The organism is Litchfieldella rifensis (genome assembly GCF_042646605.1).
In the GTDB taxonomy this organism is placed as follows: domain Bacteria; phylum Pseudomonadota; class Gammaproteobacteria; order Pseudomonadales; family Halomonadaceae; genus Litchfieldella; species Litchfieldella rifensis.
In genome coordinates, this window is sequence record NZ_JBHRUG010000048.1 from 167794 (window position 1) to 225464 (window position 57671).

Sequence of the window (57671 nt, forward strand, 5' to 3'; positions counted from 1 at the left end):
GTGGCAGCGTTGGCTGCCTGGGTGTCGCCCCGGAACAGCGCATCCAGGGCCTCGATCAGTTCGCGTGGTGGGCGTTCGGCATGCACGCCGCGGCTCTCGGCATTGGTGCCACGCAGGAACACGGTCAGCGAACCGCCAATGTGGCGGTCGTAGTCATAACCCGGCAGGCGCGCCTTGAGCAGTCGGTGCAGCGCCAGCAGGTAGAGCGCGTATTGCAGGTCGTAGCGCTTCTCGGCCACGGCCTGTCGCATGGCTTCACCGTTGTAGGCGCTGTCGTCCGGTCCCAGGTGGTTGGATTTCCAGTCGGCGACGTAATAGCGCCCCTCGTGTTCGAACACCAGGTCGATGAAGCCCTTGAGCATGCCGTTGAGCGTTTCGGCGTCGAGTGCGGGGCGTGGGGTGTTGGGGAGTGTGTAAGCACTTACGAGGGCGTCCAGCCGACGGGTGCTGACGCCACTGGCGGCGAACCAGAATTCCATCTCGACCTGGTAGCTGGCGAGTTCGTCGAGGCGCAAAGTCGTCGATGCCTTGCCCTGGGGGGGCAGGGGTAGCGGGGTGATCAACAGCGTGCCGAACCATTCGTGCAGGGTAGGCTGCCACGGCGTCCAGCCGCGCACCTGGCAGCGCCGGGACAGGGTGTCTTCGCGTAGGGCGGGGTCAGCCGCCACGCGGCCAAAGCCGTGCTCGCCGGCCCATTCGAGAATGCCGTGTAAGAACGTGCCGGGGCCGGGCCCACGTGGAAACCGATGTAGCGTGGGAAGTGGTTCGCTGATGCCGCTATCGCGTGGCTCCTCGATCACTTCCAAGGCGGTGGCTTCGAGTGCGGTGGCCGGTTCGGGCAGGTGGGCCGCGTCGGCCGGGCTGCTCTCAGGCGCAGTGTGTGCCATGGTCGGGGCACTGTGAAAAGCGGCGCTGTGAAGTGTGTCAGCACTTACTGGGGCGGTCAGCGTTTCGCCCGACAGGCGCAGTGCCGAGTAGCTGGCGATCCACCAGTGCTCGCGCGCGGGCCGGGTGGGCGTACGTGCCTCACCGAGGCCTGCGTCGTTTTCGGTCAGGTCGACGATCCGAGCGTGGGCCTGTGGTGCCGGGGCGATCTCGATGGTTCGGCAGTCGCCTTTCAATCGCTCGAGCGCTGCGCTGAAGCCGGCCGGGCCTAGGGCGTCGCCATTGGCGAGCAGTTGGCCGATGGCGCTGCCTTCTCCGCCCTTGAGCGGCGCCATCCCGAGCCAGGTGGCGTGGCGGGCGCGGGTCAGGGCGACGTAGAGCTTGCGCAGGTCTTCGCCCAGGCGTTCACGGTCGACGATGGCCAGCGTTTCGTCGTCGGCCTCCAGGCTGATGCGCAGTTGGCCTTCGGTGTCGTGCCAGCGCAGCGGCGAATCGTCCGCCTTGGTGGGGCGGTGGCTGCAGATGAACGGCAGGAACACCAGGGGGTATTCCAAGCCCTTGGACTTGTGGATGGTGATCACCTGCACCAGGTCGGCGTCGCTCTCCAGGCGCAGCTTGTGGGTATCGCCCTGGCCCTCGGGGTGGGCGATGGACTCGGCCAGGAAGCGGATCAGCGCGTGCTCGCCGTCGAGCTCCTGGCTGGCCTGCTGCAGCAATTCCCCTAGATGGAGAAGATCGGTTAGCCAGCGTTCCCCTTCACTGGCAGGCCCGGCCGCCAGCAGGCGCGTGGCCACGCCGAAGTCGTTGATCAGGCGGCGTACCAGTGGCAGCACACCCTGGTTCTGCCACAGGCGGTGGTAATCACGGAATTGCATCACCCGTGCTTCCCAGGCCAGTTCATCTTCGTTGAGACGGTCGAGGGTGGCGATATCCAGCCCCAGCACCGGGGTGGCCAATGTTGTCCGCAGCAGGCGCTCGTCGTCGGGCTCGGCGCAGGCGCGCAGCCAGGCGTCGAGCTGGGGGGCGACCGGTGAGGCGAACACCTTGTCCTTGTCGGAGAGATAGACGCTTTTCACCCCACGCCGGGCCAGTGCCTGGCGGATTGCCCGCGCTTCGCCCAGGCCGTTGACCAGTACCGCCATATCGGAGGGCTTGAGCGGGGTGAACTCGCTTTCGCCCCGGAAGCCGGCATGGCCGTGCTGGCCCTGTTCCAGCAGCTCGACCATGGTGGAGGCGCAACGCTCGGCCATCTCGCCGTGGTAGGCGGTCTTGGAAAGTGGTTCGTTGGCGTCGAGTTGCCATAGGGTCATGGCCGCTAGCGGCTGGCCATTGGCGATGAGTGAATCCTGGCGTCCCTTGGCACTCACGCCGACGAAGGGAACGGGATTGGCACCATCCGCCGCCTTGAACAGGAAGGCCCCGGGCGGGTGTGCCTCGGCGACATCGAAGCAGCGGTTGACGGCTTCGACCATGGCCTGGCTGGAGCGGTAGTTGGTGCCCAGGGTGACGTGGCGGCCGTCGGTGTCGCGTCGCGCGCGCAGGTAGGTGTAGATGTCGGCGCCGCGGAAGGCGTAGATCGCCTGCTTGGGATCGCCGATCAGGAACACGCCACATTCGCGACGGTTCTCGCGGATGCGGTAGACACAGTCGAAGATACGATACTGCACCGGGTCGGTGTCCTGGAACTCGTCGACCAGGGCGACCGGGAACTGGCGGCGGATCTGCGCGCCCAGCGCCTCGCCGTTGGGGCCGGCCAAGGCGCGGTCGAGGTGGGTCAGCAGTTCGTTGGGGCCCATTTCGGCGCGGCGTTCCTGCTCGCGGTCGAGACGCGCCCGGCACCAGTGCACGGCGTGGGTGAGCAGGTCGGCATATGGGGCGGGCAGGGCGCGGAGTTCATCCGGAAGCGCTTCCAGCGCGGCCAGCGACGGGTGATCCGGGGGAGCGCCCTTGAGCCAGATCTCGGCCATGCCCTGGGGGGTCAGGCGTTTCCAGGCGGCGTCGGTCAGGCCGGGCCACACGGCATCACCCTGGCACCACTCGCGTAGCGCGCCGAGCCAGTTGGTGCGGCTGCGGGCATTGAAGCTCTGGCCCTTGAAGGCTTTTTGCTTGGCGGCGTCCTCGAATAGCGCTTCGCACTCGTCGATCCACGCGAGCCAGGGCGCCTTGAGTTGGGCCAGGCGTTCGACGGTCTCGCGCTGGGTGCGCGCCACGGTCTCGGCGGGGGGCGGGGCGTTCTTGTCGAGCGCCTCGCATTCGGGCATCAAGCCGCGCACGGCGGCATGCAGGGCGTCGGGCGATGCCCAGTGGTGCACGACGGTGGCCAGTTCCACGGCGCTCAGGGGGTAGTAGAAGCTGCGCCAGTAGTCGCGCACCACCTCGAGTTCGAGCTCGGTCTGGTCGGTCTCCAGGTCGAGCGAGAATAGGCTGCCGCTGTCGAAGGCGTGCTCGCGCAGCATGCGGTAGCACCAGCTGTGGATGGTCGAGACGGCCGCCTCGTCCATCCATTCGGCGGCCAGTTGCAGGCGTCGTGCGCAGGCGGGCCAGGTGGCGTCGTCGTAATTGTCGCGCAGTTGCAGGAGCAGTGCATCACCTTCCGCGCCTTCTCTCGGCTGAAGGAAGACGTCGGCGGCCTCGACCAGCCGTGAGCGGATGCGCTCGCGCAGCTCCTGGGTGGCGGCGTTGGTGAAGGTCACCACCAGGATCTCCGGCGGGGTCAGCGGACGGGCGAAGGCCGCTTCGTCGCCTTCGTGCCGTGCGCCGAGCACCAGGCGCACATAGAGCAGGGCGATGGTGAAGGTCTTGCCCGTTCCCGCGCTGGCTTCGATCAGGCGACTGCCATGCAGGGGAAAAGTGAGCGGATTGAGTTGCGTGACATCGCTCATTTCTTCTTCCCTCTTCCCTCTTGACCCTTCTCTTTGTCCCCCTTGACGGCCCGATGCACGGGGGAGAGCAGGCGCTCGGTCAATTCGGCGAAGCCGAGGGCGTCGCGGCGGGCCTCGAACAGCGCGGCGAAGCTCGGCCAGCGGTGGGCGAGGTATGGGTTGCGACCCACCTCGCCGGCGTTGAAATCGTCGCCCTCGAAGGCTCTGGCGGCGGCGCGCCAGGCGTCGCTATCGCGCTCGGTGTCAGGGGTTCCCAGCTTGCTCAACCACACGAAGGCGGCGCCGATGGCGAGCGGCAATGGCTCGCGCATGCCGGCTTGCCAGGTGGCGATGAGTTCGCTCAGGTGCTGGCGGGCGACTTCCGGGTCGAGCGGCGGCAATGTCACGTGGCCGGCCTTGGAGAGCAGTCGCGTGGTCATGGGTTCGCCGCAAAGGTGTCCGGCCAGGTGCGCGACCCAGGGGCGCAGGATGTGGTGCCAGTGGTACTGGTTCTTCTTGATCAGGCTGCTGCTGGTCAACACCAGGCGGCAGCGCTCGCCCGCTGCGTTCTCGCGCAGTTCGTCCAGCCAGTCTTCCAGTGGCGGCGCGCCGGGCACGCTGAGCAGTACCGGCTCGGGATCGTCAATGCGGTGCGGCCACTCTTCAAGCGCCTCTTCGTAGGCCTCGAACAGTGGCGCCATCGGCTCGACGAGCTGCTCGCGCATGCGTTCGCTGAACGCGCCCATCGCCAATACGCCTTGCCCCTGCAGTCGATCGAGCGCTTCGAGCATGGCCGGTTCGCGCGGTCGGTCCTCGTCGAGGGCGCGGCGCTGCACCTGGATCAGCAGGTCCTGCAGTTGCCAGTTGGCGAGGCCGTCGAGGGCGAAGGGTTCATGGTCGAGGCTGACGATGTCCTCGCGCTCGAGGAAGACCTTGAGCCGGGTAGTGAAAAAGGCCTTGGCGGGGTCGCGCAGAAAGTTACCCAACTGCGCCAGCGTTAACGGGCTCTCCTGCTTGAATTCATCGAGCTCACCGGCTTCCGCTTCCGGGGCCGCTTCGCTATGCACCTCATGCCACTCGTGGGCATAGGTGATCAGGCGTCGCTCCGCGATGCTGCGCTCGGCCAGCGCCGCTTCGGTGGGAAAGTAGCGGCGGCTGAACGGTTGCAGCGGGTGCGCGGTGGTCAGCGTTTTTAGCAGATCGCTGTCGTCTTGCGTTCGCCAGCCGGCCTGGAGGTGGTCGCGCAGTTGGCCGACCAGCACCGAGGGCGGCTTTTCGCTGTTGTCGACGATGCTGCGGCCCACCCAGCTGACGTAGAGCTGCTCGCGGGCCGAGAGCAGGGCTTCGAGGAACAGGTAGCGGTCGTCCTCGCGCCGCGAGCGGTCGCCGGGACGGTAGTCGCCGTTCATCAGGTCGAAGTCCATCGGTGGGTGGCTGCGCGGGTAGTCGCCGTCGTTCATGCCCAGCAGGCAGACGCGCTTGAAGGGAATCGCGCGCATCGGCATCAGGGTGGCGAAGTTGACCGCACCGGCCATGAAGCGCTGCGACAGGCTGGGTTCGTCGATCTGCGACAGCCAGTGCTCGCGCACCACCGATAGCGGCAGCTCGCGGGTCAGCCCGGCTTCCTCGGCGCTTTCCTGCCACTCCTGCAGTGTCTGCTCGAGCTGGGCCAGCATCAGGCTGTCCTCGGCGGCGTCGGCCTGGAAGCTCGCCTCCAGTAGCGCTCGCAGGCGTTGCACCCAGCCGTTCACGTCGGTGGGCTCGCGCAGGGTGCGCCACTGTCGTTCCAGGGTCTCGAGCAGGGTGGCGAGCGGTCCGGCGAGCTGCGCTTCCAGCCCGCCGATGTCGTCGAATGGCTCGATGCCCTGCCATGGGCCACTGGCGGCCTCGCCCACGGTATAGCCGAGCAGCAGCCGGCGCAGGCCGAAGGCCCAGGTGTTCTGCTCCAGGCCGTCGGGCAGGTCGAGGCTGCCGCGCTGGGTGGCGTTGAGCCCCCAGCGGATGCCGGCGCCCTCGATCCAGCGGCGCAGGGTCGGCAGGTCGGCCTCGTCGATGCCGAAGCGCGCGCGTAGGGCGGGCACGTCGATCAGGTCGAGCAGGTCGCTGACGGAGAGGCGCAACTCCGGCAGCCGCAGCAGTTTTTCCAGTGCGATCAGCAGCGGCAGACGGTGACGGTTGCCCTGATCGGAAAGCGTGAAGGGGATGAAGCGTGGGTCGTCGGAGGCGAGTTGACCGAACACCGCCTGGATGTGCGGCGCGTAGTGATCGATGTCCGGCACCATCACGATCACGTCGCGGGGCTTGAGGTCCGGGTCGGCGCTGAAGGCGGCCAGCAACTGGTCGTGCAAGATCTCCACCTCGCGCTGCGGGCTGTGCGCTACATGGAAGACGATCGAGTCGTCGCGGTGGGTATCCACCGCCGGCCACTGTTCGCGGGTTTCGTGCACCGGGCGCAGTTCGCGGATGTCGTCCTGTAGCTGGTTCAGCAGGCAGTGCTCGCCATGGCTTTCGAACAGGTCGATGCGCAGCGAATCGGCGGCGAACAGTCCCTGGTACTGGCGAGCGTCGTCGTGCTCGTCGAGCAGGCGCAGGTAGTCGCGGCCCTGCTTGCCCCAGGCGGCGAGCAGCGGCTGGGCGTGCAGGTGAAGGCTCTCCTCGCCGTCGCCATCGCCGAGCACGTCGAGCCGGGCCGGCATGCCGTCCTTGCGCCGCTGGCGGTGGCGCGCGGCCCGCAGCAGGTCCTTGTGCTCGATGATGTCGGCCCAGTAGTGCTGGCAGGGATTGTGCACGCACAGCACCACCTGGCAGCAGCGGGCGATGGCCGCCAGTGCCTCGAGCGCCTGCTGCGGCAGCGACGAGATGCCGAACACCATCACCCGGCGCGGCAGGCCGGCGGGGCGGTTGTCGCCGTCGAGCTGGCGCGCCGCGTCGAGAAAGCGTCGATGCACCATGGCACGGCTGGAGTCGATGCCGCTGTCGCCGACGTCTTTGGCGACACTCTCACAGACAGCCCGCCACAGGGCCGGCTGCCAGCGCTGGGTGTCGTCCAGCGGGCGCGCCTCGCCACGGGCGGTGATCAGCATATCCTCGCCACGGCCCCAGCAATCGAGCCAGTCGGCACGGTAGACCTGGTACTGGTCGAACAGGTCGGCGAGGCGTTCGGCGAGTTGGTGGTGCTTGCGCAGGTCGCCGTCTTCCTCGAGGAAGCGGCGCAGTGGGGCGAACTCCTCGCGTGGCATGAGTTCCGGCAGTAGGCGCAGCAGGCGCCACACCAAGTGCGACTTGTCGAACGGTGAGGTGACCGGCACGGCATTGGGGTCGTGTTCGACATGGCTGAGCACCGCGCGGTAGGCCTGCCACAAAAAGCGCGCCGGCAGGGTGACGTCCAGCGCGGCGGCGATGCCGCTACCGCCGGCGGCTTCGTCCGCAGCCAGGGCCAGCTTCATCCACTGGCCGATGCCGTTGCTCTGCACCAGGATCGTCTCGTTCTCGAGCGGCGCCAGCGGGTGGCGCTTCATCCATTCCACCGCCACACCGCGCAGGTCCTCCAGGCGATTGCCATGAATGACCATGAAGCCCGGGGGCAGGGCGTCATCCGGGGCGGCAGCGGCGAACGGGGGCATGGCACATCCTTGACGGGGTAAGCAGACTTACATGGTGCCGTAAATCGATGGGGGGATAAACGCAGTTGAGGGCGATTGGTCGGTCCCATCATCAACGGTGCTAGAGTTCTGAGGGCAGACACTGGGCGGGACTGACGGGATGGCGCAATGAGCGTACCGATTTTCGATATCGATACCCCGGTTGGGGTGATTTCCGACACTCACGGCAAGCTACGCGACGAGGCGCTCATGATGCTGGAAGGCTGCGCACTGCTCCTGCACCTGGGTGATGTGGGCGGCAAGGAGGAAGACCAGACGATTCTCGAACGCCTTGCCGAGCTGGCGCCGCTGTACAGCGTGCGTGGCAATATCGATACCCCGCCGTGGGCCGAGCGGCTGCCGATGACCCAGGATCTGATCGTCAACGGCTGGCGGTTGCACCTGGTGCACAATATCGCCGATTTCGCGCCCGACACGCCTTGCGACGCCGTGCTCCACGGCCATTCCCACAAGCCGCGCAACGACTGGCAAGACGGACGCCTGTTGTTCAACCCCGGCAGTGCCGGCAAGCGCCGCTTCAAGCTGCCGATCACGCTCGGCAAGCTATGGGCCGAGGAGCGGGGCTTGCGCGGCGCGATTCTTCATTTGCCAATCTAAGCTATCGTGTCACTCCACGAGCTCATCCACTTTCTTCGCATATCCCAGCTCATGGACACAATCCGCCGCGGCCAGGCGCACGCCGGTTGCCGGTTCGGCCGTTGCCTCTTCCAGCGACGCGTCGATGCAGGTGGCCAGTGAACTGGCTTCTGGTTCCATCTCGGCTGCCGGTTTATCGAGGGAGAGGTAGTCGTCATCGTCCAAGCGCTGCAACCAGAGGCCTGCCGTCGCCACCTTCACTTCCAGTGACGACGCCTCCCAACGCGCCTGATCCACATCGTCGTCCAGCGCCACCTGCATCCATTCGGGACGTCCATCACTGCAACCCGCTATCGACAGGGCCAGCAGCACTCCCACAAATCCTTTGTTACGCATAACGGCTCCCTTGGTTTCGAGGCCAATGGTACCGCAAAAGGAAGAGGGGGCGCCCCATCGAGAAGCGGGGTGCCGAGTTGATTTGCCGATCTCATGGACGAATGATCCGGCGCGCTGTCGTCGCGCCGGTGTCCCGGCCCTGGGCGAATCCTGCTATTGCGCTCCGGCAGCCTCGCCCATTTGCTGTTTCATCATGTCCTCCATGGTCATGGCGTTTTCCGGCAACTCGAACGCGTCGGCGGCGGGAGAGGCATCGGCGATCTCGACGACCCTGAACTTGTCGCCGAACTTGAGCATGCCCAGTTCCCGCTCGAGCAGGGCGGCGCCGATGGGGTCGGGTTCGTCCATCACGATCTCGACGTAGTTCTGGAAGGCCTGCAGCATCTCCCGCCCGAGCGGGTCGTCGCTGAGTACCATCTCGTCATCATGGGTTGTGCCGCCGTGGTCGGTCCACTGGATCCGGTAGACCTCGCCCTCGATCCCGGCGACGGTTTCCTTCTCCCCGGTGCCTTCCAGGCTATCGACGGATTTCGCCTGGTTGGCATTGGCCGGATTGGCCTCGCCGCCCATGGAATCGGTCATCCCTTTCAACATCGCCATGTCGATGATGATGCTCTGGCCGCCCTGCTCGGTCACCATGTAGCCCTTGCCGTCGCGCATCAGCATGTAGCCTTGCTGCTGCTCGGGAAAGTCCATGCGCATGCTGTCATCGGCCCAGTGAATGACCATCTGCATGGCGTTCTGCGTGTCGGTGGTCGCGATGGTGGCCTTGCCATCGGCGAAAGCGGGCAAGGCAGCGGCGAACATCATCCCTGCGACGAGATATTTCATTGTGTGACTCCTGGTTGGCATCTGTGGCGAGCGCGTTCCGGCACGGGTTCAAGGAAGCGAAACACACCGTTACAGTGCCTACACTAGCGAAGCCTATCGTATCGGCCAAGGTGTAAGTTGAAAAACCGCCTTTGTGCCGAGGCACTCGGTGTGTCATCGAGAGACGACCGCCGCCGGGGCTCAGGTCACGGCAGTGACTTTCTTGAAGCGCGGCTGGTCCCACTCGCCCTGGGCCATGATGTCGGCCAAGGCCTGGACCATGTCCCAGATATCCACATAGCGGGTGTAGAGCGGCGCGAAGCCGAAGCGCAGGATGTTCGGTGCCCGGAAGTCGCCGATGATGTTGCGGGCAATCAAGGCCTGGACGATGGCAAAGCCCTGCTCATGGGTGAGCGAGACCTGGCTGCCGCGTTTGGTGGCGTCCCTGGGGGAGGCCAGTGCGAAGCCCTGGCCGGCACAGTGTCGTTCGACCAGCGAGATGAACAGTTCGCCCAGACGCTGGGACTTGGCACGGACCAGCGCCATGTCGGCCGACGCCATGAGCTCCACTCCCACTTCCAGCACGCCGGTGGCGAGCACGCCGGTGGTACCGCACAAGCCCCGCTTGATAGAGGGTGCGGGCTGGTACTCGTCGCGCATGGCGAAGGGCTCGGCATGACCGAACCAGCCGCTCAGGGGCTGGTGGAATTCGGCCTGGTGGCGCTGGGCGACGAACAGGTAGCCGGGCGCGCCCGGGCCGCCATTGAGGTACTTGTAGCCACAGCCCACGGCGAAGTCGGCCTCGACCCCGTTCAGGTCTACCGGTAGCGCGCCGGCACTGTGGCTGAGATCCCACAACATGAGCGCGCCCACTTCGTGGGCCCTGGCGGTGATGGCCGCCATGTCGAACAATTCCCCTGACTTGTAGTGCACGTGGGTCAGCACCACCAGGGCGGTGTCGTCGTCGATCAGCGTTTCCAGCCGCTCGCGGGGCGCCGTTTCCAGTTGGATCTCGCCTGGCAGGAAGGCTTCCAGTCCCTGCAGGATATACAGATCGGTGGGGAAGTTGCCCGGCTCGGAGACGATCTTGCGACGCCCGGGGCGCATGCGCACCGCCGCCGCCGCCAGCTTGAACAGGTTGACCGAGGTCGAGTCGGCCACCACCACTTCCCCCGGTGCGGCACCGATAAGGCTCGCGATCTTGTCGCCGACCCGCTCGGGCAGCGAAATCCAGTCGTGGGTGTTCCAGCTGCGGATCAGGCCTTGGCCCCATTCGCGCTCCATCAGCTCGGCCGCTCTGGCCTTGGCGGCCTTGGGCAGGGCCCCGAGGGAGTTGCCGTCGAGGTAAATCAGGCCCTCTTCGAGCTCGAATTGGTCACGGTAGTGGGCCAGGGGATCTTCCCGATCCATGCGGGCCAATGCTTCACGGCTGAGTGGGGTGTCGCTCATAGGAGGCTCCTTAGGAAGCGCTGAATAAATCGACGAGCATGCTCAAGCGCAAGGCGCCCGGAGCGCAGCAACCGGAGCCTATGGGGTATAGGTGAGGCTTCGACCGGGCTGGCGCACCAGCACCGCGTAACGCAGCGATTGAGTAGCGCAGACATTTATTCAGTGTTTCCCTTACATGGCCGTTCTCACTGACCAAAGCTCGGGGAAAAACTGCAGATCCAGTGCCTTGGCGAGATAGGAGACGCCAGCGGTGCCGCCGGTGCCCCGCTTGTAGCCGATGATGCGCTCCACGGTCTTCATATGGCTGTAGCGCCATTTCTGGAAGTTGTATTCCGTGTCGACCAGCTTTTCCGCCAGTTCGTACAGGTCCCAGTGCTCGTCCGTGTGGCGATAGATCTCGGCCCAGGCCCGCTCGACCTCGGCGCAGGGCTGGTAGGGCTGGGACCAGTCGCGTTTCACACAGCTATCGGGAATGTCGAACCCGCGCTCCTTGAGCAGTTGCAGGCTGATGTCGTAGAGGCTGGGTTCGTGCAGTACCTGGGTCAGGCGCTCGTAGTGCTGGCGGTGGTTGCGGTGGACCTCGACCATCCTGGGGTTCTTGTTGCCGAGCAGGAATTCCAGCTCCCGATACTGATAGGACTGGAATCCCGAGCTTTGGCCCAGGCTGTCGCGGAAGCAGGCGTAATCGGCCGGGGTCATGGTGACCAGCACTTCCCAGACATGGATCATCTGCTCCTGGATGCGGGCAATGCGTGACAGCATCTTGAAGGCGGGTTTGAGCTTGTTCTCTCGGATATGCTCGGCGGCGGCATGCGCCTCGTGCAGGCACTGCTTGAGCCACAATTCAGACACCTGATGGAGCACGATGAACAGCATCTCATCGTGCTGTCCGGAGTTCGGGTGCTGACACGCCAGTAACCGTTCCAGGTCCAGGTACTGGCCATAGCTCATCTCTTGATCCCAGTGCACGGTGTCGTCCAGCTCCACCGTGTGCCGAGTCGCCTTTTCCGAATCGCGATTGGCCATCTCGTGTCCATCCCATTGATCGGGTTACATCATCATGCGTCATATGCTGAGTATGGTCGCCATCGCGGCAGCGGCCCAACGGCTCGGCCTGGGCCGAACCCATCGCCGTCAGGAACTGAGTGCATAGCCGAGATGGGCCTGCTCGTGGAGCAGCAGCCACCGCTTGCGATCGAGTCCCCCGGCATAGCCGGTGAGCTGGCCGTTTCTGCCGATCACCCGGTGGCAGGGCACCACGATCGCCAGCGGGTTGCGGCCGTTGGCGGCGCCCACGGCGCGCATGGCCTTGAGGCGGCCGATGCGTTCGGCGACCTCCGCGTAGCTGCAGGTCTCGCCGAACGGGATCCTGCGCAGTTGTGCCCACACGCTTTGCTGGAATGGCGTGCCGTGTGGCGCCAGGGGCAAGTCGAAGTCGAGACGCCGGCCCGCGAAGTATTCCGCCAACTGCTCGCGACAGCGCTCAGTGTGCGGGTGTGGCCGGGGTGTCTCGTCCCGGGTTTCGACGAAGGCGACCTCGGTCAGGCCCGCCTCGCTGGCGCGAAGGCGCAGCAGGCCGAGGGGCGTCTCGCCCGGTGGCTGGTAGTAGTCGAGATAGTCGTTGAGACAGTCGTTGAAATCGTCGTTGAGCGTCATGTCAGCGGCTCCTCAGGGGGAATGAGTCCACAGTTGCAGGGTGAGATAGCTGCGCCAGGGCGCGGCGGCGCCGGGATCGAGACCCTCCAGCGCCGGCAGCGCCTTCTTGACACCGAGATCGCCGCCCAGCCAGATATCGGGATGGCTGGCACCGCGCATGGTCGCGTAGTCCGCCGTCCACTGGCCGATGCCTTTCAATGTCGTCCAGGTCGACGGATCCCTGCTCGTTTCGGCTTCCTGGAACCAGGCGGCAAAGCGTCGCAGCGTGGCCTTGCGCGACTCGGGCATTCCCAGGAAGGCCAGGTCGCTGGCAGCGACCTGTGCGGGGGTGGGGAAGTGGTAGCGGGCCCGGTCGGTCGCATCGACGACCGGCTCGCCGAGCGTCTCCACCAGCGTGGTGACCAGCCGGCGGGCGGCGGCGATCGACACCTGCTGGCCGAGGATGGCGCGTATGCCGGCCTCGAACAGGCTCCACACCCCCGGCAGGCGTAGTCCTTCGACCAGCGGCAGCCCGGGCAAGGCGTGGGCCAGATGGGCCTCGATGGTGCGGGTGTCGGCGTCCAGGTCGAGCAGGCGGCGAATCTGGCGTACCACCGGCGAGAGGGCGCGCAGGTCGTCGAGCTCCAGCGTCACATCGAAGCGGTGGTGGTCGGGGTCATGCTCGGCAGTGAAGTGGCCGCGGGCCTCGCGCCAGGTGAGGCAGCGGCCGTAGTGACGCTCGCCGACCCATTCCAGCCCGTCGATGTGGCGGCTGGCATGGAAGTCGCGCAGCGTCTCCCAGGCGTAGGGCGGGCGATAGGCAAGCCGCAGCGTCAGCCCCGGCGTGCGATCGGCATGATCGCGGCGCAACTCGCGCGGAGAGAGTCCGATATGGGTCCGGAAGGCGTCGTTGAAGCGGCGCAGGCTGCGAAAGCCGCTGGCATAGGCGACGTCGGTGACGGGCAGGGTCGTCTGATGCAGCAACTGCTTGGCGAACAGGCACTGGCGATAGAGAGCATAGGTCTTCGGCGCAACGCCGAAACGCTGCTGGAACAGCCGGCGCAGGTAGCGCTCGCCGATGCCCAGGCGTTCGCAGAGGTCGGCCAGGCTGCCTTCCTGCAGCGCGCCTTCGTCGATCAGGCGCAGCGCCCGCTCGAGCGTGGTCTGGTTGCCGCGCCACGCCGGAGAGTCCGGGGCGCTGTCCGGACGGCAGCGCAGGCAGGGACGATAGCCCGCTTGCGCGGCGGCCACGGCGCTGGGGAAATAGACGACGTTACGCTCCCGCGGCGGCACGGCCGGGCAGATCGGCCGACAATAGATGCCGGTGGTCTTCACGGCGATGAAGAGATGGCCATCGAAGCGGGCATCCCGCGACAGGCGGGCCTGGCGGCAGAGTTCGGGGTCCAGCACGGCGGCGTCCTCTGTTCGAGTCTAACTCCATGCTTCACAGTGTATGCTCGTCAATGGGGAAAACTAGCCAGAATCGGAACCGAAGGCGGAAAGCGAACGACGCCGTGCAGGAATGCTGGTCAGTACTAACTGTCATGAGTAGGGTAGGCATGATTCGCTGCCTTCGGCCCAATGCCACTGGAGTCATGATGTTTCCGACTTTTTCCTTGCGCTATGCCCGCCTGCCGGCTCGCTTCTACGAGCGCTTCGAGCCGGTGCCGGTCTCCACGCCGCGCCTGGTGGCCTTCAACCGCCCACTGGCGGAGGCGCTGGGCTTCGATCTGGCCGCCTTCGACGAGCAGCAGGCCACTGCCTGGTTCTCCGGCAATGCTCTGCCGCCAGGCGCCGAGCCGCTGGCGATGGCCTATGCCGGGCACCAGTTCGGCGTCTTCGTGCCACGGCTGGGCGACGGCCGCGCTGTTCTGCTCGGTGAGGTGGTCGACCGGCAGGGGCGGCTGCGCGATATCCAGTTGAAGGGAGCCGGGCGTACGCCCTTCTCCCGGGGCGGCGACGGGCGGTCTCCGCTGGGGCCGGTGCTGCGCGAGTACCTGGTCAGCGAGGCGATGCATGCGATGGGAATTCCCACTACCCGGTCGCTGGCGGCGGTGACCACTGGCGAACGGGTGTTTCGCGAGGTACCCCGGCCTGGTGCCATCCTGACCCGGGTAGCCGCCAGTCATATCCGCACCGGCACCTGCCAGTACTTCGCCGCCCGCGGCGACGTCGATGCGTTGCGCGAGCTGGCCGGGCATGTGATCGAACGCCACTATCCAGCGCTTGGCGAGCTGCCCGAGGGCGAGCGCTATGTGGCGCTGGTCGAGGCGGTGCAGGAGCGTCAGGCGGCGCTGGTGGCGCAGTGGATGGGCGTGGGCTTCGTCCATGGCGTGATGAACACCGACAACATGGCCCTCTCCGGCGAGACCATCGACTATGGTCCCTGCGCCTTCATGGAGGCCTATGACCCGCGTACGGTGTTCAGCTCCGTCGACGAGGGCGGCCGCTACGCTTACGCCAACCAGCCGTGGATTGCCCAGTGGAATGTGGCGCGCTTCGCCGAGACCCTGCTGCCGCTGATCGATGACGAGCAGGAGCGGGCCATCGAGCGGGCCACTGCGGTGATCGAGGCCTACCCGGCGCGGTACGAGGCCGAGTGGCTGGCGGTGATGCGCGCCAAGTTGGGGTTGGAGCGCGAAGAGGAGAACGACCGGGCCCTGGTCGAGGCGCTGCTGGAGGCGATGCGGGCGGACCGCGCCGACTTCACCCTGAGCTTCCGCCATCTGTGCGACGCCGCCGAATCCCCTGCCGCCGATCCGCAACTGGTCGAGTTGTTCGAGCAACCGGACGCCATCGAGGCCTGGCTGACCCGCTGGCGCGAGCGGTTGACCCGGGAGACGGCCGGCCCTGGTGTCATCGCCGCGCGCATGCGCGCCGTGAACCCGGTCTATATCCCCCGCAATCACCGGGTCGAGCAGGCGCTCGCCGCGGCCATCGACGAAGACGATTTCGCGCCCTTCGAGGAACTGCGCGAGGTGCTCGCCCGCCCCTTCGAAGAACAGCCCGGCCGTGAGGCTTACACGCAGCCGGCTTCGCTACAGGAACAGGTGTTCCGCACCTTCTGTGGCACCTGAGCCGACCCGCTGGCTCAGAGCTTGCCGGTCAGGGCCTTCTCGACCAGTTCGAGGCGGTCCTGGCCCCAGAATGACTCGCCGTCGACGATATACCAGGGCGCGCCGAAGCAGCCCGCCGCCACGGCCTTCTCGCAAGCCTCGTCGAGGCGCTGCTGTCCTTGGGCGCTTTCCGACTCGCTCAGCAGCCGCTGGCCGTCCAGCCCGCAGGCGTCGGCGACCGTGCGCAGGGTGTCCGGCTCGGCGATGTTGCGCTCCTCGACCCAGCAGGCCCGCATCAGGGCCAGCGACAGGCTGGCGATGTCGTGCCCTTGTGCCTTCGCCGTCAGCGCCAGGCGAGCCGCCGGGCGGTCATCCGTCGGGAAGTGCTTCGGTTCCCTGTTGAGAGGGATGCCGAGCATCTGCGGCCAGCGCTTCAGTTCAGCCATGCGATAGGCCTGCCGCTCCGGGGCGCGTTTGGCCAGGGGCAGTCCGCCGGTCTTGGGGAAGATCTCGCTGAGCGTGATCGGCACGTAGTCGATGGTGGCGCCGTGGCGCGCGGCAAGCTCGCCGAGTCGCGAGTGACCCAGATAGCTCCAGGGCGAGACGTGGGTGTAGTAGTAGGTGATGACCTTCGCCATGACGATGTCTCCTGCCGGGTGGTTCAATGCCGCTGCGTAGTGACACGACACCATGGGGCGTCGGGCATCCGCCGCAGCGTCGCGCCGTGTCGGCCCCGGATTTCCGTGCCATCGGCGACGGATCAGCGATAGGTGTCCTGGTACTGCTGGCGCAACTGATTCTTCTGCACCTTGCCCATGGTGTTGCGCGGCAGGTGGTCGACGAAGAACACACGCTTGGGTTGCTTGTACTTGGCCAGCCGCCCGGCCAGGGCATCGAGCACCCGGGCCTCATCGAGCCGCGCCTCGGGGCGGGGCACGACCACGGCGGTGACGCCTTCGCCGAAATCGGGGTGGGGGACGCCGATGACGGCGGATTCCACCACCTCATCCAGCTCGTCGATGATCTGCTCGACCTCCTTCGGGTAGACATTGTAGCCCCCCGAGATCACCAGGTCCTTGTCGCGGCCGACGATATGAACGTAACCCCGCTCGTCGATCATCGCCAGGTCGCCGGTGACGAAGAACCCGTCCTCGAGCAGTTCCTCGCGAGTCTTCTCGGGCATGCGCCAGTAGCCGATGAAGACATTGGGGCCGCGCACCTCGAGCATGCCGATCTCCCCCTGCGGCAAGGGGCGGTGGGTCTCGCGTTCGGTGATGCGGATCTCGACCCCCGGTAGCGGCATGCCCACGGTGCCGGCGATCCGCTCGCCATGGTAGGGGTTGGAGGTGTTCATGTTGGTTTCGGTCATGCCGTAGCGCTCGAGAATGGCATGCCCGGTACGCTGCTCGAAGGCCTGATGCGTCTCGGCGGTCAGCGGTGCCGAGCCGGAAGTGAACAGACGCATGTTGGCGGTCAACTCGGGTGTCAGTCGTTCGTCCTGCAACAGGCGCGTATAGAACGTCGGCACGCCCATCATGGTGGTGCCCCGCGGCAATTCCTCGATGATCACGTCGACGTCGAACTTCGGCAGGAACAGCATGCTGGCGCCGGCCATCATCACCACGTTGCAGGCCACGAACAGGCCGTGGGTGTGGAAGATCGGCAGGGCGTGGATGAGTCGGTCGGTGTCGCTGAAGTGCCAGGCTTCCATCAGCGCCTCGGCGTTGGAGCCGAGGTTGCGGTGGGTCAGCATCGCCCCCTTGGAGCGTCCGGTGGTACCCGAGGTATACAGGATCGCCGCCAGGTCGTCGGTATCGCGTGACTCGATGGTCTCGAAAGGAGTGGCGCGTGCCGCCTCTTCCATCAAGGTGCCATCGCCCCGGGTGCCTAGCGACGCGACCTGCGGACAGCCGCTGTCGGCGGCGACCCGGCGGGCATCGTCCAGGTTGTCGGGCTGGCAGACGAACAGTGCTGGCTCGGCATCGCCGAGAAAGTAGCGGATCTCCTCGCTCGTGTAGCCGGTATTGAGCGGGAGGTACACGCCGCCCATGCGCAGGCAGGCGAGATACAGCAGGATGGCTTCGGGGCTCTTGTCGACCTGCACGGCGATGCGGTCGCCCGGCGTGACGCCCAATGCCACCAGGGCTCCGGCCAGCCGCGCGCTGGTTTCCAGCGCCTGGGCATAGCGGTAGCCACGCCCATCGCGAGTGGTGATGAAGTCGGCGTTGCCGCGACTCCGCATGCGTTCGGCAAGGGTCGCGAAGAGGTTGTGATTCATTTGACGGTCTCCCCCTTGGTCATCTTCCTGGCTCGCCGTCCGAGGTCGCGAACCTCGCTGGAGCAGGCAACGGTGGCATTGGCGATGTAGTTCTCGTGATTGCGTTCGATATCGTCGAGCGCATAGAGGTAGTTGACCATCAGCCCGGCGGACTGCTTGAGGCCCTTGCGGGAGACATCCCCCAGCCAGTTGACACGATGCAGCGAGGCGCCGTTGCCGAGGTGAAATCTCGCCACCGGGTTGAGCGGTAACCCGCGACGGTTCTTCTCGTGGAGCAGATAGTGAGCGGCGAGTGGCTTGACCACGGCCTTGAGTCTTTCCTCCTGCTCCGGGGTCTCGTGCCAGTCCGGGGTGTCGAGCAGGGACAGGGCTTGCTGTGCGTCATCCGGTAGCTTGCCGGTCTCCTCGACATAATGCTGCTCGAGCCATTGGCGAAACCCGGGGACCGGCGACAGGGTGACGAAGTGGCGCAGCTGGGGCAGTTCCTGCTTGAGTTCCTGCACGACCTGCTTGATCAGGAAGTTGCCGAAGGAAATCCCGCGCAGGCCGGTCTGGCAGTTGCTGATGCCGAAGAAGGCCGCGGTGTCGGCCGACAAGGGGTCGTCGAGGTCATGGCGGTGGCCTTCGAGGATCGGCTGGATCTGCTTCGGCAGCCCCTTGTGCAGGGCAACCTCGACGAAGATCAGCGGCTCGTCGCCGATCGCCGGGTGGAAGAAGGCGAAGCAGCGGCGGTCACGGGCATCCAGGCGGCGGCGCAGGTCGTTCCAGTCATGGATCTCGTGAACCGCCTCGTAGCGGATGATCTTTTCCAGGATCGAGGCCGGGGTATTCCAGTCGATACGCTTGAGGACCAGGAAGCCACGGTTGAACCAGGAACCGAACAGGTGGATGAAGTCGGCGTTGATGGCATCGAGGTCGCCGCTATCATCCATCATGCGCAGCAGATCCTCGCGCATCCGCACCAGTTCGTAGGTACCGCCACTGGCCAGGTTGAGCCGTCGCAGCAGTTCCTGACGGCGTGGCTCGCAGACATTGAACAGCGTCTGCAGGTGACGGATGTCGCGGGTCTCGTGATAGGCGGCATAGGCGGTATCGATCTGTTCCGGGTCGGCGGTGAACTCCTGGGCCAGTCGCTCGAAGAAGCGCCGCTTCTGCTCGTCGTCGAGCCGCGCATAGAGCGACAGGGCGCGGCTGGCGAGGGCAATGCTGGAGGCCTCGCCATCGCTCTCCAGGAGCGCCTGGCAGGCGTTGGCCATATGGGCGTGATCGGGGGTGACATCCTCGCTGTTGCGGCGCCGCAGCAGCGCATCACGCTGGGTGATGTTGTTGAACAGTTCCTGCAGGAAGCTCATGTTCATGATCGCTTGCCCCTCGTCGTGTGGTGTGTTCCGTGAATTCAGCCCATGAGCACCGTGGGTAGCCAGGTCGCCAACCCCGGAAATAGACATAGCAGGACGATGCCCAGGACCATGCACAGGGCATACGGCAGGCTGCCCATGAGGACGTCGCGCAGTGAAATATCCGGGGCAATGCTATTGATGATGAACAGGTTCAGGCCTACCGGCGGTGTGATCAGCCCGATCTCCAGATTGATGGTCAGGACCACCGCAAACCAGTAGGGATCGAAGTCGGCGGCAAGAATGATCGGCAGCAGGATCGGCGCGGTCATCACGATCACCGCGACCGGCGGCAGAAAGAACCCGGCGACCAGCAGGAAGACGTTGATCACGCCCATCAATACCCAGCGGTTGACCTCCAGGTCGGCGATGGCGGAGGCCACGGTCTGGGTGATGAACAGCGACGACAGGGCATAGGCGAAGACCTCCGCGGCGGCGATGATCAGCATGATCATCACGCTTTCGCGCAGGGAGTCGCGCATGATCAGCTTGATCGGTGCCACCTGCCACATGCGGTAGATGACGATGGCCAGCGCCAGGCACAGGAACGCCCCCACGCCGGCCGCCTCGGAGGGCGTGGCGACCCCGCCGTAGAGGGCGAAGAGGATGCCGAGCACCACGGCCAGGAAGGGCAGTACCCGCACCATCGCCTTGAGATTGGCGTCGATGTTCTCGCGTATGCTGCGCTTGACGCTGGAGGCGGCCGTCGCGAGGGGGTTGTGATACCCGCCAGCCAATCGGCAGGCGATCATCGTCCAGATCATGAACAGCCCGGCCAGCATGAAGCCGGGGATCACGCCGGCGATGAACAGGCGTCCGATCGAGGTTTCGGTGGAGATGCCGTAGATGATCATGGTCACCGAGGGCGGGATCAGGATGCCCAGGGTGCCACCGGCAGCGATGCAGCCCGCGGCGACACCGTCGGGATAGCCGCGGGTGCGCATCTCGGGAATGCCCATCTTGCCGATCGCTGCACAGGTGGCTGGCGACGAGCCGGACAGGGCGGCGAAGATCGAGCAGGCGCCGATATTGGAGATTGCCAGCCCCGCAGGCAGCCTGCCGAGCCACAGGTCCAGTGAGCGGTAGAGATCGCGGCCGGTGGGCGAGGAGGCCACGGCGGCGCCCATCAGGATGAACATGGGGATGGCGACGAAACCGAATTCGGCAATGCGGTCGAAGAAGGTCTCGCCGAAGTAGGTCAGCTCGACGATGCCGCGGTCGGCGACCAGCGCGATCAGCGAGATGCTACCCAGGGCGAAGGCGATGGGCGTGCCGATGGCCATCAGCACGACCAGGCCGATGGCGACGAGAATGCCGGCGGTGACGGGATCCATGTTCAATTCCCCCCGCGCAGGATTTCGGCGATGTACTGCAGCGTCAGCAGGGTGGCCCCCAGTGCCATGGGTAGCAGCGCCGGCCACAGCGGTGGGTTCCACACCGAACCGGTGGTCCAGCCATTGCTCCAGGCCTCGTGCACATACAGCCAGGAGGCATAGGTCAGGGCGGCGCAGAACGCCAGGCCGACCAGCGAGGCTGCCAGGTGCATGAGGCGCCTGGGCAGCCCGGTGAGGTAGTCGGGCAGCACGGTGACGGCGACGTGGCCGCCGGTCAGCAGTACATAGGGGGCGCCGAGCAGCATGGCGCCGGTCACCGAGAAGACCGTGAACTCGGTCTGCCAACTGGTGCTCATGCCCAGCACGTAGCGCACGATGACCATATGGCAGACCGCCGCCACACCAGCAATGAACAGCACTGCCGCCAAGTAGGCGGTGGCACTCGAGAGCCTGTCCATCAGGCGGATATAGCCGCCGATGAGCCCCTTGGGCGCGGCAGCTACGCGAGTATGCGAGTGTTCCATGGGCCCTCCGAAAATGCATGATGGCCGCCCCCGCGGGGGCGGCTCGTTGCGACCGAGGCTATCGGCACGGCATCATTCCACCGCGAGGGCGGCGTCGATCAGGGCCTGACCATTGGGGACGTTCTCGGCGAAGGTCTTGTAGGAACTCTGCTTGGCGATCTCGAGCCAGGCGTCGTAGTTCTCCGGTGACATGGTGACCACCTCGACGCCGTTCTCCTTGAATACCTCGACCATTTTCGTGTCGAGATTCGCGGCCTCGGCGGTGAAGTATTCCTCGGCGGCCTCGCCAGCCTCGATCAGCGCCTGCTGCTGCTCCTCATTGAGTTTGTTCCAGCTCTGCTCGGAAATCAGGATCGGCTCGTACATGAACCACAGCGCGTTCTCGCCGGGCGCGGTCAGGCAGGTCACCTGCTCGTAGATCCGATAGGAAACGAAAGAGCCGGAAGAAGTGTTGGCGCCGTCCAGCACGCCGGTCTGCATGGCGGTATAGATCTCCGAGGAGGGCATGGAGGCGATCGAGGCGCCGGCGGTCTCGAGCATCTCGTCGAAGGCCGGGCCGGCGGCGCGCATGGTCTGACCCTCGACGGTGTCCGGCGAGGTGATGCAGCGCACGCTGGAGGCGAAACCGCCGGCCAGCCAGGCATCGGCCAGCACCCGGGCGCCGCCCTCCCGGATCACTTCCTTGATCATGTCCATGAACTCGGAATCGTTGAGGCGCTGGGCGCGTTCATGGTTGCGCACAAGGCCTGGCATCAGGGTGGCCGAGAATTCCGGGTGGCGGCCGCTGGCGTAGTCGAGCGGCAGGGCGGTCATGTCCAGGCGGCCGCGCACCAGCGCGCCCCACTGTTCTTTTGCGCCAAATAGCGATTCGCCGGGGTGGACCTGGATCTCCAGATCGACATCGGCCTCGGCCACTTGCCGGGCCATCAATTGGACCATCTCGTCACGTACGTCCCCCTTGCCACCGGGAAACTGGTGCGAGGCGCGCAGTACGGTCTGTGCCGAAACGGCGCTGCTGAAGGCGATGGCCACGCTGAGGGCCGTGATGGCGGATATGAGTGAGCGTTTCATGGTGTCTCCGAACAACTTGTTGTTGTGTGGTATATATCATCATGGATGATGTATTCTTCTTATAGGCTTGGGATATACTAGTGTCAAATACGCGGGGCTAGACCGAGGTGCCAAAGTGGTCGTCCCATGGCAGCGATACGACGCATGGGAGGTAGTTTGTGAGCGGTGTGAAACGATCCAATGCCCAGCGACTCAAGGATTCGCTGGAGGACGACATCATCAACGGGCGGCTAGCCCCTGGGGAGCGTCTCGACCTCGAGGTGCTGGGACGCGCGTACAATGTCTCGCGCACACCGGTCCGCGAAGCCATTCAGCAACTGGTGGCCAGTGGCCTGGTCACGGTGTCACCGAAGAAAGGCACGTTCGTCGCCCGGGTGGGCATCAATCAGCTGATCGAGATGTTCGAGGTCATGGCCGAACTCGAAGGCATGTGCGGGCGCCTGGCGGCCAGGCGCATCACGGCGGGCGAACTGGTCGAGCTTGACGAGGCCTTGGCGCGCTGTGAGATAGCCGCCGAGGCCGGCGACCCTGACGAGTATTACTACGAAAACGAAGGCTTCCACCATTGCATCTATGCCGCCAGCCACAACGGCTTCCTGGCCGATGAAGCCCGCCAGCTGAAGCAGCGCCTGAAACCCTATCGGCGTCTGCAACTGCAGGTGCGCCATCGTATGGACACCTCACTGGCCGAGCATCGTGACATCGTGGCGGCGATCAAGGCCGGCGACGCCCAGGCCGCCGAAAATTCGCTGCGCCAGCACGTGCTGATCCAGGGCGAGCGGTTCAGTGATTTTGTCTCGAGCGTGAAGCGGCTCGACGACGTCAGGTCGACATCGATGGCCTGATCGAGCTCGGGTCCGGTGACGCCTCGCCCAGTAGCGAGTCGCGACGGGCATCGATGGCCTCGCGCAGGAACTCCCATAACAGGCGGACCCGGGACAGCCGGCGCTGCTCCTGTCGTGCGGTGATCCAGAACTGGCGGGTGATCGTTACGTCATCCTCGAGTACCAACTGCAATTCCGGGGACCGCTCGGCCAGGAAACAGGGCAGCACTGCCAGGCCGGCACCATGCAGCGCGGCGCTGTATTGGGTGGTGACGCTGGTGCTGCGGATGCTGAAATGGGGGCTCTCGCCGATCACTCGGGGGTCGAGCAAGGGGTCCAGGTAATTGAGCTGGTCGCTGAAGATCAGGTCATCGACATAGCCGATCAAGCTATGGCGGCTCAGGTCGGCGAGTGTGCGAGGAAGGCCGTGTCGGGCCAGGTAGGCGTGGCTGCCGTACAGCCGTAGGCGATAGTCGCTTAGCTTGGAGATCACCAGCCCGCCACTGCTCGGGCGCTCCACGGTGATGGCCAGGTCGGCCTCGTGACGGCTCAGGTTGACCACGCGCGGCAAGGCCAGCAGGTCGATGGTGATGCCCGGGTCGCGTTCGCAGAAGGCGGCCAGCAGCGGGGCGATCACCCAGGTACCGAAGCCTTCGGTGACGCCGAGGCGCACTTGGCCGCTGATCTGGTGGTTCTGGTCGCTCAGGCTCTCGCCGGCCTCGAAGGCGTGGCGGGCCATTTCCTCGGCATGGGCCAGCAGTTGCTGACCGGCCTCGGTGAGCCGATAGCCATGGGTGCTACGCTCGAAGAGCTGGGTGTTGAGTTTCTGTTCGAAGCGCCGGGTGCGCCGCGACAGGGTGGAATGGTCCAGTCCCAGGCGCCGGGCGGCGTCGGTGAGGCGTTCGCTTCGCGCCACCTCGAGAAAGACCTGAATATCCTGCCAGTCCAGTGTCATCGCTGTCTCGTCTTGGCGGGGCTTGTCTTTGTGCGGTTTTGCACAAGCAATGTGCTGCGCTGCCCGTTGTATGTCAATCGGCCCCCTGACTACACTCGAAATGTCCATATTCTTCATGTCGGCCTTGCCGGCGTGCACATGACGTTCACGTTGGGATAATAAGCACAATGTTCGGGTCATTATTTACAGGGCGGCGGGATGCGTCCGCTCCTGGACAGACCCGCCAGAGGAGTCGCCATCATGTCAGTCAGAGAAATCCCACTGTATATCGACGGCCAGGCCGTGCCTTCCCAGAGCGGTGAGTGGCGCGACGTGGTCAACCCGGCCACCCAGGAAGTGGTCTCCCGGGTGCCGTTTGCCACCGCGGAAGAGGTCGACCGCGCCGTGGCCAGCGCCAAGGAAGCCTTCGCGACCTGGCGCAAGACGCCACTGGGCAAGCGCATGCGCATCATGCTCAAGTTCCAGGCGCTGATTCGCGAGCATACCGGAGAGCTTGCCGCCCTGATCACCGAGGAGCACGGCAAGACCCTGCCCGATGCCGAGGGTGAGGTGGGCCGCGGCCTGGAAGTGGTCGAACATGCCTGCTCGATCACTTCGCTGCAGCTCGGGGAGATCGCCGAGAACGCTGCCAGCGACGTCAACGTCTACTCCTTGCACCAGCCCTTGGGGGCGGGGGCCGGGATCACGGCCTTCAACTTCCCGGTCATGCTGCCGTGCTTCATGTTCCCGCTGGCCATCGCCACCGGCAACACCTTCGTGTTGAAGCCCTCCGAGCAGGATCCAAGCTCGACCATGCGCCTGGTCGAACTGGCCCATGAAGCGGGCGTTCCCGCCGGGGTGCTCAACGTCGTCCACGGCGGCCCGGACGTGGTCAACCAGATCTGCGATCACCCCGACATCAAGGCGCTGTCGTTCATCGGGTCGACCCCGGTGGGCACGCACATCTATAACCGGGCGGGTGCCGCCGGCAAGCGCGTGCAGTCGATGATGGGCGCCAAGAACCACTGCGTGATCATGCCCGATGCCAACCGCAGCCAGGCCATCAACAACGTGCTGGGTTCTGCTTTCGGTGCCGCCGGGCAGCGCTGCATGGCCAACTCGGTGGTGGTATTGGTGGGCGAGGCACACCAGTGGCTGGACGATATCGTCGAAGGCGCGCGGGCGATGAAGGTCGGCCCCGGTACCCAGCGCGATGCCGATCTCGGCCCGCTGGTCTCCAAGGCGGCGCGTGAGCGGGTGCTGCGTCTGATCGGCGTCGGCGAACAGGAAGGCGCCACCCTGGCGCTCGACGGCCGTGGCATCAGCGTCGAAGGTTATCCGGACGGTAACTTCGTCGGCCCCACCGTGTTCAGCGACGTGACCGCGGAGATGACCATCTACCGCGAGGAGGTCTTCGGCCCGGTGCTGTGCGTGGTGAGCGTCGAGACCCTGGATGACGCCATCGCCTTCATCAACGCCAACCCCAATGGTAACGGTACCGCGATCTTCACCAATTCCGGCTGGGTGGCGCGGCGCTTCGAGGCCGATATCGACGTCGGCCAGGTGGGGATCAACGTGCCGATCCCGGTGCCGGTGGCCTACTTCAGCTTCACCGGTTCGCGCGGCTCCAAGCTCGGCGACCTGGGCCCCAACGGCAAGCAGGCCATCCAGTTCTGGACTCAGACCAAGACCGTGACCGAGCGCTGGTTCGAACCGGAGAACATCTCCAGCGGCATCAATAGCACCATTTCCTTGCATTGATCCCGACGCGCAGCACGGCACGTGGCCCCGTCTCATCCGAGGCGGGGCCGCTTTGTCTCAAGGGACGGCACTAACGCTCTGGCACCCCGAGAGTGGCGAACAGCTCCGCGAGTTCCGGGGCTTCCCGCTGGGCCCCCAGGATGGTGGGGTCCATCACCGAGAAGCGGCCTGCACAGGCTCGCAGGTACACCTTTCCGGTCGCCTCGTCGACAAAGCGGACCTCCGGCACCTTGGCGATGCATTGCTTGAGGAAGGCGCAGTTCCTGCCGATTGCCAGGCTGTCATCGTCGGGATAGACCTCCGCCGGGCATGTCGCCAGGGTGTTGATCTTCTTGTAGCGGTCGATGTTGACCAGGCCCAGGGGAGCCAGGATGTGGAGGACTTCGCGGGTGCCATAGGCGATGGTCGTCGGCGGAGTGTGCTTGGGGACGCCATTGTCCAGGAAGCGGTACTCGAGCCGGGGGTGCCGGCTGTCCAGCCACTTGAAGAGCAGCTTGGGCATGCCGTCATAGGCCTCCACGCAGTGCCCCAGGAAGTCCTCCACCGCCTTGTACCGTCCCCGCGTCAGGCCACGCTCCCAGCCGCGCTCCACCGTCGCCTCAGGCGGGGTGACGATGAAATAGAAGTACATGGTGGCGACATGTTTCGCATAGGTGGCATCCAGGAGCTGCGGTACCCTGTCCAGGGAGAAGCTGTCGAAACGGAACCGGTCGATCAGCAGGTGCGGAATGGAGCGGTCCCGCTGGGCCTTGTCGCGGATGTGGCGGTCGAGCTTGGCATCGATGAGCTTGACCTCCTTGCCGGCCAGGCGGCCGGCATACTTGTAGGCGTCGCCCAGGGCATCATAGTCGAGCAGGAGGCGGCGCCAGATGTCGGGAGAGATGGTGCCGTACTGGTCCGCTTGGATGCCCAGGTCCCGCAGGGTGTCCTTCAGGAAGGGGCGCAGGGAACTCTTGCCAGCCGCCGAGGCCCCCTTGAGGCTGATCAGGACCGGCTCGCTGGCACAGGGGAGCCGGCCGTAGCCCTCGACTTGCATGGCCCGCGCGACATGGGGCGCGATCTTCTGGCCGAGGTGGCGGCTGCCGAAATCGTTGCATACATGCTGGGTGATCAACCTCGCCAACAGTTCCCGGTCCACCCCGATATGGCCCTGGCTGCTGCCGATCGAATTCAGGACACGGTAAGTGCTCTTGTAGATGGCCCGCTCCAGTTCGGCTCGGGCGGCCAGCCCCGTGTCCTTGATACCCCGGATCACGTCATGATGCCGTTCCTCGATGGACCGGTGGTCCGTCTGCTGTCGCGGGGTACGGCGTTTGCCAAACCACCGGGACAGGAAGGAGCCTGGCTCGGGATCGACCTCCGTCGGTTCGGGAGCGAAGGCCGCGGCGAGGATGTCGCCCACCCGGCCGTGTATCTCGTCATACAGCCGGGCATACTCCTGCCGAAGCGCCGGCAGGTGGGGGGCCAGGTAGTCGGACAGGATCTTGAGGGCGATGCTGCGAAAGTGCTGCCCCAGGAGCTCTTCTTCTTCACCCTCGAGGACCACGACATCGGCCGTCACCTGCACGATCAACTCGTGCAGCACCAGGCGCTCCGCCCGGAACGCGACCAACTCCTCTTCCGCGAGCCCGGTGAGGGCTCTCAGCTCGGGGATGTCGTCAAGGCGGGAATAGACGTTGGCGGTGTGATGAATCGTCTCCAGGGCCTGGTAACGCCTGGGCAGGTCGGCCTCCAGGCCGGGGTTCCACGCCGAAAACTCGGGACCAGCTCGATCGGGCATACCGGTAGTCCATGCCTGCTGCGTCGTGTCGGGGCTTGACGAGGGGCTCGTCGGGCACCGCTTCGCGAGCCTTGCCGCCCCCATGCAGCGATAGTGGCCGACCTGGCCTCGTGGGGCAATCCCCGCGGGAGGTTGATCGCTGGGGGCTGGACAAGAATATTGACGTTAATTGATAGCCTCGACGACATCCGGGATATCGGCGCGGTGGCCGGCTTCTGCGGCATGTCCAATCGCGTGGTGAGCTATACAGCACGCCCCCAACGCCGAGTTCTGCTTAGTGGGACGCGAGTGCCGAAGGAATAGTGGCCTATGGACCGGTCTACGCCAGGTGCGTCTTCAGGCACTCCAGCAGCGGTTCCAGTTCGCCCTCATGCACGATCAGTAGCGTCTGGCCGGGGTCTTGCGTCTCGACGGGGGTGACGATGGCGAATTCGCCTTCTTCCAGGTGGAATTCGTGGATCTCGCGGAGGCCATCGGGGGTTTCGCAGCGGACCGAGCGGTAGCTGTCGTCTTCGCCGTAGGTCAGGCGGTGGTAGACCTTGAAGAAGGTGTAGAGGTAGAGCCCGTGTTCGAAGACCGGCCAGCGTGCCGGGTTGTCCCGGGTTTCGTCATCGATGTCGAGCCCCTGGTCACGGGCCTTGGCGATGGCGATGTCGCGGGGTTTGGCCAGTAGCGAGGTGGCGTCTTTCGGCAGCGGCACGAGCCCGGTGATGGCCTGCTGGTAACGATTGGCCACTTCATGAAGGTCGTCGAGGCTGGCGATGATGTGATCGCTGTGCTGCAGGTCGTCCGGTTCGGAGCTGCCGTTTTCCCAGCCATGAATCACCTGGAGCCTGAGGCGCCCAGTGGCCAGCGGTTGTTGTAGCAAGGCCTTGAGGGCGATATCGAGGTGGAGCTGACGCTCCAACACCTCATTGTCGAACGCGGTGTACGGCTCGGCGAAGATGACATGCAGCCGACCCCTGGCGTGCTCTTTGGCTTCGGTATAAGGCATGGCCGCCTCGAATGATGATTATTAGCATGCTTTAGTATGGCATGCCCGGTCGTCAATGAAAGGTTACGCAGCCTTTACAGTCAACGCTGTACACTCGATGATGAATACATGGCGGCCTCAGGGCCGGCATGACAACTCCCGAATCCCAACACTCATTGTCGCCAGGGGAGTCCCTTGCCTGCGGGCCGGGACTGAGAGTGCGCCAACGCGCTAACCCTGGAACCTGATCCGGTTGATACCGGCGGAGGAAGTGCGACATGCCTTACCTGACCCCTGCCGTGCTGGGCGCGGCATTGCTGCTGTTTGCCGTGCTCGGCGTGCGTGCACGGCGCGTGGGTGGCCAGCTCGACGACTATATCACCGCTCGCAATTCCCAGACCGCCTCGACCCTGGGGCTGTCGTTCCTGGCCTCGGGCATGGGGGCCTGGATCCTGTTCGCGCCGCCGGAAGTCGGCGCCTTCGTGGGCCCGGTGGCGTTGGCCGGCTATGCGATCGGCGCCGCCCTGCCGTTTGTCGTCTTCGCCGCCTGTGGGCCGGCGATTCGCCGCTACCTGCCCGAGGGGCGCAGCATCGGCGAGTTCGCCCAGCGTCGCTATGGCGTGGGGGTGCGCCGTTACGTATCGCTGATCTCGGTGCTGTACATGGCGGTGTTCCTGGCCGCCGAACTGACCGCCATCGGTTCCATTACCGGTCTGCTGTCCGAGATGCCGGGCAGCGTGGCGGTGGTCGGCGTGGCGGTGACCACACTGCTGTACACCGCCTGGGGTGGGCTGCGCGCGAGCCTGGCCACCGATCGCTGGCAGGCGTGGTTGCTGATTGCGCTGCTGGGGGTGGTCGGCTGGGTGGGCTGGCAGCGCTTGCCGGCGCTGCCGGCCGATGCCGCGCTGCCGTCGGCGCCCACCGGTAGCGCCCTGGGTGTGGCGCTGACCCTGGTGATCGCGGTCACCGCGGCAAACCTGTTTCATCAAGGCTACTGGCAGCGGGTGTGGGCGGCCAAGAGCGGCCAGGCATTGGGACGCGGTGCGGCCCTGGGTGGGCTGGTCACGGTGCTGGTGGTGGCCGTGGTCGGCGGCCTGGGCATTGTCGCGGCGATGAGCGGCGTGAGCCTGGGCGAACCGCCGATACCGTTCTTTGCGTTGCTCAGCGACGCCCCGCGCTGGCTGATGCTGCTGGCCCTGGTGCTGGCGGTCACGCTGGTGGCTTCCAGCGTGGACACCCTGCAGAACGGCATCGCGTCACTGGCGGTCAGCGAGGGCGAAGAGAGCATCCGCCGGATCTCGCTGGCGGCAGCGCGCTGGATCACCGTGGCGCTGATGGTGCCGGTGGTGATCGTGGCGTTGCAGAACCTGTCGGTGTTGCGGCTGTTCCTGATCGCCGACCTGCTGTGTGCCACGGCGGTCGTGCCGGTGCTGATGGGATTGTGGCCGCGCATGACCACGCGTGCGGCGGTGTGCGGTGGCCTGGCTGGCCTGGTCGGTGCCGTGCTGCCGGGATGGGTGACCCAGGGCAGCCTGAGCGCCGGGATTCTGGCCGCCAGCTTTCCCGGCGGCGTGCCGACCCTGGGGCCCTTCCTTGGCGCACTGCTCGCATCGACCCTGGTCAGTCTGCTGGTGGCCGGGTGGCCCCGGCGATGACAGGGTCGGCCTGACGCCGCTCGCCCATGCGGTTTGCAAGGCCCGCCCGCGGCGCCCACTATTTCAGGGGATTGCCATCGGAATGGCCGAGCCATCCGAATGACTAAGCCGAATGACAAAGCGAATGACAAAAGAGAGGGCCGTCTCATGAGCGAGAAACCACAGGACCCACGTCGCCGCTATTCCAGCCCGGTGGTGGACGGTGTGGGCAAGTCGGCCAGCCGCGCCATGCTGCGTGCGGTGGGGTTCACGGATTCCGACTTTGCCAAGCCGCAGGTGGGGATCGCTTCGACCTGGAGCCAGGTCACGCCCTGCAACAGCCATATCGATGGCCTGGCCGAGGAGGCCCGTGCCGGTGCCGATGCCGCCGGCGGCAAGGGGGTGATCTTCAATACCATCACCATTTCCGACGGCATCGCCAACGGTACCGAGGGCATGAAGTACTCGCTGGTATCGCGGGAAGTGATCGCCGACTCGATCGAGACCGTGGCCGGTTGCGAGGGGTTCGACGGCCTGGTGGCGATCGGCGGTTGCGACAAGAACATGCCCGGTTGCCTGATGGGGCTGGCGCGCCTCGATCGCCCCAGCGTGTTCGTCTACGGCGGCACCATCCTGCCCGGCGAGAACCATACCGATATCGTCTCGGTGTTCGAGGCGGTGGGCGCCCATGCCAAGGGCGACCTGGATCTCATCGAGGTCAAGCGTATCGAGGAGACGGCGATTCCCGGCCCGGGGTCCTGTGGCGGCATGTATACCGCCAATTCCATGGCCTCGGCCATCGAGGCGCTGGGCATGAGCCTGCCGGGCAGCTCGGCGCAGAACGCCGTCTCGCAAGACAAGCGCGACGACTGCCGCGCCGCCGGGGCGGCGGTACTCGAGCTGCTCGAGGGCGACATCAAGCCTTCCGACATCATGACCCGGGAAGCCTTCGAGAACGCCATCACCGTGGTCATTGCCCTCGGCGGCTCCACCAACGCCGTGCTGCACCTGATCGCGATGGCCAATACCGTGGGCGTGCCGCTGTCGCTGGAGGACTTCACGCGGCTCGGCAAGCGGGTGCCGGTGGTGGCCGACCTGCGCCCCAGCGGCCATTACATGATGAGCGAGCTGGTCGAGATCGGCGGCATCCAGCCGCTGATGAAGACCCTGCTCGACGCCGGCCTGCTGCACGGCGACTGCCTGACGGTGACCGGCAAGACGCTGGCCGAGAACCTGGCTGGGGTGGCGCCCTATCCCGAGGGGCAGCAGATCATCGCGCCGCTGGATGCCCCGCACAAGGCCGAGAGCCACCTGCGCATCCTCTACGGCAACCTGGCCCCGGAAGGGGCGGTGGCCAAGATCACTGGCAAGGAGGGCACGCGCTTCAGCGGCAGTGCGCGGGTGTTCGGCTCCGAGGAGGAGGCCCAGGCGCGCATCAACGACGGCACCGTGGTCGCCGGCGATGTCATCGTGATCCGCTATGAAGGCCCGAAGGGCGGCCCCGGCATGCGCGAGATGCTGACGCCCACCTCGGCGATCATGGGCCGCGGCCTGGGCAGCGAGGTGGCGTTGATCACCGACGGCCGCTTCTCCGGGGGCAGCCACGGCTTCGTGGTGGGCCATATCACCCCCGAAGCCTTCGATGGCGGCCCCATCGCGCTGGTGCAGGACGGCGACGAGATCACCATCGATGCCGTGGCCGATACCATCGACGTGCGGGTCAGCGACGAGGAACTGATGCGTCGCCGCGCCGCCTGGCGACAGCCCGCACCGCGCTATACCCGCGGCGTACTGGCCAAGTACGCACGGGCGGTGAGTTCGGCCTCCACCGGTGCGGTGACGGATCTGCCCGAGTAGAGAGGAGTGGCCAGCATGGTTACCGCTGTCGGGCGAAGCAGGGCTTTGGGCCTGGTGCTTGCCGGGCTGTTGCTGGGTGGCTGTGCGGCCGGGCCCGAGTGGCGTGACAGCCTGGTCCCGTCTGTCGCCGAGCATCGCACCTGCTTGGCGCTGCTGACAGCGGTCGACGAGACGGTAGCGGAGGCGGGGGTGACCGACGCCGCTGCCGCTCCCGTCGCTGACTTCCCCTACCTGCGCATCGACCGTTTCCTGGCGAGCTTCACTGGTGAGTTGAGCGAGGCGGATGCGTTCGAGGATTGGGTCTGGCGCCTTCGCGATCTCGATGCCGAGGCCCGCCAGGTCGAGATCGCCAACCTGCCGTCCGAGGAGCGCTCAGCACTCGTCAGGCGTTTCACCGAACCCCACCTGGCCGACGCCGCGAATGCCTGCGGCGACCGACTGGTGCGCAGCGAATTGCTGAGCGGCCGGGAGCAACCGCGCCAGGCGCTACTGAGCGCCGCCGAGGCGCCCAGCCATTATCGCACCGTGGCCCGCGCCATGGGGCTGTACCCGGTGACCGGCATCGGCATGGCGATCGGCTATGCGCACTGGCAAGGCGAGCATCTGGACTCCTTCACCCTGGACTATTCTGACAGCCTGAACCATGCGGACGCACCCCTGCGGCGCTATGAGCCGGCCCTGGACGACGTGCCCGATGCCGAGGCGGTGGCGGACATCGTGCGTTCGGTACCGCGCAGTCCACTCGGTATCCCCGCCCTGGACGACGAGTCGCTGCTGCGGCTTGCCGCGCACTTCGCACCGGTCTTCGACATCGAGACCCGTAGCCGTGATGACCGACCGGGAACGCCCTATTGGCGCCAGGGGGCACGCGACGTGATACCGGCGGTCGATGTCGAGCATCCCCTCGCTCATGTGCGTCTCGCGTATACCCGTTTCGATGAGGCGGTGCTGCCGCAGATCGTCTACACGATCTGGTTCCCTGCCCGGCCTCGGCAGCACGCCTTCGATCTGCTCGGTGGGCGTCTCGATGGTGTCATCTGGCGGATCACTCTCGGGGAAGACGGCGAGCCGCTGATCCACGACAGCATTCATGCCTGTGGCTGCTATCACATGTTCTTTCCGGTGCCGCCGGTCCGGCGGGTCGCCGTGCCGGAGGACGATGACATTCGCGAGGCCCCGCTGGTGCCGGCCGAGGCACCGCGGCCGGCGCCGGGGCAGCGTTTGCACGTGCAGTTGGACGATGTCAGCCACTATGTGACGAATCTGGGGGTCGACGGGAACGAGGTGCCCGAGTCCCGACCCTATGCGCTGCGCCTGGTCACCCAGCCCCCTGAATACGGGGCTCGCTCCCTGGCACTGCCCGACGGCGGGCGGCGCAGCCTGTTCGGTCCTTCCGGCATCGTCCCGCACTCCGAGCGCCGCGAGCGTTTTCTGCTGTGGCCGGCGGGGATCGAGAGCCCGGGAGCCATGCGCCAGTGGGGCACCCATGCCACCGCCTTCGTCGGCAAGCGTCATTTCGATGATCCCTATCTGTTCCAGCAGGCCTTCGAGCGTGAGGAGCCGGCAGCCCCCTGATCACGGCTCGCAGTTGGCGGTATGGCGCAGTCTCAGCCCGGTGCGCAGGCGGCGGGCGAGGATATCGACGCCGATATTGAGCAGGGCGGTGATCAGGATCAGCACCATGGCGCGGTCGAAGCGGATCTCCTGGATGGCGCTGTCGACGTAGAAGCCCAGGGTGGCGATTCCCAGGATGCCGAGAATCGCGGTCTCGCGCATGATGATCTCCCAGCGGTAGAACAGGAAGGCCAGGAAGGGGCCATACAGACGCGGGGTGAGCTCATAGGCGTAGCGACCGAAGCCGCGAGGGGCATCGGGGCGCAGCGTTACCTCGTTGCTGCGACGGCCGATCAGGTGGCCGATGATGCCGCCATTGTGCAGGGCCAGGGCGACCACGGCCGGCAGCATCGAGGGTCCCCAGAGCTGCAGCAGGATAAAGGCGAGCAGATACTCGGGGGTCGAGCGCATGACCACCAGCAGTATATGACCGAAGGTGCCGCCGACCCGGCCGGTGAAGTGCCGCGAGACCAACGGGAACAGGGCCAGGGACAGGACCCCGGTCAGGACCAGGGCGATCTGGGTCAGCAGCAGGGTATTCCAGATGCCGGGCAGCGCCTGGTCGACCAGCAGATCCGCCAGCCAGGGGGCGAGACCGCTCCAGCCGTCGCCGCTGCGCAGCGGAGCGGGCACGATGTCCTCGGTGAAGAAACGCGACACATTGTGCCACACGATCGGCAGCCCGCTGCCCAGGAAGAAGGGCGCGGCAACCAGGTACAGTGGCAACAGCCGCGGTCGCACCCACCACTTGAGGGTGGCGATTATCAGGTAGAACAGCAGCAGCAGGGCGCCCACCGAGCTGTACTGCCCCTGGGCGAAGGACGATTCCAGGTAGTAGCCGAGCGTCGGCAGGCCGACGAAACCCAGCACCGCGCTGGAGCGCAGGCCGCACTCCAGACGATAGGCGGTGTAACTGACCAGGTGTGGCCAGGCCTGGTTGAGGCGCGTGAACGCCAGTCCCGAAACCCAGCCGCTGCCGTAGGGCAGCACCTGTGCTGGCCGCGGGTCGGCCTCATCGAGGATCTCGGCATACACCTTGGCGAACACGCCGGCATAGGGGATGGCGATGGCCAGCACGCCAGTGAGTGGGTGCAGGCCGAAGAACTGCAGGAAGATCAGTGCCCAGAACAGCTCATGGATGGCGCGCACGAAGGCGCAGGCGGTGCGGATCCAGACGCTGCGAAAGGCCAGCGCCAGCAGGAAGCCCACCGCCACGCCCAGGCCGACGCCGAGGAAGGCGAAGGCCAGGGTGTGCAGGATCGCCAGGCCGACGAAGTCGACGGCGGCGAAGTTCGGCGTGACCAGGCCCAGCAACAGGCGCCCCAGCTCCTGCCAGGGGTTCACGGTGCTGATCGAAAGATCGGCGAAGAACAGGCAAGCGATGGCCAGGACCACGAAGCCCAGGCTGGTACGAATCGTCGCGGAGTGCCACATGGAAAACGCCTTGTTCAATACAACGGCAGCAGGTCCTGGACCCTGAGCCGGTGACTGGGCTCGTCCAGGGCGATGCTGCCATTGGCGATGCCGACCACCCGGTCGGTGAAGCGCAGGGCCAGCTCCACATCATGCATGGCCAGCACGGCGGTGGGGTAGGCCCCGGTCAGGGCTGTCATGACCAGTTCGGACAGTGGGCCGTCGAGCGCCGAGACCGGTTCGTCGGCCAGCAGCAGTTCGCCGCCCTGATGGATCGCCCGGGCCGCGGCCACTCGCTGGCGCTCTCCACCGGACAGCTCGCCGGCGGGCGACCAGCACTTGTCGGCGATTCCGAGCCGTTCCAGCAAGGGCTCGATTGTCGCCACGTCGCGCCGGAAGGGGCGGGCCAGGGTGAGCAGGTTGTACCAGGTGGGCCGAGTGGCCAGGCGCGCCATGTAGACGTTGTGAAAGACCGACAATGTCGGCACCAGCCCCAGCTCCTGGGGCATCAGGGCCGCGCCGTCGCGCTGCCAGCGTTGGAACATCACGCCGAGCAGTGTCGACTTGCCGGCACCGCTCTTGCCCACCAGCGCGACCCGTTCTCCGGGAGCCAGCGTCAGGCTCAAGGGCCCCAGTACCGGTTGGCCGCCGTAATCGGCGGTGGCATCGCACAGCGCCAGGTTTCTCATCAGTCGAGCAGGCCCAGTTCCTGACCGATCTCCCGGATGATGGTGTAGTCGTCGTTGCTGGCCGGGATGAAGCCTTCGCGCGGGAAGCTTTCCAGCAGCTCCGGGTCGTCCATGCCCAGCAGCGCCTCGCGCACCCGCTCGGTGAAGCCCTCGCCGAAGCGCTCGTCGACGTCGCCGCGGATGGTCCACTGGTAATCCGGATACTGGGGGGTCTCCCAGACCACGTTCACCTGGTCGGTATCGATATTGCCGGCGGCGATCTCGTTTTCCCACACGGCATAGTTCAGGGCGCCGAGCTGGTAGGAGCCGGAGGCGACCAGCGAGGCGGTACGGCTGTGGTTGCCGCTGAAACCGACCCGCGAGAAGACCGCTTCCGGCGGCTCGCCGAAGTGCTCGCGCAGGTAGTGTTCGGGCATCAGGCGTCCGGAGGTGGAGCCCTTGGAACCGAAGGTGAAGGTCATGCCGCGCATGGCCTCGCTGAGCCCCTCGCCGGCTTGCAGGCCGGTGCTCTCATGGGCGATGAAGTAGGTCACGAATTTGGCATCCTCGACACCCTGGGCCAGGGCCTGGGAATCGGGTACGCGATCGCGGGCCTGCACGCCGGAAAGCCCCCCGAACCAGGCCAGTTGCACCTGATCGTTGCGGAAGGCGGTGACCGCTGCGGCATAGGACTTCACCGGCACGAAGCGCACCTCCACCTCGAGTTCCTCGGCGAGGTAGTCGGCGACCTTCTGGAAGCGCTCCTGCAGGCGAGTCTCGTCCTCGTCGGGAATGGCGGTGAAGACGAAGGTGTCGGCGCTGGCCAGGGGGGCAGCAAGCAACACAGAGAGGGCGAGCGTCGTCAGGCGTTTGAACATGCTGGGGTCCTTTCCGGGTTGAAGGCATCGAGTCCGACAGGCGCCTAGAGTACTGAAAACCACGTCTCCTTGCTGCCTTCACGGCGCACAGGTGCGAAAGCCGGCGAAGATATCGTGGCGCTCGGGGGTAAAGAAGTTGCGATAGCCGTTATGGATCAGCCGTGCTCGGCTGGCCCAGGCGCCGCCGCGCAGCACGTAACGCCCCTCGCGGAACCAGGGGGCCGAATAGTCACGGTAGAGGTCGGGCTGAAACCCCGGGAAGGGGGCGAAGGGCGAGGCCGTCCATTCCCAGACGTTCCCCAACATCTGTCGGCAACCGAAGGCACTGTCGCCCAGGGGAAATGCCGCCACATCGACCCGGTCCAGGCGCAAGCCATCCAGGTTGGCCACGGTGGCGCTGGGTGGCGTCTCGCCCCAAGGGTAACGCCGCTTGTCAGGTGCGAGGGAATGGCCATCGGCGCTAGGCGCTCGGCTGGCGGCGATCTCCCACTCGGCTTCGGTGGGCAGGCGGCGCCCCGCCCAGCGGCACCAGGCATCGGCCTCATACCAACTGACATGCCCCACCGGGTGGTGGGGTGGCAGCGGTCGCCAGCGATCGAAGTGGCGTTCCTGCCAGCGCCCGTCGCTGTCCTGGCGCCAGTAGACGGGGGACTGCAGTCCCTGGCCTTCACGCCACTGCCAGCCGATATCGCTCCACAGCGAGCGTCGTTCATAGCCGCCGTCGTCGACGAAGGCGGCGAATTCGGCATTGGTCACCGGGGCGCGAGCGATGGCGAACGGCGCCACCTCGACCTCCAGCGGGGGCTTCTCGTTGTCGAAGCGAAACGGGACATGCTCTGCCGAACCGAGTCGATGCCGGCCGCCGGGAATGGCGACATCGCCGGGCAGGGGGCCGGTGGGCTCGGCCTCCGGTGGCATGGGGCCCAGTGCCGGTGCGGGATCGCCCAGCGTCTGGCGAGTGTAGACGAAGGCTTCGCCGTGCATGTCTTCATGCAGGCTGGTGAGCTGGTAGACATAGCTCTGTGCAGGGCTCGCCGTGCCGTCGGGGAGGCGTTCGAGCATGGCCTGCTGCACGCGATCGAGATAGTCCAGGGTCTCCTCGGGAGATGGCAGGGGTAGCGTCCAACGCGCATCATGAGCGATGCTGCTGGAGTCATACAGCCGTTCAGCGCCGGGCAGGCGGTAGTCGGGCAAGCCGTAAAGGCCGCGCAGGGCGAAATGATCGTGGAAATAGCCCAGGTGGCCGAGCTCCCACAGCGGCGGATTGACGATCGCCAAGCGGGGACCGAGACAGCGCGATTCGATGACGTCCTGCATCAGCGCCAGGCTGCGCGTGCGGGCATCGATGAGCATCGACGCCAAGGTATCGGCAGGTTGCGATGGTGTCGGGGGTGTCGTGATCATGCTGACCTCATGCGGAGGGTCGGATGTGTTGAAGATAGCGCTGATTACTCCAGCCGGTCGAGGGTCGCGGGCCGGCAACCGGGCCACGGCGACGCGCTGGGCCGGCTTGTTGCGTGAGTTGGGTTGTCGGGTGCAGCTTGCCGGGCCAGGCGATGACCTCCATCAACTGCGCCTGTCGACGTCGCCGCCGGATCTGGTGATTGCCCTGCATGCCTGGCGCAGCCATGCGGCGATCCGGGCTTGTCGGCAGTCCTTCCCCGAATGCCCGCTGATCGTGGTACTGGCCGGTACGGATGTCTATCGCTTCCAGCATAGCCATCCCGAGGTAGTCCACGACAGTCTGGAGCACGCCACGGCATTGATCGGCCTGCATGCCTGCGTCGCCGACGACATTCCGGCACGCTTTCGCTCACGCCTGCATACGGTGCTGCAATCGGCGCCGACCTTGCCTCCGGGGGCGCCGGAACCCGGGAGGCGGCATTTCCATATTCTAGTCGCCGGCCACCTACGCGAGGAGAAGGATTCGCTGCGCACGGCATTGGCCGTGCGCGACCTGCCGTCGACCTCGCGGTTGCGCGTCGTGCAACTGGGCCGCGCCTACAGCGACGAGTGGGCAGATGCAGCCCGAAAGGAGATGGCATCCAACCCCCGCTACCAGTGGTATGGCGATGTGCCCCATTGGCGGGTGCGGCAGTGGATGGCGCGGGCGCGGCTGATGGTGATCAGTTCGCGGATGGAGGGCGGAGCCAATGTGGTCAGCGAGGCTTGCGTGGCCGGCCTGCCCGTCATTGCCTCGGACATTCCCGGCAACCGCGGCCTGCTGGGTAGCGACTATCCGGGCTATTTCCCGGTGGCCGATACCGGCGCCCTTCGCGAGTGCCTGTTGCGTGCCGAACGCGATCCGGCCTTCGTCGCCACCCTGCGCGAGCGGGTGGTGGCGCAAGCACCGCGGTTTCGCCCCGAGGCCGAGCGTGAGGCCCTGGCGCGGGTCATCGCCGCCTGCGGGCTTACGCCTTGTGAGCCTGCTTGTCGAGAACCGGCTGTTCGGGAATCGCTTCCGTGAGAGCCGGATCCGTGAGCGCTGGATCCTTGAGAGCAATGGGTTCCAGCGCCTCGCCCGGCTCGCACACATGGCCGATGATCGCCGCTTTCGCATAGCCCAGCTCACGCAGGTCGCTCAGGCAGTCCATGGCGCGCTCAGCCGGCACGCTGGCCAGCAGGCCGCCCGCGGTCTGGGGGTCGAACAGCAAGGGATAGCGTGGATGGTCGAGCCATGCCGACTGGTCGCGCAGGGCCCGGCGCAGGCGCACGTTGGCCGGCTGCAGGGAACTCAGGATACCGGCGGCGACGGTCTCCTCGGCGCCGTCGAGCAGCGGTAGCGCCGCGAGGTCGAGTTCGGCGTCCACGTTCGAGGGGCGGGTCATCTCGACCAGGTGGCCGAGCAGACCGAAGCCGGTGAGGTCGGTACAGGCGGTGGCGCCGTGCTTCCGCAGACACCGGGCACCCAGGCGGTTGGACTGGCACATGGAAGCGAGGGCGGCGTCGATCCAGCGTCCCCGCGCCGCCAGCCGGGCGTGAGCGGCAAACAGGGTGCCGGTGCCGATGGGTTTGGTGAGGATGAGCACGTTGCCGGGCCGCATGCCGCCCTTGCGCAGCGCCGAATTGCCATCGGCATCGATGAGGCCATTGACGGCAAAGCCCAGCGCCAGTTCCCGGCCTTCGCCGGTATGACCGCCGACCAGGGCGCAGTCGGCCTCGTTGAGCACCTCCAGGGCACCGGACATCATCTGGAACACGGTGTCCTCGACCTTGGCCTCGAGCCCTTGGGGCACCGTGGCCACCGCCGTGGCGGTCTGGGCCTCGGCCCCCATGGCGAAGATGTCGCCGAGGGCGTGATTGGCGGCTATCTTGCCGAACACATAAGGGTCGTCGATGAAGGCGCGGAAGAAATCCACGGTATGCACCATGGCCTTGCCCGGCGGTACCCGCACCACGGCGGCATCGTCGGGGGCGTGCAGGCCGATCAGCACCTCGTCGCGGGGAGCGGGTGTCAGCGTCGCCAGTGCACGCGACAGCACCGAGGCACCGACCTTGGCGCCACAGCCGCCGCAGCGCATGGCGATGGCCGAGATCGCCTGCGCGCTCTCCTCCTCGTCCAGCACCACCCGACTCGGGGCCGGTGCCTTGGCCGCGCCTTCTTCCATCGGTGGCAGGTCGTTGAATTTGGACATGAAGCGGTGGTCGATCCAGTCCTTCCAGCGCCATACCCAGTCGCCGGCCAGGAACAGGGCGCCCCGCGAAGCCACGGCATGGCGGTCGCCGGTGCTGATCAACGCCAGCCAGCGTGCCTGCGGGTGGTACGGCTTGAGCGGGCGGCCGGTGATGCTGGCGCGCAGATTGTCGGCCAGGGGCCGGCCTTGGCGGACGGCGAAGACCCCGGCCTTCTCGCGTGGGTGGTCGACCTGGGTGGCGATATCGCCGGCGGCGAAGACGGCGGGGTCGGTCAATGACCGAAGTGTCTCGTCGACCTGGATGAAGCCTTCCTCGTCGAGGGCCAGCCGGGTGTCCTGCAGCCAGGCGGCACCGCCGGCATTGGTCACCCAGACGATTTCGTCGGCGGCGTGCCAGTGGCCCTGGGCACAGCGGAGCCGGTCCTCGGCGACGCTTACCACCTCGCTGGCGGTATGCACGGCGACGCCTCGTGCGGCCAGCGTGCGCTCGAAATGCGCACGCACGCGGGCATTGTGGGTGGGCAGGATCTGCGCGCTGCGCGTGAACAGCTGAAAGACCAGTTCCTCGGGATTGCGCCCCTGTGCCACGAGCTCCTTGCGCAGCCGGTACTGCATGGCCAGCAGCAGTTCGACGCCGCCGGCACCGCCGCCGACCACGGCGATGCGGGTGGTTCCGGGATGACGCTTGATACGCTCGAGCAGCGTCAGCCAGCGGTCGTTGAAGCGGTGGATCGGCTTGACCGGCACGGCATGCTCGCCCGCCCCGGCGACCTGGTCGACCCGGGGCGTCGAGCCGATGTTGATCGACAACAGGTCATAGGGAACCGGGGGGCGCGAGCGGCACAGGACCTGTTGCGCGGAATGATCGATTCCCACGGCCTCGTCGCTCAGGAAGCGCGCGCCGGCGTATTCCGCCAGCCGGCGCAGGTCGATATGCACTTCGTCGAAGGTGTAATGCCCGGCGATATAGCCTGGCAACATGCCGGAATAGGGCGTATGGGTATCGCGACAGATCAGGGTCAGCCGAACACCGGGTTCGGGATGCATGGCGAAGCGCTTGAGTACCCCGACATGGCTATGGCCACCTCCAATCAGCACGATATCACGGAGTACCGGTGAGTCCGGTTGCTGCATGCCTGGGCTCCCTCTAGATTGAATGGAAATGCATGCTGTCGCCTACGAGGATAAACCATGACCCTTGCGGTACGCTTTCACGACCAGCATGAAGCCGAGACGCGCGCGTCGTTTCGCGATGCCGTTATCGCCGGCCTGAGTGCCGAACCCAAGTCGTTGTCGCCGAAGTTCTTCTACGACCGCCGCGGTTCCCAGCTGTTCGAGCGTATCTGTCGTCAGCCGGAGTATTACCTGACGCGCACGGAGGAACATATCCTGGCCGAGGCTGCTGCCGAGATCGCTGCCATCGTCGGGCCGGAGTCGCTACTGGTCGAACTCGGCAGTGGGGCCAGCCGCAAGGTCAGGCTGTTGCTCGAGGCAGTGCGCCCCAGCCGCTACCTGGGGGTCGACATTTCGCGTGACTTTCTGCTCGAGAGCACGCGCCGACTGGCCGCCGACTACCCTTGGCTCGAGGTGCACGCCGTGTGGGCCGACTTTTCGCAGCGCCTGTCCCTGCCCGAAGGTGTCGAGAGCCGGCGGGCCGTTGCCTTTTTTCCCGGCTCCAGCATCGGCAATTTCGAACCACCAGCGGCCAGGGCTTTTCTGGCCGACTTGCGTCGGGTCTTGCCGGGGGGCAGTGGGGTATTGATCGGTGTCGATCTGATCAAGGATCGGGCCGTGCTCGAGGCTGCCTACAACGATGCCGCCGGGGTCACGGCGGAGTTCAATCTCAATCTGTTGGAACGGCTTCGCCATGAGTTGGGGGCCGAGGTCGACGTGGCGGGCTTTCGCCATCTGGCCTTCTACCACGAGGCGGCGTCGCGCATCGAAATGCACCTGGTCAGTCAGCGTGAGCAGGTCATTCGCCTGGGAGAGCAGCAATTCCCGCTGGCATCGGGGGAAATGCTGCATACCGAGAATTCCTGTAAATACAGCGTGGAAGGCTTCCAGGCACTAGCCAGGCAGGCCGGCTATGTGCCCACGGCGGTGTGGACGGATACGCGGAGGATGTTCAGCGTCCATTATCTGTCCAGTGCCTGACTTTCCGACGCGACTCCCTTTCGCCTTGACTTGGCCTCAGGGCGGCGAAGAGGCGTCATCCTCGACGGTATCACGCAAGGATTGCAATTCCTCGACCGAGAAGTGTTCGATCTTGCCGGCCAGCAGGTCGCTGAGCCGTTGTGGGGGGATGCCGGCGCGTTGGGCGATTTCGCGATTGCCCAGTTCCGATAGGGCAATGCGCCGGGTCACGATGCGCATCAGGCGGCTGCGCTTTTCCAGTTCCCTGACGTCCAGGTCGGGTGCCATTCGGGGAGGTTCTTGGGCATCCCAACCGGTCGTTAATCGTGCCGTGCTCATGAGGCTCCGTTGGCTTGGCTTGCGATAGAGACAGCATGCAAGGTTTTTGCACGTTCCGCCAGTACCGGATCGAGGAAATTTTCATGACGATCGATCGATGGCTTTCATGGGGCATTGGGCGTTCACTCCGGCGGGGGAGTGGGTCGCACCAGGATCTCGTTGACATCCACATGTGGCGGCTGGCTGATGGCATAGATCACGGCATTGGCGATGTCCCTGTCCTGCAGGGCATGGGACGGTGGTTCGTCGAAGAAGGGCGTAGCGACCATGCCCGGCTCGATCAGGGTCACGCGAATGCCACTGCCACGCAGTTCCTCGCGCAGATTGTAGCCGATACCGCTGACCGCCCATTTGGTGGCGCTGTACATGGAGCCGGGGATGGTGGCACGACCGGCAGCGGAACCGGTAAGCAGTACATGGCCGCGGCTGGCACGCAGGGCCGGTAACGTCGCCTGCAAGGTAAGGCCTACGCCATAGACATTGGTCAGGATCATGTCGCGCCAAGCCTCGACATCGGCGCCACTGAAGCCGCCGGGCGAGCCGCCTCGTCCGGCATTGGCGAATACCACGTCCAGGCGCCCGAAGCGTTCCATGGTCTCCTCGACCATGGCCTGCTGGTCGTCCATCGAGGTGACGTCGCAGCGAACGGTCAGTACGTTCTCGGGTCCGAGTTCCTGGGCAAGGGCCTCCAGCTTGTTCCGGGAGCGCGCGGCCAATACCAGCTTGAAGCCTTCCCTGGCAGCGGCGCGGGCTGTGGCCGCGCCGATACCGCTGGAAGCCCCGGTGATCAGCATGACGCGATCGTTCATCGGCGGTTCTCCACGGGGAAATGTCATCAATAGCATGGTAACGATGGGCATCGCTGACAAGATGGCGGCGCCAGGGGGCTTGATGGTGCCGGATATCGTGTCGCTACGCTGATGGGAGTAGACTGCGAAACCCAACTCGGATTCAGGGAGCCCCCCATGGCACTCAGCGCTACCCCTTACAAGGTCGAACTCAATCTCACCGACCTGGACCGCGGTGTCTATGAAACCCTGCGCTTTACCATGGCGCGCCATCCTTCGGAAACCGAGGAGCGCCTGGCGGCCCGCCTGCTGGCGTATGCCCTGTGGTATGACGAATCGTTGACGTTTGGACGGGGGCTTTCCGATGTCGACGAGCCGGCATTGTCGCAGAAGAGTCTCGATGGCCGCGTGCTGCATTGGATCGAAGTCGGTCAGCCCGATGCCGAGCGACTGGTGTGGTGTTCGCGCCGAACCGAGCGGCTATCGTTACTGGTGTATGGCAATCGTCGCGGGTGGGAAACCAAGGTGTGGCCCGCCGTGGCCACTACACTCGACAACCTGAACGTGGCCGCCTTGCCGCAGCAGGAATTGGCCGAGTTGGCGCAAGACCTGCCGCGCAGCATCGACTGGACGCTGATGATCAGCGAGGACACGGTGTTCGTGACCGATGCCGAAGGCCAGCATGAATTGACCCTGGAGTGGCTGAAAGGCGATCGGTAAGAGCTGTTCTTAAGACGAAAGTCTTCATTGAAGATGTTTTTCAAGAATGTAGAAATAACGTCCGATTTCCCGTGTCCGAGCTTGCGTGCTAGCTTTCTTTCAACGGCCCGCATGCGGCAAGGTGCATGTATCGCGGCGATGCCGTGCTTTCGAAAACGCAACAATAATGTCAGATCGACTGACTGGAGGAACGCAGATGCGATTGTTCAAGTACGCGATTGCGGCATCCCTGATCGCCGTGGCTCCTGCCACCATGGCCCAGCAACAGCTCTCCATTGCCACCGGCGGTACCGGTGGTACCTATTATCCCTATGGCGGCGGTCTGGCCGAGCTGATCAACAACCACATCGAGGGCCACAGTGCCGTGGCCGAGGTCACCGGCGCCTCGGTGGAGAACATGGGGCTGATCTACCGCGGCGATTCCGATATTGCACTGGCGCTGGCTGACACCGTTCACCAGGCTTATTCCGGCACTGGCGATTTCGAGGGGCGCCAGCTTCCCGATACCCGTGCTTTGGCTTCCATCTATCCGAATGCGGTGCAACTGGTCACCCTGGCCGACTCCGACATTCATTCGCTGCAGGACCTCAAGGGCAAGCGCGTTTCGGTCGGAGCGCCGGGTAGCGGCACCGAGCTCAATGCGCGTGCGGTGCTGGAGTCCAATGGCATCAGCTACGATGACTTCACGCCCCAGCGCTTGAATTTCAACGAGACCGCCGATGCGATCCGCGATGGCGACATCGATGCCGGTTTCTGGAGCGTGGGCCCTCCCACCAGCTCGATCCTCAACCTGGCCACCACGCGTGACATCCGCATGATTGGGCTCTCCGATGAGGAGATTGCCAATGCGCGCGAAGCGGAACCGGTGTTTGCCGCCTATACACTGCGTGCCGGCCTCTACGAGGGTATGGACGAACCGGTGAAGACTATCAGCATCCCCAATGTCCTGGTGGTCGATGCCAGCATGGATGAGGAATTGGCCTACCAGGTTACCAAGGTCCTCTTCGAACAGACCGATGAACTGATCGCCATCCACCCGGCAGCCAATGACACCACCGTGGAATTCAGCGTCGAGTCCACGCCGGTGCCGTTCCATCCGGGCGCGCTGCGCTACTATGAGGAGGTGGGTGCCGAGGTATCCGATAACCAGCGCCCGTGATGCCGGAATGCCGTCCCTTCACTCGCTAACGGGGCGGGCCTGTTTGCCCGCCCTGTCGCTGTACCTGCTGCTTGCAGGCCTGTGGGGGCCGGTGGCGGTTGCCGATGCCGTCCCCACCGAGCCTGCTGGCGGGGAAACGAGGTACTGGCTGGACGTGCGCATGGCCGATCAGCGACGGATCGTGTCCCTTCCCCTGGTGGCCGGGCAGACTTGGTGCCTGGTATGGAATCATTCGGTAGAGGGATTTCCCGTCCATGACTGTTACCGCAACCGCAATGGCCGCATGGTGCTCGAGCGCAGTCATCAGCCGGACTTCGCGGCGGGGCTTGGACATGTCCTGGGGCGTGGCCAGCCGGTCTCCGATGGTGCCGGAGGGTATTGGATCGAGGATATCGATGAGCCTGTGCCGGGCAATCGCTATCTGCTTCGGGTCGGCTCCCCCGAGGTCAACCATCGTCTAGTGAGTGGTGACACGCGGGTCAGCTTGAGCGAGCTGGCCACCGGAGAGCGAGTGCTGATCAGCTTGCGTGTCGATCACGGAAGTTCTCAATGAGGCCAGTATGATCGAGCCAGGAGCATCGCCTGTCATCCCCGGGAGCCAGGCTAAACATCCGCGACCGATCCTGTGGTTGATCACACTGGTCGCGGTGGGGTTGTCGCTGTTCCAACTCTATTCCGCCGGCATTCAACCGCTGGGGCTGTTCTATCAGCGCAGTATCCACCTGGCGCTGGTCATGATGCTGGCCTTCCTGATGTTTCCGGTGTTCGGCCCCCACCGCAAGCGTGGCGTGATCGGCGGGATCATCGATGTCGCCTTCTTTGCGGGGGCGGTCATTACCGGCGGGTACCTGGTCCTGAACCTCGACGAGATCTTTGCTCGTGCCGGGTTCTGGAGCCAGACCGATATCTTCATCGGCTGTATCGCCACGGTCACCGTGCTGGAAGCCAGCCGGCGTGCCGTGGGTCTGGGGATGACCATCATCGGTGCCCTGGCGATCCTCTATGCCTTTGCCGGGCCACGCGGCGAGCTTCCCTGGCTGAGCGATTTCCTGCCCGGCATCATGGGGCACCGCGGTTACAATCTCGATCGCCTGGTGGGCCAGTTGTACCTGGGCCAGGAAGGCATCTTCGGCCTGCCGCTGGGTGTGGCCGCCACCTACATCTTCGTCTTCGTGCTGTTCGGGGCCTTCCTGGAAAGCACCGGGGCCGGCAAGTTCTTCATCGACCTGGCCTATGCCGCTACCGGGCGCCAGCGTGGCGGCCCCGCCAAGGCGGCGGTCCTCGCCTCGGCGGGCATGGGCTCGATTTCCGGCAGCGCCATCGCCAATGTGGTGACCACCGGCGCCTTCACCATCCCGCTGATGAAGCGCCTGGGCTACAAGCCGAAGCAGGCCGGCGGCATCGAGGCGGCGGCCTCCACGGGTGGGCAGATCATGCCACCGCTGATGGGGGCCGGGGCCTTCCTGATCGCCGAGTACACCAGCACGCCGTACCTGGATGTGGTCAAGGTCAGCGTGCTGCCGGCGATCATGTACTTCTCCACGGTGTACCTGTTCGTGCACATCATCGCCCTGAAACAGGGCATGCAGGGCATGGCGCGCTCGGAGCTGCCCCAGATGCGCGAAGTGATGCGCGAGGGCTGGCATTTCCTGCTACCGCTGGCGGTACTGGTATGGCTGCTGGTGATGAACATGTCGCCGATGCGGGTCGGCTTCTATGCGGTGGTCACCATGGTCGCCGTGGCGGTGCTGCGCTATACGGTCTGGTTCTTGTTCATTGCGCCCCAGCAAGGTCAACGGGTGACCTTCGCCAGCATCCGGGAAGTGGTGTGGGCCGGCTTCCACAAGCTGATCGAAGGCCTCGAACTCGGCGCGCGCAATGCCGTGGCGGTGTCGATGGCCTGTGCCGTGGCCGGCATCATCGTCGGCGTGGTGGGGTTGACCGGCCTGGGCCTCAAGTTCTCGGCGATGATGTTGGCCTTCTCCGGCGGCAATCTGGTACTGGCGCTGGTGATGGTGCTGCTGGCCAGCCTGATCCTGGGTATGGGGTTGCCGGTCACGGCGAGCTATATCGTGTTGATCGTGCTGGTCGGCCCGGCGCTGACCAATGAGTTCGGCGTGCCGCTGTTGATCGCTCACCTGGTGGTGTTCTGGTACTCCCAGGACTCCAATGTGACGCCGCCCATTGCCCTGGCCGGCTTCGCCGGGGCGGCGGTCGCCGGTAGCAAGCCCATGGAAACCGGCTTCCAGGCCTGGAAGTTCGCCAAGGGGCTGTACCTGATCCCGCTGTTCATGGTCTTCAACCCGGAGATCATCCTCGGCGGCCCGGTTCCGCTGGTGATCTGGAACGCCATCATCGCGCTCTTGGCGTTGGGCGCCTTTGCCGCGACCCTGGAAGGGTATCTGTTCACGCGCATGTCGTGGCTGCCGCGTGTGGTCACCGTGCCGGCCATCGTCGCAGTATTCTATCCCGACATGCTGGCCGAGATCGGGGGCGTCGCGGTCATGGTGTTGACCCTCGGTGGCAACTGGCTGGCCTATCGTCGCGAGTCGAGAGCGGCGCCGAAACCCGGCTAGGAGGACGGCGATTGTCGCTGCGCCCCCTGTCGGGTTCCGCCAGGGGGCGTTTTGCCGTCAGGCCTTTCTTCGAGCCGCGTATAGCGGTATGCTGCGCGGTTTTCAGACGACCGCCGCCATGGCCGAGTACCGGCCAGGGGCCGGGGAGCGGTGTCATCGCATCGGGGGATACAGGCATGCAGCCGTCGAACGAGCAACCACGCGTTGGCGTGATCATGGGGTCCAGGTCGGATTGGCCGGTCATGGAGCATGCCGTCAATATGCTCGAGCGTCTGGGCGTGGCCTACGAGACGCGTGTCGTTTCCGCCCACCGCACGCCCGACCTGTTGTTCGACTACGCCAAGGGGGCCGCCGAACGAGGCTTGCAAGTGATCATCGCCGGCGCGGGAGGCGCGGCCCACCTGCCGGGCATGGTCGCCTCGCAGACATTATTGCCCGTGCTGGGCGTGCCGGTGGAATCCAAGGCGCTCAAGGGCCTCGACTCGTTGCTGTCGATCGCCCAGATGCCGGGCGGAATCGCCGTGGGCACGCTGGCCATCGGCAAGGCCGGTGCCACCAATGCCGGCTTGCTGGCGGCGCAGATCCTGGCCCTGCACGACGCCAAGGTTCGGGCTGCCGTCGATACCTTCCGTGCCGAGCAGACCCAGGCCGTGCTGGACAATCCCGACCCACGTGCCGAGTGAGGTGACTGTCATGAACATCGGTGTTCTCGGTGCCGGCCAGTTGGGCCGCATGCTGGCCCTGGCGGGCTATCCGCTGGCCAACCGCTTCGTCTTCCTCGATACCACCGGGCATCCCAGTGCCGGCATCGGCGAGGTGATGATCGATACCGACCAGCGTCACCTGGAGGAATTCCTGTCAAAGGTCGACCTGGTGACCTACGAATTCGAACACCTGCCGGTGGCCCTGGTGCAGGACATCGAGGAACACAAGCCGGTATATCCCTCGAGCGAGGCCATTCGTATCTGTCAGAACCGTGCCGAGGAGAAGGCCCTGTTCGACCGTATGGGCATTCCCACGCCAGCCTATCGCCTGGTGGAGCATGCCGACGAACTCGAAGCCGCGGCGCGCGAACTGGGCTGCCCGGTGGTGGCCAAGTCGGTCACCGAGGGTTACGACGGCAAGGGCCAGGCGGTGCTGCGCGATCCGGCCGAGGCACATGACGCTTGGCGTCGGATCGGCCATCCACGCCTGGTCGTCGAAGCCTTCGTCGATTTCGTGCGCGAGGTATCGATCATCGCGGTACGCGGTCGCAACGGCGAGGTGGCCTTCTATCCGATGGCCGAGAACGTGCATGTCGATGGCATTCTGCGCTATTCGTTGGCGCCGATGCCGGATCTCGACGACAGCGTACAGTTACTCGCCGATGACTATATCCGCGCGCTGCTCGACGAACTCGACTATGTCGGCGTGCTGACCCTGGAGCTGTTTCAGACTCGCGATGGCAAGCTGTTGGCCAACGAGATGGCGCCCCGGGTGCACAACTCCGGCCACTGGAGCATGGATGGCGCCGTCACCAGCCAGTTCGAGAACCACCTGCGTGCCATCCAGGGGCTACCGCTGGGCGACACTCACGCCCGCATGCCGACCTGCATGGTCAATGTGATCGGCCGCGAAGGCGATCCCGCCGCGCTTCTCGCCATCGAAGATGCCCATCTGCACCGCTATGGCAAGCATGAACGTGCCGGCCGCAAGCTGGCGCACGTCAATCTGGTGGCACCGACCCATGCCGAACTGCTGGAGAAGGTTCGTGCTTGCGCGCGCTTGCTGCCCGATGCGCCGGAGCCACGCTTCAGTTTCGAAGACGCCTGAACCACCCGCCGGTAACGGCATTTACGACGCCGCGGCTGTCGCTGACAGCCGCGGCGTCGCTTGTCTTGGGTGACCGAATCCGGCTACTGAACCTGGCTGCCGAACTCGCCAAGCAGGCGATGCAGCCAGCGGTGCGCCGGCGAATGATGGGTGCGGTCGTGCCAGAGCTGGTAGAAGCGCATCGGCGGGAAGTCGATGGGCGAGGGCAGAATGGTCAAGGGCAGCAGGTGGGCGTAAAAGCGGGCAAAGTGACGGCTGGTGGTGAACACCAGGTCGCTGTCCTGCAGTAGATAGGGCGCCAGAGTGAAGGACTGGACTTCCACCACTTCGCGACGCTCGACGCGCAGGCTGGCCAGGCGACTGTCGATCACCCCGCGCTGGCTGCGCGAGTAGGGCATGGGAACCACATGGCTGGCGGCCAGGTAGTCGTCATAGTTGAGCCCCTTGCGCGCCAGTGGATGGCGCGAGGACACCAGACACACGATCTCGTCTTCCAGCAGCATCGACAGGTGCATGCGCTCCGGCGGCTCGGGCCAGTTGCCGATCACCACGTCCAGTTCCCCTTCCGCCAGGGCGGCCTCGAAGTCGTAGTCCGGGCCCAGCGCATGCAGCGACAGCCGGGCCTGGGGGGCTTCCTGGCGAAAGCGTTCGACCACGCGCGCCATGAACACCGGCGCCAGGTAGTCCGGCGCGCCGATGCGGAACTCTTGACGGCTGGCGAACGGGTCGAACGCCACCGGTTCATGGGTGAGCTTGTCGATCTCCGCCAGGGCTCGGCGGGCATGCGGCAACAGCTGCAGCGCACGCTCGGTGGGCACCATGCCGCCCTTCTCGCGCACCAGCAGCGCATCGCCGAAGATGTCGCGCAACTTCTTCAGCGCGGCGCTGATCGCTGGTTGCGACTGATGCATGCGTACCGCGGTACGCGACACGCTGCGCTCGGCAAGCAGCATGCAGAGTACCCGCAGTAGGTAGGTATCCAGCGGATCCTTGCGTCGATGAACCATGCAGCCTCTCGTCGCCTCGTCAGTGAGTGCGCAGCGTAAACGCTGATGGGCCGGTGGGGCGCCACCACATACGGAAGTTATATATCAATTTTTTTATAAAGGCTATTGTAGTATATCAGTTTCAATTTGTTCTGATGTCTCTAGACTGGCTTTGTGCACCGTAATTGTATACAGGATGCGATGCATAATAACGACAATAGCTGGAGACATTCATGATGCATGGAACCAAGGCCTTGGTTATGGCCGGCTTAACCATGGCCGCCACCTCGCTGGCACAGGCCGCGACCTGGAGCGACACCTCGATCGGCTATCGCTATGGCAGCGACTTCACCGAACCCGCTAATCCCGACGAGGTAGAGAAGCACATTCTCAATCTCACCCACGTCAGCGGTTACTCGCTGGGGCAGAACTTCTTCAGTCTGGACATGCTGCAGTCGGACAGCAACGATCCGGCCCAAGGCAGCGACCGCGGTGCTACCGAGGCCTATCTGACCTATCGCCACCAGTGGCACTACGGCAAGCTCACCGGTGAGCCGCTCGACTTCGGCCCGGTCGGCGACATCGCACTGACCGGCGGCGTCGATCTCAATACCAAGAACAGCGCGTTCGCCCCGCGCAAGCGTCTGCTGCTGCTGGGGCCGACTCTCAAGTTCGAACTGCCCGAAGGCTTTCTGGATGTCAGTCTGCTCTACGCCCGCGAATGGAATCACTGTGGACTCGACGCTTGCGGTGCACCCGGCAACCACAACAGTATCGCTTTCGATCCCTATTATCAGCTCAGCGTCGCCTGGGGGGTTCCTTTCGAGGTGGGCGCTGCAGCACTGAAATTCCAGGGTTTTTACAACTATAACAGCGAGAAGGGGGACGACTATTTCAATGTCGAGACCAAACCCGAGCAACTGATGCGCAGCTCGCTGATGCTGGATGTAGGACAACTGGCCTGGAGCCAGAGCGACCAGTTGTGGGCCGGAGTGGGTTACGAATACTGGCGCAACAAGTTCGGCAATCATGACAAGCCAGGCGTCGATACCGATGCCGTCACCTTCAACCTCGAATGGCACTTATAAGCGTGTCCGGTCCATCGCCTACCTGGCCAGGATAGCCCTGCCATCTCAAGCCATGACGACCCGCGCCTTTCGACGCGGGTCTTTTCATGTCGCCGTTTGCCTTGTCCTCAGCCGAGTGGCCAGTGCAGCGGTACGCGTGAGCGGTGGGGTGACTGGCGTGCCGCCATGAAGGGAAAAATCAGTAGTCGCCATGGATGCGACGGATCTCCTTGCGGATGCTGGGAGACAGCGACTCATGTTTGCGGTAATTCAGGATCTCGCCATTGCGCAACTTGCGGTGATAGGACGTCAGTTCCCGCTTGACCACCGGCGCCAGCAGGTAGATGCCAAGAATATTGGGCACGCAGATCACGAAAACCAACGCATCGGAAAGATCGAGCATGGACTTCAGCTGAATCATCGAGCCAATGACGATGAAGGCGCAGAACAGCAGCTTGAACAGGTTGCGTCCCAAGCGTCCTTCACCGAACAGGTAGGTCCAGCCCTTGAGGCCATAGTAGGACCAGGAAATGGCCGTGGAAAAGGCGAACAGCAGGGCGGCGACCGACAGCGGCACCGGGAACCAGGCCACGTTGCGTGCGAAGGCGCTGGAGGTCATCTCGATTCCGCCCACGCCTTGGGTGAGAGCCGGGTCGTAGTAGAGGGTAGTGACTATCACCAGGCCGGTCAGGCTACAGATGACGATGGTATCGATGAAGGGTTCGAGCAGCGCGACATAGCCTTCGGTAACGGGATGCTTGGTTCGCACTGCGGCGTGAGCGATGGATGCCGAGCCGATACCGGCTTCGTTGGAGAACACGGCACGCTGGAAACCGATGATGATGGCACCCAGGGTACCGCCGGCGACGCCTTCCGGCGTGAAGGCTCCCTGGAAGATGGCACCGATGGCAAAGGGCAGGGCCTCGGCATTCATGCCGATGATCAGCAAGGCCATGGAGCAGTAGAGAATGGCCATGAAAGGCACCACCTTCTCGGTGACGCGGGCGATCGACTTGATGCCACCGATGATGACGACGCCGATCAGCGAAGCCATGATCAGGCCGAATAGCCACCCCTTGTCGGCGAACCAGCTGGCCTCGGTCCCGCCGGTGACGCCGACGAACTGCATGAAGGCCTGGTTGGACTGGAACATGTTGCCGATACCCAGGCAGCCGATCACGATCCCGATGGCGTAGAAGGCCCCCATGAAACGCCCCAACCGTGGCATCCCACGTTCGGCCAGGCCGCGAGAGAGGTAGAACATCGGCCCGCCCGAGACGCTGCCATCGGCATTGTAGCGGCGGTAGTGGGTGGCCAGAGCACATTCCACGAACTTGGTCGACATGCCCAGGAATCCGGCCAGGATCATCCAGAACAGCACGCCTGGGCCGCCCAGCGAGACGGCGATGGCGACCCCGCCGATGTTGCCGATACCCACGGTGCCGGAAACCGCCGTGGCCAGGGCCTGGAAGTGAGAGACCTCGCCCTGGTCCCTGGGGTTGGCATAGTCGCCACGCACCAGCTTGAAGGCATGGCCGAGGCCACGCAGGTTGATGAGCCGGAAGTAGATCGTCGAGAAGATCCCGCCGGCTACCAGCCACAGCACCACCAGCGGCAGCTCGGCGCCAAAGAGCGGCAGGGAAAAGAAGATCGCGGTAGATACCAGTTGCGAGAGGGGGGCGACGAGGTCTTCCATGGCCTGGTCGAGTCCTGCCGCCTCTACGGAGGAAGCCAACACCATCAGCGGGAGTGCCAGCGGCCAGGACAGGTGGCGCAATACCGGTGCCGGGGAGGTGCTGGTGGACATGATGACTACCTCTCTTCGCATTGTGATTGTTATTCGGAGAGCAATGACCGGGCCGATCGCTGGCAGCTTCCGGTATTCCTGTCTGTCAACGCCAGGCGTGGCCTCTGGTATGGCTCTGCCGGGAAAAGGTCGTGTTCTTGTTACCACCCTAGCAGGAGGGGCCTTGCACCGATGGGGCCAGTCAAGGGTCGCTGATGGGGCCTGAGGACCCGAGGCTCCCCAGGCAACACCTCAGGCCGATGCATCGCGAGTGCCGGGCGTGGCTTCGGCGTCGATGGCGGCGATCGCCTCGGCGGCCTGCCGCAGTGCCGGCAGATATTCCAGAGCCTTGTCCGGTGTCAGGCGCATGATAGGGGCCTGGATGGCGATCCCCAGGTTCGAACGCCCCTTGGTTGCAGGTACCAGGACGGCGATACACAGCAGGCCGGGCAGGAATTCCTCGTCGTCGAAGGCGTAGCCATCGCGCTGGACTCGCTCGATCTCGGTTTCCAGCATCGGCAGGTCGGTAAGTGTGTTCGGCGTGAAACGTTCGAGAGGGACATGAGCCAGCAGTCGCTTGCGCTGCGAGGGGCTCATCTGCGCCAGGAACAACTTGCCGCTGGCCGAGCAGTGGACCGGGACGCGCGAACCGGGATGCAGATAGAAACGCAGCGGGGCGGAGGTTTCGACACGGTCGAGATACAGGACCTCGTTGCCCGATAGTGCCGTGATATTGCAGCTCTCGCCGACCTCTTCCACGAGTCGGCTCAGTACGGCGTGACGGGCGCCATGGACGGTGTTGTTCAACAACAGGTTCTCTGCCAGGCGGCGCAGACGGACGCCTGTCCCGTATTGTCGGCTGTCACCGTCACGCTGCAGCATTCCCGAAGCCTCGAGCTGTTGCAGCATGCGATGCAACGTCGGCTTGGGCAGACCGGTTTCCTCCACCAGCCCCTGCAGCGTGAAGAACTGGTCCTTCTCGGCGATGACTTCCAGCAGGGCAAGCAGGCGCATTGTCGGGGTGTCGCCATCGATCTTGGGGACGTCGGATTGCATCGCGGCTGTCTCGTCATGGATGTGCAGCCAATATAGCAATCTCTGTAATCGATGCAAATCGTACCGTTTTTTGAAATTTGTGTTGACGAGTCGGCGGGGCTTGCCTAAAGTCACTTTCAGTTCCATAAAACGGAATGTTTTGTACCGAATATAATGAATCGTCGCTCCGGAGGACTCCCCATGAGCACCCACGATACCGCTGACACCCGCCCGGTCGTTCAGGGCAAGCAGAAGATGACCCCCTCGGAAGCCTTCGTCGAAACCATGGTCGCCAATGGCGTCACCGACATGTTCGGCATCATGGGCTCGGCGTTCATGGACGCCATGGACATCTTCGCCCCGGCCGGCATTCGCCTGATCCCGGTGGTCCACGAGCAGGGCGCCGGCCACATGGCCGACGGCTATGCCCGCGTGTCGGGCCGCCATGGCCTGGTGATCGGTCAAAACGGCCCGGGCATCTCGAACTGCGTGACCTCGATCGCTGCCGCCTACTGGGCGCACAGCCCGGTGGTCATCGTCACTCCCGAGGCCGGCACCACCGGCATGGGGCTGGGAGGCTTCCAGGAGTGCCACCAACTGCCGATGTTCCAGGAGTTCACCAAGTACCAGGGGCACGTGACCCACCCGGCACGCATGGCGGAGTTCACCGGGCGCTGCTTCTCACGGGCCATGGACGAGATGGGGCCGACCCAGCTCAACATCCCGCGCGACTACTTCTACGGCGAGATCGAGGCCGAGATTCCCCAGCCGTCGCGGCTGGACCGCGGTCCCGGCGGCGCCAAGAGTCTCGATGAGGCCGCCGAGCTGCTGGCCCAGGCCGAGTTCCCGGTGATCATCTCCGGTGGCGGGGTGGTGATGGCCGATGCGGTGGAGGAGTGCAAGGCGCTGGCCGAGCGCCTGGGCGCGCCGGTGGTCAACAGCTACCTGCACAACGACTCCTTCCCCGCCAGCCATCCGCTGTGGTGCGGCCCGCTGGGCTACCAGGGCTCCAAGGCGGCGATGAAACTGCTGTCGCAGGCCGACGTGGTGGTGGCACTGGGCTCGCGGCTGGGGCCGTTCGGCACCCTGCCGCAGCACGGCCTGGACTACTGGCCGACCAAGGCCAAGGTCATCCAGATCGATGCCGACCACAAGATGCTGGGTCTGGTGAAGAAGATCTCGGTGGGCATCTGCGGCGACGCCAAGGCCGCCGCGGTGGCGCTGAGCGAGCGTCTGGAAAGCCGCGAGCTGGCCTGCGATGCCAGCAAGGAGGCGCGCTTCGGCAAGGTCCAGGAAGAGAAGGCCGCCTGGGAGCGTGAGCTCGACGAGTGGACCCACGAGCGCGACCCGTTCAGCCTGGATGCCATCGAGGAGGCCAAGGGTGAGAAGCCGTTCTCGGGGGGCGAATACCTGCACCCGCGCCAGGTGTTGCGCGAGCTGGAGAAGGCCCTGCCCGAGGACGTGATGGTCTCCACCGACATCGGCAACATCAACTCGGTGGCCAACAGCTACCTGCGCTTCGAGAAGCCGCGCAGCTTCTTCGCCGCGATGAGCTTCGGCAACTGCGGCTATGCCTTCCCGACCATCATCGGCGCCAAGGTGGCGGCGCCACACCGCCCGGCGATCTCCTACGCCGGTGACGGTGCCTGGGGCATGAGCCTGATGGAAACCATGACCTGCGTGCGCCACAACATTCCGGTGACCGCGGTGGTGTTCCACAACCGCCAGTGGGGTGCAGAGAAGAAGAACCAGGTGGACTTCTACAACCGGCGCTTCGTGGCCGGCGAGTTGGACAACCAGAGCTTCGCCGAGATCGGCCGGGCGATGGGGGCCGAGGGCATCACCGTGGACCGCCTGGAGGACGTCGGTCCAGCATTGAAGAAGGCCGTGGACATGCAGATGAACGAGGGCAAGACCTGCATCCTCGAGATCATGTGCACCCGCGAGCTGGGCGACCCGTTCCGCCGCGATGCCCTGAAGAAGCCGGTGCGGCTGCTGGAGAAGTACCAGGACTACGTATGAGGACAGGCCGATGGATGGCGATGTTACGCCCGCTCGTCCATCGGCGCATTTCCGAATCCCTGACGTGGCAACTTTCCCCCGGCGGCACGATGTCCTGCATGCCGGGGGCTTTTAGCGTCGCGACGGACGCGGGTGTCCGTGGAGGTAATGATCATGAAGGCCCTCAACCGTATCCTGGATCGCGCTCACCAGGCGCCCAAGCGCATCGTGCTATGCGAAGGCGAGGATGGGCGAGTGTTGCAGGCCGCCGAGCGCGCCACCCGGCAAGGTATCGCTGCGATCCTGCTGGTGGGAGCGCGCGCCCGTATCGAGACCGCCGCGGCTGAGCATGGTGTCGATCTCGCCGGTATCGAGCTGGTCGACCCGGCCGACTCGCCGCTGACGCCTGAACTGACCCGGGTACTGCATGGCTTGCGCGAAAAGAAGGGCATGACCCGGGAGCAGGCCGAGCAGGAGGTAGGCAAGCCACTGTGCTTCGCCAACCTGCTGGTACGCCAGGGGCATGCCGACGGTTCGGTGGCCGGCGCGGTGCACACCACCGCGGAGGTGGTGCGCAGCGCCATCCAACTGCTGGGGCTGGAACCCGGTTGCAAGCTGGTGTCGAGCTTTTTCCTGATGATGCTGTGCCAGCCGTTTCACAGCCTCAAGGGAGGGCTGATCTTCTCGGACTGTGGCCTGGTGATCGATCCCGATGCCGAGCAGCTGTCGCATATCGCCATGGCCGCGGCGGATAGTGCGCGTGCCTTGCTGGACGAAGCGCCGCGCGTGGCCATGCTGTCGTTTTCCACCCACGGTAGTGCGCGGCACGCGGCGGTCGACAAGGTGGTCGAGGCGGCGCATCGGGTGAAGGCACAACGCCCTGGCCTGGCCATCGACGAAGACGTGCAGCTCGATGCGGCCATCGTCGCCGAGATCGCCGAGCGCAAACTCCCCGACTCGCGGGTCAAGGGCAACGCCAATGTGCTGATCTTTCCCGATCTCGAGGCCGGCAACATCGGCTACAAGCTGGCCGAACGTATCGGCGGCGCCGAGGCGATCGGCCCCTTGCTGCAGGGGCTCACCAGGCCTGCCAACGATCTCTCGCGCGGCTGCAGCGCCGGTGACATCGTCAACGTCATCGCCGTGACCACGGTCCAGGCCCAGGCGGCCGCAGCCAGGGGCGGGGCGGCGCCATGCCGATGAAGACGCCATGAGTCTCGGGGTGCTGCTGCCATTCGTGCTGATTGCGGCCTGTGCCGGTTATTTCCAGACGGTGACGGGATTCGGTCTGGGCATGATCGTGATGGGGGCGACCGGCGGGCTCGAGATCGCCCCGGTAGCGTCGGTGGCTGCCGTGGTCAGTC

46 protein-coding genes and 1 riboswitch (2 of these 47 only partly in view) are annotated in these 57671 nt (G+C 65.3%); of the genes, 19 read left to right on the forward strand and 27 right to left on the reverse strand.

What is annotated here, in order from left to right; genetic code table 11:
- Both recB and recC read right to left on the reverse strand, forming a co-directional pair.
- Positions 1 to 3767, reverse strand: partial view of an exodeoxyribonuclease V subunit beta gene (gene recB, locus ACFOEV_RS20535; protein ID WP_386776757.1) — the 5' portion only. 25 nt of this gene lie to the left of the window's left edge; the window shows 3767 of its 3792 coding nt (coding positions 1–3767); the start codon lies at positions 3765 to 3767; its stop codon lies beyond the left edge, outside the window.
- Positions 3764 to 7369 (reverse strand): exodeoxyribonuclease V subunit gamma, encoded by a 3606-nt coding sequence (gene recC / locus ACFOEV_RS20540; RefSeq protein WP_386776758.1) that lies wholly within the window; start codon positions 7367 to 7369, stop codon positions 3764 to 3766. The genes recB and recC overlap by 4 nt, the downstream gene beginning before the upstream one ends.
- 147 nt (positions 7370 to 7516) lie before the next feature.
- On the opposite strand from recC, the gene ACFOEV_RS20545 reads away from it, so the two are divergent.
- A complete protein-coding gene (locus ACFOEV_RS20545) occupies positions 7517 to 8005 on the forward strand; it encodes a metallophosphoesterase family protein (protein WP_386776759.1) in 489 nt (162 codons plus the stop codon).
- 9 nt (positions 8006 to 8014) lie between these two features.
- On the opposite strand, the gene ACFOEV_RS20550 is transcribed toward ACFOEV_RS20545, so the two are convergent.
- From ACFOEV_RS20550 to ACFOEV_RS20575, 6 genes are all read right to left on the reverse strand, one after another.
- Entirely contained in the window at positions 8015 to 8380 is a 366-nt protein-coding gene (locus ACFOEV_RS20550; protein ID WP_386776760.1) for a hypothetical protein, read from the reverse strand.
- 153 nt (positions 8381 to 8533) lie between these two features.
- Positions 8534 to 9211, reverse strand: a complete 678-nt coding sequence (locus tag ACFOEV_RS20555; protein ID WP_386776761.1) for a hypothetical protein — start codon at positions 9209 to 9211, stop codon at positions 8534 to 8536.
- 180 nt (positions 9212 to 9391) lie between these two features.
- Positions 9392 to 10639 carry a kynureninase gene (kynU, locus tag ACFOEV_RS20560; protein ID WP_386776762.1) on the reverse strand — a complete coding sequence of 416 codons (1248 nt, stop codon included), beginning with the start codon at positions 10637 to 10639 and terminating at the stop codon, positions 9392 to 9394.
- A 171-nt stretch (positions 10640 to 10810) separates the two neighbouring features.
- Positions 10811 to 11665 carry a tryptophan 2,3-dioxygenase gene (gene kynA / locus ACFOEV_RS20565; RefSeq protein ID WP_386776763.1) on the reverse strand — a complete coding sequence of 285 codons (855 nt, stop codon included), beginning with the start codon at positions 11663 to 11665 and terminating at the stop codon, positions 10811 to 10813.
- A 108-nt stretch (positions 11666 to 11773) separates the two neighbouring features.
- Positions 11774 to 12295, reverse strand: a complete 522-nt coding sequence (locus tag ACFOEV_RS20570) for a methylated-DNA--[protein]-cysteine S-methyltransferase (protein ID WP_386776764.1) — start codon at positions 12293 to 12295, stop codon at positions 11774 to 11776.
- A 12-nt stretch (positions 12296 to 12307) separates the two neighbouring features.
- Positions 12308 to 13684 (reverse strand): AlkA N-terminal domain-containing protein, encoded by a 1377-nt coding sequence (locus tag ACFOEV_RS20575; protein WP_386776765.1) that lies wholly within the window; start codon positions 13682 to 13684, stop codon positions 12308 to 12310.
- Positions 13685 to 13872: 188 nt separating this feature from the next.
- Between ACFOEV_RS20575 and ACFOEV_RS20580 the strand changes: the two genes are divergently transcribed.
- Entirely contained in the window at positions 13873 to 15351 is a 1479-nt protein-coding gene (locus tag ACFOEV_RS20580) for a protein adenylyltransferase SelO (protein WP_386777071.1), read from the forward strand.
- 14 nt (positions 15352 to 15365) lie between these two features.
- Here the strand turns inward: ACFOEV_RS20580 and ACFOEV_RS20585 are convergent, their stop codons facing one another.
- The 6 genes from ACFOEV_RS20585 to dctP all read right to left on the reverse strand — a co-directional run bounded on the left by ACFOEV_RS20585 (position 15366) and on the right by dctP (position 21934).
- Complete coding sequence (locus ACFOEV_RS20585; RefSeq protein WP_386776766.1) at positions 15366 to 15968, reverse strand: 2-hydroxychromene-2-carboxylate isomerase; 603 nt, start codon at positions 15966 to 15968, stop codon at positions 15366 to 15368.
- Between the two features lie 122 nt (positions 15969 to 16090).
- Positions 16091 to 17608, reverse strand: a complete 1518-nt coding sequence (locus tag ACFOEV_RS20590) for a malonate--CoA ligase (RefSeq protein WP_386776767.1) — start codon at positions 17606 to 17608, stop codon at positions 16091 to 16093.
- Complete coding sequence (locus ACFOEV_RS20595; protein WP_386776768.1) at positions 17605 to 18966, reverse strand: malonyl-CoA decarboxylase; 1362 nt, start codon at positions 18964 to 18966, stop codon at positions 17605 to 17607. Before ACFOEV_RS20595 ends, ACFOEV_RS20590 begins: the two co-directional genes overlap by 4 nt.
- 38 nt (positions 18967 to 19004) lie before the next feature.
- Positions 19005 to 20339 carry a TRAP transporter large permease gene (locus ACFOEV_RS20600; protein ID WP_386776769.1) on the reverse strand — a complete coding sequence of 445 codons (1335 nt, stop codon included), beginning with the start codon at positions 20337 to 20339 and terminating at the stop codon, positions 19005 to 19007.
- 2 nt (positions 20340 to 20341) lie between these two features.
- Positions 20342 to 20863: a TRAP transporter small permease subunit gene (locus ACFOEV_RS20605; RefSeq protein WP_386776770.1), complete on the reverse strand. Its 522-nt coding sequence runs from the start codon at positions 20861 to 20863 to the stop codon at positions 20342 to 20344.
- A 72-nt stretch (positions 20864 to 20935) separates the two neighbouring features.
- Positions 20936 to 21934, reverse strand: a complete 999-nt coding sequence (gene dctP, locus ACFOEV_RS20610; RefSeq protein WP_386776771.1) for a TRAP transporter substrate-binding protein DctP — start codon at positions 21932 to 21934, stop codon at positions 20936 to 20938.
- A 158-nt stretch (positions 21935 to 22092) separates the two neighbouring features.
- On the opposite strand from dctP, the gene ACFOEV_RS20615 reads away from it, so the two are divergent.
- Positions 22093 to 22779: a GntR family transcriptional regulator gene (locus tag ACFOEV_RS20615; protein ID WP_386776772.1), complete on the forward strand. Its 687-nt coding sequence runs from the start codon at positions 22093 to 22095 to the stop codon at positions 22777 to 22779.
- Here ACFOEV_RS20615 and ACFOEV_RS20620 read toward each other — a convergent pair.
- Entirely contained in the window at positions 22757 to 23713 is a 957-nt protein-coding gene (locus ACFOEV_RS20620) for a LysR family transcriptional regulator (protein ID WP_386776773.1), read from the reverse strand. The genes ACFOEV_RS20615 and ACFOEV_RS20620 overlap by 23 nt on opposite strands.
- 240 nt (positions 23714 to 23953) lie before the next feature.
- Here ACFOEV_RS20620 and ACFOEV_RS20625 point away from each other — a divergent pair, with 240 nt between their 5' ends.
- Positions 23954 to 25453: a CoA-acylating methylmalonate-semialdehyde dehydrogenase gene (locus tag ACFOEV_RS20625; RefSeq protein WP_386776774.1), complete on the forward strand. Its 1500-nt coding sequence runs from the start codon at positions 23954 to 23956 to the stop codon at positions 25451 to 25453.
- A 70-nt stretch (positions 25454 to 25523) separates the two neighbouring features.
- Here the strand turns inward: ACFOEV_RS20625 and ACFOEV_RS20630 are convergent, their stop codons facing one another.
- Together ACFOEV_RS20630 and ACFOEV_RS20635 are read right to left on the reverse strand one after the other, a co-directional pair.
- Complete coding sequence (locus ACFOEV_RS20630; RefSeq protein ID WP_386776775.1) at positions 25524 to 27233, reverse strand: hypothetical protein; 1710 nt, start codon at positions 27231 to 27233, stop codon at positions 25524 to 25526.
- 319 nt (positions 27234 to 27552) lie between these two features.
- Positions 27553 to 28227, reverse strand: a complete 675-nt coding sequence (locus ACFOEV_RS20635) for a hypothetical protein (RefSeq protein WP_386776776.1) — start codon at positions 28225 to 28227, stop codon at positions 27553 to 27555.
- A 153-nt stretch (positions 28228 to 28380) separates the two neighbouring features.
- A riboswitch (TPP riboswitch) is annotated at positions 28381 to 28495 on the forward strand.
- On the opposite strand from ACFOEV_RS20635, the gene ACFOEV_RS20640 reads away from it, so the two are divergent.
- From ACFOEV_RS20640 to ACFOEV_RS20650, 3 genes are all read left to right on the forward strand, one after another.
- Positions 28485 to 29861, forward strand: a complete 1377-nt coding sequence (locus ACFOEV_RS20640; protein WP_386776777.1) for a sodium:solute symporter family transporter — start codon at positions 28485 to 28487, stop codon at positions 29859 to 29861. (Overlaps the previous riboswitch by 11 nt.)
- 147 nt (positions 29862 to 30008) lie before the next feature.
- Positions 30009 to 31697 (forward strand): dihydroxy-acid dehydratase, encoded by a 1689-nt coding sequence (gene ilvD, locus ACFOEV_RS20645; RefSeq protein ID WP_386776778.1) that lies wholly within the window; start codon positions 30009 to 30011, stop codon positions 31695 to 31697.
- A 15-nt stretch (positions 31698 to 31712) separates the two neighbouring features.
- Positions 31713 to 33272: a hypothetical protein gene (locus tag ACFOEV_RS20650; RefSeq protein ID WP_386776779.1), complete on the forward strand. Its 1560-nt coding sequence runs from the start codon at positions 31713 to 31715 to the stop codon at positions 33270 to 33272.
- Here ACFOEV_RS20650 and ACFOEV_RS20655 read toward each other — a convergent pair whose 3' ends face one another.
- The 4 genes from ACFOEV_RS20655 to senA form a co-directional block, all read right to left on the reverse strand.
- Positions 33273 to 34745, reverse strand: a complete 1473-nt coding sequence (locus ACFOEV_RS20655; protein WP_386776780.1) for a PhnE/PtxC family ABC transporter permease — start codon at positions 34743 to 34745, stop codon at positions 33273 to 33275.
- A gap of 14 nt (positions 34746 to 34759) precedes the next feature.
- A complete protein-coding gene (locus ACFOEV_RS20660; protein WP_386776781.1) occupies positions 34760 to 35413 on the reverse strand; it encodes an ATP-binding cassette domain-containing protein in 654 nt (217 codons plus the stop codon).
- Entirely contained in the window at positions 35413 to 36270 is an 858-nt protein-coding gene (locus ACFOEV_RS20665; protein ID WP_386776782.1) for a putative selenate ABC transporter substrate-binding protein, read from the reverse strand. Before ACFOEV_RS20665 ends, ACFOEV_RS20660 begins: the two co-directional genes overlap by 1 nt.
- Positions 36271 to 36348: 78 nt before the next feature.
- Entirely contained in the window at positions 36349 to 37674 is a 1326-nt protein-coding gene (gene senA, locus ACFOEV_RS20670) for a selenoneine synthase SenA (protein WP_386776783.1), read from the reverse strand.
- 25 nt (positions 37675 to 37699) lie between these two features.
- On the opposite strand from senA, the gene senB reads away from it, so the two are divergent.
- A complete protein-coding gene (gene senB / locus ACFOEV_RS20675) occupies positions 37700 to 38737 on the forward strand; it encodes a selenoneine biosynthesis selenosugar synthase SenB (protein ID WP_386776784.1) in 1038 nt (345 codons plus the stop codon).
- Here the strand turns inward: senB and selD are convergent.
- On the reverse strand, positions 38682 to 41039 hold the full coding sequence (gene selD / locus ACFOEV_RS20680; RefSeq protein WP_386776785.1) for a selenide, water dikinase SelD: 2358 nt from the start codon (positions 41037 to 41039) through the stop codon (positions 38682 to 38684). The genes senB and selD overlap by 56 nt on opposite strands.
- Before the next feature lie 57 nt (positions 41040 to 41096).
- Here selD and egtD point away from each other — a divergent pair, with 57 nt between their 5' ends.
- A complete protein-coding gene (gene egtD / locus ACFOEV_RS20685; protein ID WP_386776786.1) occupies positions 41097 to 42059 on the forward strand; it encodes an L-histidine N(alpha)-methyltransferase in 963 nt (320 codons plus the stop codon).
- Positions 42060 to 42095: 36 nt separating this feature from the next.
- Here the strand turns inward: egtD and ACFOEV_RS20690 are convergent, their stop codons facing one another.
- Both ACFOEV_RS20690 and ACFOEV_RS20695 read right to left on the reverse strand, forming a co-directional pair.
- Positions 42096 to 42326 (reverse strand): XRE family transcriptional regulator, encoded by a 231-nt coding sequence (locus ACFOEV_RS20690; protein WP_386776787.1) that lies wholly within the window; start codon positions 42324 to 42326, stop codon positions 42096 to 42098.
- A gap of 173 nt (positions 42327 to 42499) precedes the next feature.
- A complete protein-coding gene (locus ACFOEV_RS20695; RefSeq protein ID WP_386776788.1) occupies positions 42500 to 43186 on the reverse strand; it encodes an SDR family oxidoreductase in 687 nt (228 codons plus the stop codon).
- 156 nt (positions 43187 to 43342) lie between these two features.
- Here ACFOEV_RS20695 and ACFOEV_RS20700 point away from each other — a divergent pair, with 156 nt between their 5' ends.
- The 6 genes from ACFOEV_RS20700 (at position 43343) to ACFOEV_RS20725 (ending at position 49432) form a co-directional block, all read left to right on the forward strand.
- Entirely contained in the window at positions 43343 to 43885 is a 543-nt protein-coding gene (locus ACFOEV_RS20700) for a YaeQ family protein (protein WP_386776789.1), read from the forward strand.
- A gap of 196 nt (positions 43886 to 44081) precedes the next feature.
- Positions 44082 to 45044, forward strand: a complete 963-nt coding sequence (locus ACFOEV_RS20705) for a TAXI family TRAP transporter solute-binding subunit (protein WP_386776790.1) — start codon at positions 44082 to 44084, stop codon at positions 45042 to 45044.
- Between the two features lie 7 nt (positions 45045 to 45051).
- Positions 45052 to 45597 (forward strand): DUF1850 domain-containing protein, encoded by a 546-nt coding sequence (locus tag ACFOEV_RS20710; RefSeq protein WP_386776791.1) that lies wholly within the window; start codon positions 45052 to 45054, stop codon positions 45595 to 45597.
- 7 nt (positions 45598 to 45604) lie between these two features.
- Positions 45605 to 47620 (forward strand): TRAP transporter permease, encoded by a 2016-nt coding sequence (locus ACFOEV_RS20715; protein WP_386776792.1) that lies wholly within the window; start codon positions 45605 to 45607, stop codon positions 47618 to 47620.
- Positions 47621 to 47796: 176 nt separating this feature from the next.
- Entirely contained in the window at positions 47797 to 48303 is a 507-nt protein-coding gene (gene purE, locus ACFOEV_RS20720) for a 5-(carboxyamino)imidazole ribonucleotide mutase (protein ID WP_386776793.1), read from the forward strand.
- A gap of 10 nt (positions 48304 to 48313) precedes the next feature.
- On the forward strand, positions 48314 to 49432 hold the full coding sequence (locus tag ACFOEV_RS20725; RefSeq protein WP_386776794.1) for a 5-(carboxyamino)imidazole ribonucleotide synthase: 1119 nt from the start codon (positions 48314 to 48316) through the stop codon (positions 49430 to 49432).
- 83 nt (positions 49433 to 49515) lie between these two features.
- Here ACFOEV_RS20725 and ACFOEV_RS20730 read toward each other — a convergent pair whose 3' ends face one another.
- Positions 49516 to 50439 carry a LysR family transcriptional regulator gene (locus ACFOEV_RS20730; RefSeq protein ID WP_386776795.1) on the reverse strand — a complete coding sequence of 308 codons (924 nt, stop codon included), beginning with the start codon at positions 50437 to 50439 and terminating at the stop codon, positions 49516 to 49518.
- A gap of 212 nt (positions 50440 to 50651) precedes the next feature.
- Between ACFOEV_RS20730 and ACFOEV_RS20735 the strand changes: the two genes are divergently transcribed.
- Positions 50652 to 51506 (forward strand): hypothetical protein, encoded by an 855-nt coding sequence (locus tag ACFOEV_RS20735; protein WP_386776796.1) that lies wholly within the window; start codon positions 50652 to 50654, stop codon positions 51504 to 51506.
- Between the two features lie 178 nt (positions 51507 to 51684).
- Here ACFOEV_RS20735 and ACFOEV_RS20740 read toward each other — a convergent pair whose 3' ends face one another.
- Together ACFOEV_RS20740 and ACFOEV_RS20745 are read right to left on the reverse strand one after the other, a co-directional pair.
- A complete protein-coding gene (locus ACFOEV_RS20740; protein WP_386776797.1) occupies positions 51685 to 53292 on the reverse strand; it encodes an alanine/glycine:cation symporter family protein in 1608 nt (535 codons plus the stop codon).
- 231 nt (positions 53293 to 53523) lie between these two features.
- Positions 53524 to 54327 carry an IclR family transcriptional regulator gene (locus ACFOEV_RS20745; RefSeq protein ID WP_386776798.1) on the reverse strand — a complete coding sequence of 268 codons (804 nt, stop codon included), beginning with the start codon at positions 54325 to 54327 and terminating at the stop codon, positions 53524 to 53526.
- A gap of 180 nt (positions 54328 to 54507) precedes the next feature.
- On the opposite strand from ACFOEV_RS20745, the gene xsc reads away from it, so the two are divergent.
- The 3 genes from xsc to ACFOEV_RS20760 form a co-directional block, all read left to right on the forward strand.
- The gene (xsc, locus tag ACFOEV_RS20750) at positions 54508 to 56328 is read left to right on the forward strand and encodes a sulfoacetaldehyde acetyltransferase (protein ID WP_386776799.1); all 1821 of its coding nucleotides are present in this window, start codon (positions 54508 to 54510) and stop codon (positions 56326 to 56328) included.
- Positions 56329 to 56481: 153 nt separating this feature from the next.
- Entirely contained in the window at positions 56482 to 57510 is a 1029-nt protein-coding gene (gene pta, locus ACFOEV_RS20755; protein ID WP_386776800.1) for a phosphate acetyltransferase, read from the forward strand.
- A gap of 7 nt (positions 57511 to 57517) precedes the next feature.
- Positions 57518 to 57671: the 5' end (the start) of a TSUP family transporter gene (locus tag ACFOEV_RS20760; RefSeq protein ID WP_386776801.1), read on the forward strand. It continues 611 nt past the right edge of the window; the window shows 154 of its 765 coding nt (coding positions 1–154); it begins with the start codon at positions 57518 to 57520; its stop codon lies off the right edge, out of view.

Coding starts and splice junctions, on each gene's coding strand:
- recC (WP_386776758.1), bottom strand. CDS start 7,369: ATGCCCCCGTTCGCCGCTGCCGCCCCGGATGACGCCCTGCCCCCGGGC.
- ACFOEV_RS20545 (WP_386776759.1), top strand. CDS start 7,517: ATGAGCGTACCGATTTTCGATATCGATACCCCGGTTGGGGTGATTTCC.
- ACFOEV_RS20550 (WP_386776760.1), bottom strand. CDS start 8,380: ATGCGTAACAAAGGATTTGTGGGAGTGCTGCTGGCCCTGTCGATAGCG.
- ACFOEV_RS20555 (WP_386776761.1), bottom strand. CDS start 9,211: ATGAAATATCTCGTCGCAGGGATGATGTTCGCCGCTGCCTTGCCCGCT.
- kynU (WP_386776762.1), bottom strand. CDS start 10,639: ATGAGCGACACCCCACTCAGCCGTGAAGCATTGGCCCGCATGGATCGG.
- kynA (WP_386776763.1), bottom strand. CDS start 11,665: ATGGCCAATCGCGATTCGGAAAAGGCGACTCGGCACACGGTGGAGCTG.
- ACFOEV_RS20570 (WP_386776764.1), bottom strand. CDS start 12,295: ATGACGCTCAACGACGATTTCAACGACTGTCTCAACGACTATCTCGAC.
- ACFOEV_RS20580 (WP_386777071.1), top strand. CDS start 13,873: ATGTTTCCGACTTTTTCCTTGCGCTATGCCCGCCTGCCGGCTCGCTTC.
- ACFOEV_RS20585 (WP_386776766.1), bottom strand. CDS start 15,968: ATGGCGAAGGTCATCACCTACTACTACACCCACGTCTCGCCCTGGAGC.
- ACFOEV_RS20590 (WP_386776767.1), bottom strand. CDS start 17,608: ATGAATCACAACCTCTTCGCGACCCTTGCCGAACGCATGCGGAGTCGC.
- ACFOEV_RS20595 (WP_386776768.1), bottom strand. CDS start 18,966: ATGAACATGAGCTTCCTGCAGGAACTGTTCAACAACATCACCCAGCGT.
- ACFOEV_RS20600 (WP_386776769.1), bottom strand. CDS start 20,339: ATGGATCCCGTCACCGCCGGCATTCTCGTCGCCATCGGCCTGGTCGTG.
- ACFOEV_RS20605 (WP_386776770.1), bottom strand. CDS start 20,863: ATGGAACACTCGCATACTCGCGTAGCTGCCGCGCCCAAGGGGCTCATC.
- dctP (WP_386776771.1), bottom strand. CDS start 21,934: ATGAAACGCTCACTCATATCCGCCATCACGGCCCTCAGCGTGGCCATC.
- ACFOEV_RS20620 (WP_386776773.1), bottom strand. CDS start 23,713: ATGACACTGGACTGGCAGGATATTCAGGTCTTTCTCGAGGTGGCGCGA.
- ACFOEV_RS20625 (WP_386776774.1), top strand. CDS start 23,954: ATGTCAGTCAGAGAAATCCCACTGTATATCGACGGCCAGGCCGTGCCT.
- ACFOEV_RS20630 (WP_386776775.1), bottom strand. CDS start 27,233: ATGCCCGATCGAGCTGGTCCCGAGTTTTCGGCGTGGAACCCCGGCCTG.
- ACFOEV_RS20635 (WP_386776776.1), bottom strand. CDS start 28,227: ATGCCTTATACCGAAGCCAAAGAGCACGCCAGGGGTCGGCTGCATGTC.
- ACFOEV_RS20640 (WP_386776777.1), top strand. CDS start 28,485: ATGCCTTACCTGACCCCTGCCGTGCTGGGCGCGGCATTGCTGCTGTTT.
- ilvD (WP_386776778.1), top strand. CDS start 30,009: ATGAGCGAGAAACCACAGGACCCACGTCGCCGCTATTCCAGCCCGGTG.
- ACFOEV_RS20650 (WP_386776779.1), top strand. CDS start 31,713: ATGGTTACCGCTGTCGGGCGAAGCAGGGCTTTGGGCCTGGTGCTTGCC.
- ACFOEV_RS20655 (WP_386776780.1), bottom strand. CDS start 34,745: ATGTGGCACTCCGCGACGATTCGTACCAGCCTGGGCTTCGTGGTCCTG.
- ACFOEV_RS20660 (WP_386776781.1), bottom strand. CDS start 35,413: ATGAGAAACCTGGCGCTGTGCGATGCCACCGCCGATTACGGCGGCCAA.
- ACFOEV_RS20665 (WP_386776782.1), bottom strand. CDS start 36,270: ATGTTCAAACGCCTGACGACGCTCGCCCTCTCTGTGTTGCTTGCTGCC.
- senA (WP_386776783.1), bottom strand. CDS start 37,674: ATGATCACGACACCCCCGACACCATCGCAACCTGCCGATACCTTGGCG.
- selD (WP_386776785.1), bottom strand. CDS start 41,039: ATGCAGCAACCGGACTCACCGGTACTCCGTGATATCGTGCTGATTGGA.
- egtD (WP_386776786.1), top strand. CDS start 41,097: ATGACCCTTGCGGTACGCTTTCACGACCAGCATGAAGCCGAGACGCGC.
- ACFOEV_RS20690 (WP_386776787.1), bottom strand. CDS start 42,326: ATGGCACCCGACCTGGACGTCAGGGAACTGGAAAAGCGCAGCCGCCTG.
- ACFOEV_RS20695 (WP_386776788.1), bottom strand. CDS start 43,186: ATGAACGATCGCGTCATGCTGATCACCGGGGCTTCCAGCGGTATCGGC.
- ACFOEV_RS20700 (WP_386776789.1), top strand. CDS start 43,343: ATGGCACTCAGCGCTACCCCTTACAAGGTCGAACTCAATCTCACCGAC.
- ACFOEV_RS20705 (WP_386776790.1), top strand. CDS start 44,082: ATGCGATTGTTCAAGTACGCGATTGCGGCATCCCTGATCGCCGTGGCT.
- ACFOEV_RS20710 (WP_386776791.1), top strand. CDS start 45,052: ATGCCGTCCCTTCACTCGCTAACGGGGCGGGCCTGTTTGCCCGCCCTG.
- ACFOEV_RS20715 (WP_386776792.1), top strand. CDS start 45,605: ATGATCGAGCCAGGAGCATCGCCTGTCATCCCCGGGAGCCAGGCTAAA.
- purE (WP_386776793.1), top strand. CDS start 47,797: ATGCAGCCGTCGAACGAGCAACCACGCGTTGGCGTGATCATGGGGTCC.
- ACFOEV_RS20725 (WP_386776794.1), top strand. CDS start 48,314: ATGAACATCGGTGTTCTCGGTGCCGGCCAGTTGGGCCGCATGCTGGCC.
- ACFOEV_RS20730 (WP_386776795.1), bottom strand. CDS start 50,439: ATGGTTCATCGACGCAAGGATCCGCTGGATACCTACCTACTGCGGGTA.
- ACFOEV_RS20735 (WP_386776796.1), top strand. CDS start 50,652: ATGATGCATGGAACCAAGGCCTTGGTTATGGCCGGCTTAACCATGGCC.
- ACFOEV_RS20740 (WP_386776797.1), bottom strand. CDS start 53,292: ATGTCCACCAGCACCTCCCCGGCACCGGTATTGCGCCACCTGTCCTGG.
- ACFOEV_RS20745 (WP_386776798.1), bottom strand. CDS start 54,327: ATGCAATCCGACGTCCCCAAGATCGATGGCGACACCCCGACAATGCGC.
- xsc (WP_386776799.1), top strand. CDS start 54,508: ATGAGCACCCACGATACCGCTGACACCCGCCCGGTCGTTCAGGGCAAG.
- pta (WP_386776800.1), top strand. CDS start 56,482: ATGAAGGCCCTCAACCGTATCCTGGATCGCGCTCACCAGGCGCCCAAG.